Annotated in this window: 63 protein-coding genes; 37 read left to right on the top strand and 26 right to left on the bottom strand. The window is 69.0% G+C overall.

Translation table 11 applies throughout. The features are described from left to right. Positions 1-94: 94 nt before the first annotated feature. Together ABZX37_RS35130 and ABZX37_RS35125 are read right to left on the bottom strand one after the other, a co-directional pair. Entirely contained in the window at positions 95-478 is a 384-nt protein-coding gene (locus ABZX37_RS35130; RefSeq protein WP_354746994.1) for a hypothetical protein, read from the bottom strand. Then, the gene (locus tag ABZX37_RS35125; protein ID WP_354746992.1) at positions 475-672 is read right to left on the bottom strand and encodes a hypothetical protein; all 198 of its coding nucleotides are present in this window, start codon (positions 670-672) and stop codon (positions 475-477) included. The genes ABZX37_RS35130 and ABZX37_RS35125 overlap by 4 nt, the downstream gene beginning before the upstream one ends. A 672-nt stretch (positions 673-1344) precedes the next feature. Here ABZX37_RS35125 and ABZX37_RS35120 point away from each other — a divergent pair. The 8 genes from ABZX37_RS35120 to ABZX37_RS35085 all read left to right on the top strand — a co-directional run bounded on the left by ABZX37_RS35120 (position 1345) and on the right by ABZX37_RS35085 (position 7422). After that, entirely contained in the window at positions 1345-1983 is a 639-nt protein-coding gene (locus ABZX37_RS35120; protein ID WP_354746990.1) for a hypothetical protein, read from the top strand. Continuing rightward, a complete protein-coding gene (locus ABZX37_RS35115; RefSeq protein WP_354746988.1) occupies positions 1980-2768 on the top strand; it encodes a hypothetical protein in 789 nt (262 codons plus the stop codon). Before ABZX37_RS35120 ends, ABZX37_RS35115 begins: the two co-directional genes overlap by 4 nt. Positions 2769-3051: 283 nt before the next feature. After that, a complete protein-coding gene (locus tag ABZX37_RS35110) occupies positions 3052-3567 on the top strand; it encodes a hypothetical protein (RefSeq protein WP_354746986.1) in 516 nt (171 codons plus the stop codon). Between the two features lie 462 nt (positions 3568-4029). Further along, a complete protein-coding gene (locus ABZX37_RS35105) occupies positions 4030-4482 on the top strand; it encodes a hypothetical protein (protein WP_354746984.1) in 453 nt (150 codons plus the stop codon). A gap of 473 nt (positions 4483-4955) precedes the next feature. Continuing rightward, the gene (locus ABZX37_RS35100) at positions 4956-5189 is read left to right on the top strand and encodes a hypothetical protein (RefSeq protein ID WP_354746982.1); all 234 of its coding nucleotides are present in this window, start codon (positions 4956-4958) and stop codon (positions 5187-5189) included. A gap of 579 nt (positions 5190-5768) precedes the next feature. Then, positions 5769-6080, top strand: coding sequence for a hypothetical protein (locus tag ABZX37_RS35095; RefSeq protein ID WP_354746980.1), 312 nt, complete (start codon positions 5769-5771; stop codon positions 6078-6080). Continuing rightward, complete coding sequence (locus tag ABZX37_RS35090; protein WP_354746978.1) at positions 6077-6709, top strand: hypothetical protein; 633 nt, start codon at positions 6077-6079, stop codon at positions 6707-6709. The genes ABZX37_RS35095 and ABZX37_RS35090 overlap by 4 nt, the downstream gene beginning before the upstream one ends. Positions 6710-6753: 44 nt before the next feature. Continuing rightward, positions 6754-7422, top strand: a complete 669-nt coding sequence (locus tag ABZX37_RS35085) for a DUF6247 family protein (protein WP_354746976.1) — start codon at positions 6754-6756, stop codon at positions 7420-7422. Between the two features lie 16 nt (positions 7423-7438). On the opposite strand, the gene ABZX37_RS35080 is transcribed toward ABZX37_RS35085, so the two are convergent. Further along, on the bottom strand, positions 7439-8320 hold the full coding sequence (locus tag ABZX37_RS35080) for a hypothetical protein (RefSeq protein WP_354746974.1): 882 nt from the start codon (positions 8318-8320) through the stop codon (positions 7439-7441). Between the two features lie 191 nt (positions 8321-8511). Between ABZX37_RS35080 and ABZX37_RS35075 the strand changes: the two genes are divergently transcribed. Then, positions 8512-8682, top strand: coding sequence for a hypothetical protein (locus ABZX37_RS35075; protein WP_354746972.1), 171 nt, complete (start codon positions 8512-8514; stop codon positions 8680-8682). A gap of 387 nt (positions 8683-9069) precedes the next feature. Here the strand turns inward: ABZX37_RS35075 and ABZX37_RS35070 are convergent, their stop codons facing one another. Together ABZX37_RS35070 and ABZX37_RS35065 are read right to left on the bottom strand one after the other, a co-directional pair. Continuing rightward, a complete protein-coding gene (locus ABZX37_RS35070) occupies positions 9070-9528 on the bottom strand; it encodes a hypothetical protein (RefSeq protein ID WP_354746970.1) in 459 nt (152 codons plus the stop codon). A 22-nt stretch (positions 9529-9550) separates the two neighbouring features. Further along, on the bottom strand, positions 9551-9844 hold the full coding sequence (locus ABZX37_RS35065) for a hypothetical protein (RefSeq protein WP_354746968.1): 294 nt from the start codon (positions 9842-9844) through the stop codon (positions 9551-9553). A 171-nt stretch (positions 9845-10015) separates the two neighbouring features. Between ABZX37_RS35065 and ABZX37_RS35060 the strand changes: the two genes are divergently transcribed. From ABZX37_RS35060 to ABZX37_RS35015, 10 genes are all read left to right on the top strand, one after another. Continuing rightward, positions 10016-10345 carry a hypothetical protein gene (locus ABZX37_RS35060; RefSeq protein WP_354746966.1) on the top strand — a complete coding sequence of 110 codons (330 nt, stop codon included), beginning with the start codon at positions 10016-10018 and terminating at the stop codon, positions 10343-10345. Then, the gene (locus ABZX37_RS35055) at positions 10342-10554 is read left to right on the top strand and encodes a hypothetical protein (protein WP_354746964.1); all 213 of its coding nucleotides are present in this window, start codon (positions 10342-10344) and stop codon (positions 10552-10554) included. The genes ABZX37_RS35060 and ABZX37_RS35055 overlap by 4 nt, the downstream gene beginning before the upstream one ends. Before the next feature lie 230 nt (positions 10555-10784). Then, complete coding sequence (locus ABZX37_RS35050; RefSeq protein WP_354746962.1) at positions 10785-11966, top strand: hypothetical protein; 1182 nt, start codon at positions 10785-10787, stop codon at positions 11964-11966. Between the two features lie 131 nt (positions 11967-12097). Next, positions 12098-12229 (top strand): hypothetical protein, encoded by a 132-nt coding sequence (locus ABZX37_RS35045; RefSeq protein WP_354746960.1) that lies wholly within the window; start codon positions 12098-12100, stop codon positions 12227-12229. 143 nt (positions 12230-12372) lie between these two features. Beyond that, a complete protein-coding gene (locus ABZX37_RS35040) occupies positions 12373-12918 on the top strand; it encodes an SLOG family protein (RefSeq protein WP_354746958.1) in 546 nt (181 codons plus the stop codon). Positions 12919-13875: 957 nt separating this feature from the next. Further along, positions 13876-14475, top strand: a complete 600-nt coding sequence (locus ABZX37_RS35035) for a hypothetical protein (RefSeq protein WP_354746956.1) — start codon at positions 13876-13878, stop codon at positions 14473-14475. A 160-nt stretch (positions 14476-14635) separates the two neighbouring features. Next, complete coding sequence (locus ABZX37_RS35030; protein WP_354746954.1) at positions 14636-14866, top strand: hypothetical protein; 231 nt, start codon at positions 14636-14638, stop codon at positions 14864-14866. A gap of 31 nt (positions 14867-14897) precedes the next feature. Then, a complete protein-coding gene (locus tag ABZX37_RS35025; RefSeq protein WP_354746952.1) occupies positions 14898-15089 on the top strand; it encodes a hypothetical protein in 192 nt (63 codons plus the stop codon). Positions 15090-15604: 515 nt separating this feature from the next. Then, positions 15605-15895, top strand: coding sequence for a hypothetical protein (locus ABZX37_RS35020; protein ID WP_354746950.1), 291 nt, complete (start codon positions 15605-15607; stop codon positions 15893-15895). Continuing rightward, on the top strand, positions 15892-16281 hold the full coding sequence (locus ABZX37_RS35015) for a hypothetical protein (RefSeq protein ID WP_354746948.1): 390 nt from the start codon (positions 15892-15894) through the stop codon (positions 16279-16281). The genes ABZX37_RS35020 and ABZX37_RS35015 overlap by 4 nt, the downstream gene beginning before the upstream one ends. 256 nt (positions 16282-16537) lie before the next feature. On the opposite strand, the gene ABZX37_RS35010 is transcribed toward ABZX37_RS35015, so the two are convergent. Then, a complete protein-coding gene (locus ABZX37_RS35010; RefSeq protein WP_354746947.1) occupies positions 16538-17173 on the bottom strand; it encodes a hypothetical protein in 636 nt (211 codons plus the stop codon). A gap of 879 nt (positions 17174-18052) precedes the next feature. On the opposite strand from ABZX37_RS35010, the gene ABZX37_RS35005 reads away from it, so the two are divergent. Continuing rightward, positions 18053-18484 carry a hypothetical protein gene (locus ABZX37_RS35005; RefSeq protein ID WP_354746945.1) on the top strand — a complete coding sequence of 144 codons (432 nt, stop codon included), beginning with the start codon at positions 18053-18055 and terminating at the stop codon, positions 18482-18484. A 281-nt stretch (positions 18485-18765) separates the two neighbouring features. Here ABZX37_RS35005 and ABZX37_RS35000 read toward each other — a convergent pair whose 3' ends face one another. After that, entirely contained in the window at positions 18766-19728 is a 963-nt protein-coding gene (locus tag ABZX37_RS35000) for a helix-turn-helix transcriptional regulator (RefSeq protein WP_354746943.1), read from the bottom strand. A 393-nt stretch (positions 19729-20121) separates the two neighbouring features. On the opposite strand from ABZX37_RS35000, the gene ABZX37_RS34995 reads away from it, so the two are divergent. The 7 genes from ABZX37_RS34995 (at position 20122) to ABZX37_RS34965 (ending at position 27540) form a co-directional block, all read left to right on the top strand. After that, a complete protein-coding gene (locus ABZX37_RS34995) occupies positions 20122-20268 on the top strand; it encodes a DddA-like double-stranded DNA deaminase toxin (RefSeq protein ID WP_354746941.1) in 147 nt (48 codons plus the stop codon). A gap of 5 nt (positions 20269-20273) precedes the next feature. Beyond that, positions 20274-20738: a hypothetical protein gene (locus tag ABZX37_RS34990; protein ID WP_354746939.1), complete on the top strand. Its 465-nt coding sequence runs from the start codon at positions 20274-20276 to the stop codon at positions 20736-20738. Positions 20739-20910: 172 nt separating this feature from the next. Continuing rightward, positions 20911-21786: a pentapeptide repeat-containing protein gene (locus ABZX37_RS34985; protein WP_354746937.1), complete on the top strand. Its 876-nt coding sequence runs from the start codon at positions 20911-20913 to the stop codon at positions 21784-21786. Between the two features lie 533 nt (positions 21787-22319). After that, positions 22320-23465 carry a hypothetical protein gene (locus ABZX37_RS34980; protein WP_354746935.1) on the top strand — a complete coding sequence of 382 codons (1146 nt, stop codon included), beginning with the start codon at positions 22320-22322 and terminating at the stop codon, positions 23463-23465. A 941-nt stretch (positions 23466-24406) separates the two neighbouring features. Further along, on the top strand, positions 24407-24862 hold the full coding sequence (locus ABZX37_RS34975) for a hypothetical protein (RefSeq protein WP_354746933.1): 456 nt from the start codon (positions 24407-24409) through the stop codon (positions 24860-24862). 303 nt (positions 24863-25165) lie between these two features. Next, a complete protein-coding gene (locus ABZX37_RS34970) occupies positions 25166-26599 on the top strand; it encodes a hypothetical protein (protein ID WP_354746931.1) in 1434 nt (477 codons plus the stop codon). 236 nt (positions 26600-26835) lie between these two features. After that, complete coding sequence (locus ABZX37_RS34965) at positions 26836-27540, top strand: hypothetical protein (RefSeq protein WP_354746929.1); 705 nt, start codon at positions 26836-26838, stop codon at positions 27538-27540. A gap of 541 nt (positions 27541-28081) precedes the next feature. Here ABZX37_RS34965 and ABZX37_RS34960 read toward each other — a convergent pair. The 3 genes from ABZX37_RS34960 to ABZX37_RS34950 all read right to left on the bottom strand — a co-directional run bounded on the left by ABZX37_RS34960 (position 28082) and on the right by ABZX37_RS34950 (position 29623). Continuing rightward, the gene (locus ABZX37_RS34960) at positions 28082-28489 is read right to left on the bottom strand and encodes a hypothetical protein (RefSeq protein WP_354746927.1); all 408 of its coding nucleotides are present in this window, start codon (positions 28487-28489) and stop codon (positions 28082-28084) included. Positions 28490-28523: 34 nt separating this feature from the next. Continuing rightward, a complete protein-coding gene (locus tag ABZX37_RS34955; protein WP_354746925.1) occupies positions 28524-28925 on the bottom strand; it encodes a hypothetical protein in 402 nt (133 codons plus the stop codon). 176 nt (positions 28926-29101) lie between these two features. Next, positions 29102-29623 (bottom strand): hypothetical protein, encoded by a 522-nt coding sequence (locus ABZX37_RS34950; RefSeq protein ID WP_354746923.1) that lies wholly within the window; start codon positions 29621-29623, stop codon positions 29102-29104. Positions 29624-29879: 256 nt separating this feature from the next. On the opposite strand from ABZX37_RS34950, the gene ABZX37_RS34945 reads away from it, so the two are divergent. The 5 genes from ABZX37_RS34945 (at position 29880) to ABZX37_RS34925 (ending at position 33899) form a co-directional block, all read left to right on the top strand. Further along, the gene (locus ABZX37_RS34945) at positions 29880-30272 is read left to right on the top strand and encodes a hypothetical protein (RefSeq protein WP_354746921.1); all 393 of its coding nucleotides are present in this window, start codon (positions 29880-29882) and stop codon (positions 30270-30272) included. Positions 30273-30398: 126 nt separating this feature from the next. After that, positions 30399-30740 carry a hypothetical protein gene (locus ABZX37_RS34940; protein WP_354746919.1) on the top strand — a complete coding sequence of 114 codons (342 nt, stop codon included), beginning with the start codon at positions 30399-30401 and terminating at the stop codon, positions 30738-30740. Positions 30741-30842: 102 nt separating this feature from the next. After that, positions 30843-31508 carry a hypothetical protein gene (locus ABZX37_RS34935; protein WP_354746917.1) on the top strand — a complete coding sequence of 222 codons (666 nt, stop codon included), beginning with the start codon at positions 30843-30845 and terminating at the stop codon, positions 31506-31508. Positions 31509-32797: 1289 nt separating this feature from the next. Beyond that, positions 32798-33451: a hypothetical protein gene (locus ABZX37_RS34930; protein ID WP_354746915.1), complete on the top strand. Its 654-nt coding sequence runs from the start codon at positions 32798-32800 to the stop codon at positions 33449-33451. A 70-nt stretch (positions 33452-33521) separates the two neighbouring features. Then, complete coding sequence (locus ABZX37_RS34925) at positions 33522-33899, top strand: hypothetical protein (RefSeq protein WP_354746913.1); 378 nt, start codon at positions 33522-33524, stop codon at positions 33897-33899. 286 nt (positions 33900-34185) lie between these two features. On the opposite strand, the gene ABZX37_RS34920 is transcribed toward ABZX37_RS34925, so the two are convergent. The 3 genes from ABZX37_RS34920 to ABZX37_RS34910 form a co-directional block, all read right to left on the bottom strand. After that, on the bottom strand, positions 34186-34575 hold the full coding sequence (locus ABZX37_RS34920) for a hypothetical protein (RefSeq protein ID WP_354746911.1): 390 nt from the start codon (positions 34573-34575) through the stop codon (positions 34186-34188). Positions 34576-34882: 307 nt separating this feature from the next. After that, positions 34883-36103, bottom strand: a complete 1221-nt coding sequence (locus ABZX37_RS34915) for a helix-turn-helix domain-containing protein (RefSeq protein ID WP_354746909.1) — start codon at positions 36101-36103, stop codon at positions 34883-34885. A 40-nt stretch (positions 36104-36143) separates the two neighbouring features. Continuing rightward, on the bottom strand, positions 36144-36563 hold the full coding sequence (locus ABZX37_RS34910) for an NUDIX hydrolase (protein ID WP_354746907.1): 420 nt from the start codon (positions 36561-36563) through the stop codon (positions 36144-36146). A 177-nt stretch (positions 36564-36740) separates the two neighbouring features. On the opposite strand from ABZX37_RS34910, the gene ABZX37_RS34905 reads away from it, so the two are divergent. The 3 genes from ABZX37_RS34905 to ABZX37_RS34895 all read left to right on the top strand — a co-directional run bounded on the left by ABZX37_RS34905 (position 36741) and on the right by ABZX37_RS34895 (position 38663). Then, positions 36741-37508: a TauD/TfdA family dioxygenase gene (locus ABZX37_RS34905; protein WP_354746905.1), complete on the top strand. Its 768-nt coding sequence runs from the start codon at positions 36741-36743 to the stop codon at positions 37506-37508. 617 nt (positions 37509-38125) lie between these two features. After that, positions 38126-38305, top strand: coding sequence for a hypothetical protein (locus tag ABZX37_RS34900; protein ID WP_354746903.1), 180 nt, complete (start codon positions 38126-38128; stop codon positions 38303-38305). Next, complete coding sequence (locus ABZX37_RS34895; protein ID WP_354746901.1) at positions 38292-38663, top strand: hypothetical protein; 372 nt, start codon at positions 38292-38294, stop codon at positions 38661-38663. Before ABZX37_RS34900 ends, ABZX37_RS34895 begins: the two co-directional genes overlap by 14 nt. Before the next feature lie 370 nt (positions 38664-39033). Here ABZX37_RS34895 and ABZX37_RS34890 read toward each other — a convergent pair whose 3' ends face one another. The 6 genes from ABZX37_RS34890 to ABZX37_RS34865 all read right to left on the bottom strand — a co-directional run bounded on the left by ABZX37_RS34890 (position 39034) and on the right by ABZX37_RS34865 (position 44233). After that, positions 39034-39504 carry a hypothetical protein gene (locus ABZX37_RS34890; RefSeq protein WP_354746899.1) on the bottom strand — a complete coding sequence of 157 codons (471 nt, stop codon included), beginning with the start codon at positions 39502-39504 and terminating at the stop codon, positions 39034-39036. A 345-nt stretch (positions 39505-39849) separates the two neighbouring features. Further along, entirely contained in the window at positions 39850-40641 is a 792-nt protein-coding gene (locus tag ABZX37_RS34885) for a hypothetical protein (protein WP_354746897.1), read from the bottom strand. Between the two features lie 106 nt (positions 40642-40747). Beyond that, a complete protein-coding gene (gene istB / locus ABZX37_RS34880; RefSeq protein ID WP_037347384.1) occupies positions 40748-41536 on the bottom strand; it encodes an IS21-like element helper ATPase IstB in 789 nt (262 codons plus the stop codon). After that, on the bottom strand, positions 41533-43068 hold the full coding sequence (istA, locus tag ABZX37_RS34875; protein WP_354746895.1) for an IS21 family transposase: 1536 nt from the start codon (positions 43066-43068) through the stop codon (positions 41533-41535). The genes istB and istA overlap by 4 nt, the downstream gene beginning before the upstream one ends. Before the next feature lie 35 nt (positions 43069-43103). Next, complete coding sequence (locus ABZX37_RS34870; protein ID WP_354746894.1) at positions 43104-43481, bottom strand: hypothetical protein; 378 nt, start codon at positions 43479-43481, stop codon at positions 43104-43106. Between the two features lie 590 nt (positions 43482-44071). Beyond that, positions 44072-44233: a hypothetical protein gene (locus ABZX37_RS34865; protein ID WP_354746893.1), complete on the bottom strand. Its 162-nt coding sequence runs from the start codon at positions 44231-44233 to the stop codon at positions 44072-44074. Between the two features lie 905 nt (positions 44234-45138). On the opposite strand from ABZX37_RS34865, the gene ABZX37_RS34860 reads away from it, so the two are divergent. Then, on the top strand, positions 45139-46455 hold the full coding sequence (locus tag ABZX37_RS34860) for a site-specific DNA-methyltransferase (protein WP_354746891.1): 1317 nt from the start codon (positions 45139-45141) through the stop codon (positions 46453-46455). Between the two features lie 467 nt (positions 46456-46922). Beyond that, complete coding sequence (locus ABZX37_RS34855; protein WP_354746889.1) at positions 46923-47258, top strand: hypothetical protein; 336 nt, start codon at positions 46923-46925, stop codon at positions 47256-47258. Between the two features lie 442 nt (positions 47259-47700). On the opposite strand, the gene ABZX37_RS34850 is transcribed toward ABZX37_RS34855, so the two are convergent. The 7 genes from ABZX37_RS34850 to ABZX37_RS34820 all read right to left on the bottom strand — a co-directional run bounded on the left by ABZX37_RS34850 (position 47701) and on the right by ABZX37_RS34820 (position 54209). Then, positions 47701-48087, bottom strand: a complete 387-nt coding sequence (locus ABZX37_RS34850; protein ID WP_354746887.1) for a hypothetical protein — start codon at positions 48085-48087, stop codon at positions 47701-47703. A 241-nt stretch (positions 48088-48328) separates the two neighbouring features. After that, positions 48329-48475 (bottom strand): hypothetical protein, encoded by a 147-nt coding sequence (locus ABZX37_RS34845; RefSeq protein WP_354746885.1) that lies wholly within the window; start codon positions 48473-48475, stop codon positions 48329-48331. 43 nt (positions 48476-48518) lie between these two features. Continuing rightward, the gene (locus ABZX37_RS34840) at positions 48519-50516 is read right to left on the bottom strand and encodes a hypothetical protein (protein ID WP_354746883.1); all 1998 of its coding nucleotides are present in this window, start codon (positions 50514-50516) and stop codon (positions 48519-48521) included. 112 nt (positions 50517-50628) lie between these two features. Then, entirely contained in the window at positions 50629-51471 is an 843-nt protein-coding gene (locus ABZX37_RS34835) for a hypothetical protein (RefSeq protein ID WP_354746881.1), read from the bottom strand. A gap of 229 nt (positions 51472-51700) precedes the next feature. Then, positions 51701-52180, bottom strand: a complete 480-nt coding sequence (locus ABZX37_RS34830; RefSeq protein ID WP_354746879.1) for a hypothetical protein — start codon at positions 52178-52180, stop codon at positions 51701-51703. After that, the gene (locus ABZX37_RS34825; RefSeq protein WP_354746877.1) at positions 52177-53829 is read right to left on the bottom strand and encodes a hypothetical protein; all 1653 of its coding nucleotides are present in this window, start codon (positions 53827-53829) and stop codon (positions 52177-52179) included. The genes ABZX37_RS34830 and ABZX37_RS34825 overlap by 4 nt, the downstream gene beginning before the upstream one ends. Beyond that, positions 53826-54209, bottom strand: coding sequence for a hypothetical protein (locus ABZX37_RS34820; RefSeq protein ID WP_354746875.1), 384 nt, complete (start codon positions 54207-54209; stop codon positions 53826-53828). Before ABZX37_RS34820 ends, ABZX37_RS34825 begins: the two co-directional genes overlap by 4 nt. Positions 54210-55241: the final 1032 nt, after the last annotated feature.

Here is a 55241-nt window from a genome sequence, read left to right as displayed (position 1 = left end):
ATAGGCGATGACGAGGTTGCGGTGGCCGACGCGACGACGCCGATGTCCGGCTAGCCGCTCGGCCGGGACGCGGATCCCCGTCGCCGCTGTGGTCTCACGGGCCGGCCTCCGGGGAGGCCGCAGTGGCGAGGGGCTCGTCGGCGTCGAACGGCGGGAGCCCGAGATACAGGGTGTAGTACGCGTCGCGGACCGCCCGCAGCTTGGCCTTCCCGATGCCGAATCCGCGGGCGATCGCGATGCCGGTCGGCGCGCCTGCCCACAGGCCAGCCGGGTGGGTCCTCAGCCGTCCCGCCCGATGCTCGCTGTCGATGCGGGCCAGGAGCACGTCGAGTTCGTCGTCGGACACCCGGCCCGGACGGCCGACGAGGGCAGTGATCTCGGCCAGCGCAGCCGATAGCGGCAACCCGCGGTAGGCGAATCGGACCAGCACGTCCGCGAGCTGCGCCTCGCGCAGCGCCGAGAATCCGGCCCGGCTCATCGGGCCAGTTCCTGCCCGGCGCCGTGCCGCTGGGCCGCACGCCTGACCTGAGCTTGTGCGAAGCGCCGATGAAACAGATCGGTGCCCTCGGTTCCTTCCACGCGGATCCGGTCGAAGAGCTTCACCCGCGGTGCGTTGCGGCCGCCGGGGTTGCACTCGGTCGTGTCGGGCGGACCGAGCAGTTCGGCGATCATCGCGCGGCTCCACCCGCGCTCCCGCAACTCGGCGATACCCGCATAAGGGCCGCATCCGTGCGTTCCGATCGCACTCCACCGCGCATTCATCCGCTGTCCGTCCATTTCCTCGGTCCGGGGTTCGACGAACCAAGACCCAATCGCAAACGTCGGTGAGCCGTCGACCCGGGAAGCTCATGCACGGCTTGACCCTCGATTCACCCGATGCGGGCACGCGGCGGTGGGCCGCCGCCGTGCGTAGGCACGCCGCTGCGACAGCGCGGCGACGGCGGCGACCCTCGGATGTCCACACCCAAGGCCGGTCTCCAGCCGTAATCGGCAGCGGTCCCGAGGGACCCGCTTGCCACTGTTGTTGCGCCGTGATCGGAAACACCCGCGGAGGGACTGGAAACAGCAGCCCCTTTGATGGCCCGGTTCGCGTGGGAGACAGTCGATCCTGCTCCGGCTGCTGTGCATGCCGCGGAGGAAGCCGCCCTCCAGTCGACGGACATCGAAATGCTGTTCGGCCGATGCCGGACCGATCGAGAAGAAGGGCCGACGGAGCGGGCTTCCGGCCGACCTCCTGTTTCAACGCGGTCAGCGTCGAAATTGTGAGGCGACGCGGGCCCGCCGGCGCGCCGGAGAGCTTCTCATGCACCGTTTCTCACGGTCACGGAGCCGGAAGGCTGGTCAATGACACGCTCCTATCTGGACATCACCATCGCCATCGGTCGCCAGACCGATGCGCGGGCGCTCCTGCGCGAGTGCCGAAGGCTGCTCGGCACTCCGGACGAGGCGCCGCCGATCGAGTCCAGAGCGGAAAACCCGCTTCTCCTTCACAGGCGCGGTCGCCTGGCGAACCCGCTGTACTGGGACTTCCCGGCGACCTTGTCGATCGGGTACGGCATCGACGGCCCGATGACCGAGATCGCGCCCGAGGGCGCCAGCGCGCAGCACCGGCGGAGTCTGGCCGCGGACCCGGTGAGCAACGGCTGGGCGTGGGCCGAGGTGCTGTTCCAGCCGTTCGTCGGCTGGCCCGAGATCTCGCCCGGCGCGCCCGGCGACGACCTGGGCGCGTGGCTGGTCCGGGAACTGGGCCGGTGGCTGGACGGCAAAGGGCTGCCGTGGCAGTGGGAGGCCCGCGGCGCCAGTGTCTACCTCCCCTACAGCCGCGACACCGCGAACCTGGCGGCGCTGGGCAACGCCGACGCCGACGCGGTCACCCCGGAGACCGTCCGGCTGGTCAACGAACGCTATCTGCCCGGGTGGCTGCGCGGCTGGGACGGTCCGACGCAGCTGGAAGGGACGCTGCTGAAGGGGTGGCAGGCGTGACGCGGCGTACGGGCGCGATGCCGCCCTTCGCGTGTGCCGAGGCGCTGGTGCGGCATCCGGATCTGCCGGCCGGGGCCGACTCGATACCCGCCGTGCTGCACGCGGGGCCGCTGCGTCAAGAATGGATATTCCGCCCGTCGGTGCTGGCAGCCCTGTTCGACATCCTGCCCGGATCGGGCGGGAGTGCCCGTCGCACCGGGTACCGCCTCGACCCTGTTGCCGGGACCGCACTGCTGTTCCCGCCGGACAGCTTCCCTGTAGCTGCGAGGTTCGTGAGCGACGACCTGCCGTTCTGCCCGCCGCCGCCGAAAATCAATCGCGCCCTGGATCCCGAAGGCTGGACCCTGGCCGATCGCCAGCCGCCGGTCGCGGACTGGACTGCGGACGCCTGCCTCGCGGTGCTGGCGGCACCGGACCGGAACACCGTCGAGGAGGCCTACGTCCGTGCCGATCCGGGCGTCGAACGACTCCCCGCCGCGGCGCTGACCCGCGTCGCCGCGTTGTGGACGGTGCCCGCGCGCGACGCGGAGTTGATTGTTCCCGCCGGGCTGGTCGCCCTGTACGACCCGGAGACCCGCGCGCAGTCGGCGGCGCCCGACGACGACCAGGACTGGCTCCCAGATTGCCCGCGCTGCGGCGAGCCGCTGATCGACAGCGGTTCCGTCCCCGGCATGTACTACCCGTGGCCGGATCTCGGCCCGGCAGACTCGCCGTGGTGCCCGAAACACCCGCTCACCGACCGGCCGCGCCCGCACGCCGCGCACTGGCGACCTGTTCGGTCGTGAACTTGTCGCCTGACGGTTGCTGAAGCGCCCGCGGAGTCGCTCTCGCGACGACGATCGGTGGTGCCGACGAGGGAATTCGGCGGACTGCCCGACCGCAATCTGCCATGCGGTCGGGTTTCGGAGGAGGCCGTTCGACTGTTGCGTCGCCGCCCGACGAGCAGAGAACTGACAGCGGCGGGGCCTGGCCAGAGGCTGCTCGCCTGTCCGGCGGTCCAGGAGGGTGATATTGGCGACCGGCGAGCAGATCTCCAAGACATCAACGCGACAAGAGAAAGCGAAAGCCATGGGCCACAGTCGTTTCCTCGTGTACCAGCCTCGCGCCGACGACCCGGAAACAGCGTTCCGCACGGTCGTCGCGAACACGCTGGTGGAAGCCGCGCCGGGCTATATGCGCACGATCGCCGCGAAGGTCGTCGACGGATTCGTGATCGTCGCAGCCGAGCCGGTCGACCAAGCGAAGGCGGAGAAGCTGGCCGGCGCCATCATCTGCGGAGACGACGAACAGTGGGCGAGGATTCGCGACAAGAGCGGCCCGACTGGCTTGATCGCGGTCAAAGGCGGGTGGCGGGAGCATCACGGGAAGATCCCGGCCGTGCCCGGCGGGCACGCGGACCTGGACGCCGCCGCGGCCGCCACGGTGGCTGGGAAGCTCGTCGCGGGCGAGCACGTCGTCCCCGGAGCGTCCGGCGGCTCGTTCAGCAGGCAGGGCGTCCGGGTGCTGAACGGGAAACTGACGGTGCGCACCGTGGGAGCGCAGGTGCACACCGGCTGGCTGGTATTCGGCACCGTCGCGTTGTGACAGGGCACGCGGACGAGATGCGCGAAGCAGCAGGGCGGCCATGCGGAGCGTCGCCTCCTCCGGGACCGGGAGATCGGCGCCGGCGGCGTTCGTCGCCAGAGTGCAGGCGGTGGTCCGCGAGGATCAATACGTTCGACAAGTTCCGGCACATGTCCGCGGACCTTCAAGACGTCGAATTCGCGCTGCAGGCTGCTTTTTCAGGTGTAGCCGCAGGACCCCCGTCCCGTCAAAGACCGGGCCAGCTCGTCTGCGCAGCCTCGGCCAGCACAAACTGCGCGCTGGAAACGGCGGACCTGCATGCCGGGGGAGATCGTGTTCCGCTGCCGCGAGAAGAGGGCGGCGGAGCGACCTCGGGAACAGGCCCAGGTGCCAACAGCTCGCTACTCGCCCGGTGCGGGGTCTGAGGGCGCGTTCGACGACCGGCGTGTGCCGGTCGTCCTCTGAGGATCGGAGGAAGCCGTGTTGCTGTTGGATCCTGATGACATCATCGCCGCGGCCCGTGAGCTCGTCGCGTCCAGCCGTCCGCCAGGACATCGCGACGGCCCTCCGATTCGAGATCCCCGCCACGTGTTCTACCGCCCGGTGTTCGCGAGCCCGCGCGACTTCGCCGCGGGCCGTCCGCCGGATTCCTACGAGGTGTTCCTAGGCCGGCATCTTCTGGGCACGGTCGTGCAATTCGCAGCGGGGGACTGGGGCTGCTGGCCCGCAGCCGACGGCACAGGCCTGCCCGTCCGGAAGTCCCGCGCAGAGGCCGCGCGCCAGCTGCTGCAGCTGGCCCGCAGCACCGAGCACCGGTGTGACCGGATCGACGACGCGAGCCGCTGCACTGCGGCTGATGACGGAGTCCACCGCTGCTACATCGCCCCGCTCGGACGCCCGCACGATTGCCTGTGCGTGTGCGGCATCCATTGGTGACGCTGTTCGAGCCGGCGACCGCGCCAACGCGACGGCCGTCCCCGCCCGACCTCTCGCGAGCATGTCGCTCGCGGCAATCACCGAAAGTGCGCGCACAACCGTGCTTCCTGTGCGAGGGGGCGACAGGTTCGCTGCCGCGCTCAGGAAACACCAGGGGCCGGTCGGAAACAACGTCGGCGCATATGCCGGTTCCCTCGCCCGGAACATCAGTGAGGTGTGCAGGACAAGAGGCGACGAGGCGCGGTGACGGTCGCGAGGACGGATTCGTCTGGTCCAAGTGACCCGATTGACGCACGTCGTGTGCCTTGTGCCCCGGTTGCGGTTTCGCTCGCGGAAGCGAGGGATCGGAAGGCCCGCGACGTCGATGAGCATGCGCTGTGTTGCACCGCCACCGGCCGAATGACCTCCGGGAGAAGGAGGTCTTTCCGGTTCGGTTGTCGTTCGCTGGGATTTCGACAGGAAAGGGTATTCCGATGTCCCACCCGATCCCGGATATCCGCGACCCGCACGAGGTCGTCCTTGAGTTTCTCGACGGCGGGCCCGACGACTTCGGCCGCCGCCGTTTCTTCGCGTTCTGGCTTGACGACAACGTCGGCCCCAGCTGTGATCAGGTTGGCGTTCGCGGGCAGATCTTCTTTACGGATCCAGATCGGTTCGCTGACGACCGACGGCGCAGCGGCTGGATTGTCCGATGTCTCGACGCTTGACCGGTGCGATCAAATCCTGTCAGCGGACGTCCGAGGGGCACGTAGGTCGTTTCGGTCGCATTGGTCTCCAGCCTCGCGACAGAATGCGACGAACGGCGCGGAATATCCCAGCCCTGGTTGACGGACTAGCGGTCGCCGCGTGTGCGTGGTCGCAGCCCGACGCATCGGGGCGACCCGTGGCGAAAGCCGCGACAGCGGCAGTGGGGGATGGAAGGACGTGATCGTCGAAGGAGGATCCAGGTGCAGGAATGGTACGAATGTCGGGAGAAGGCGGACGTGGCATTCTTGGCAGCGGAGAAGGCAACACCATAATGCGATGAAGCAGAAGGAGGAGGATCCGCAGCTGATCCTCGCGATGTCGATGGCAGCGCTCGCGTTGGCACTGTACGACACCGCTGCGGTCCGTGTCCGGGACTGATGGTAGGTGGTCAGGCTCCGGTCGCGTGCGCGGCGAACTCGGCGCGTGCTGGGGCGACGATCTTGGGGTGCAGAGCCTGTCTCTTCTCGTGCCCGGCCGGCGCGTTTTAGATGCCAGCAACGACTGTTCCCGTTCCCGTGCTAGCGAGAGGACTCCCGGCCATGGGCAAGAAGAACCGCAATACGGGCGGTTGCGCGGACAAACTGCGCTGGCGGGCGGCCCGCGCCGCCAATCAGAACATCCGCTGTGCGCACGGATCCGCCACTGGTTGCCGCGGCCTGGTGCTCTTGGGGCCGGACCTCGACCGCGCGAGGGCGGTTCCCGCCGGCCCGGATACGGCTCTGCTCGACACAGGCTGTGCGGCTCTCTGCCGCGCCTGCGACGACGGCACCTTGTTCCTGCGCCTGTTCGGCTTCGCCGGGATCGAGGCGGCCTTTGCCCGCCGCTCCGGGCACGCGGCGGTCGCGCCGTGATCGCCGATGACCGTGTCGCGCTGCTGGACTTGGAGAACCTTGGCATGGTCAAGCTCCGTCCCCGGACGCTGCGCACACGGCTTGAATCGCTGCTGGCCGCCTGCGGCGACATCGACCACGCGGTCGCCTCTTACGCCGTCGCTGCGGGCGAGGCTCACGACCCGGCCGCCTCGGTGCTGGCCGAACTGCGCATCGCGCCGCTGCGAGTGCCGCCCGGCCCGGACGCCGCCGAACTCGCGCTGCTCGCCCACGCCCGCCACGTTCACGCCGAAGGCGGCCGGATCTTCGTCGTCGCCAGCGCCGACGGCCGCTTCGCCGAACTTGCCGCCCTCGGGCGTGTCGAACTGCTGGTCTGGGAGGGGCAACCCGTCGCGACGAAACTCGCCGGCGTCGCTCATTCCATCCGACGGCTGCGCCGACCCACCGGCGCTCCGCTCGCCGATCCCGCCGAGCTCGTGCGATCCGGGCCCGAACCGGAGCCACCTGAGCCAGCCTGGCCGCGTCCTCAGAGCGACCGGCCCGGGCTCGCCCGGCATCTGCTGGTCGCGGTCGCTACAGGCGCGGGAATCGCCCTGGGCAATCGGATCGCCGAGACGCTGCTGCCCGGCCGGACGCACCGACCACGCTGACAGGTCCTTACTCCACGTCGAGGGGTGCGGCACAATCGGAAACCATGACCGCCGCCCGCGACATCCCCGGTCTGGTGGTCGACGACTCTCCCGACCGGCCCCCGTATCGGCCCCGGGTCACGTTCGAGCGGTCCGTCGTGTCGGTCCGCGCGGCGCTGAGGGCCACCAACGCCGACGACCTCGCCGAGTTCGAGCGGGAGTTCATCAAGGAGATGGTCGAGGCCGAGGACAGTGACGACGTGACGCCCGTGCACGGGATCGTCAACCACTGGTACGGCCGGGGCGCTGGGGCACCTCAACCCGGAGATCCGCGAGTACACCGACGGCGTGATCGAGCGCCTGGCCGCCGGCGACGAATCGGATCTCGTGGCGGAACGCCGGTGAGCTGCGAGGTTCGCTGCACGACCCGCGCCGCCCGAGCAGAAGGAAACCCCGCCCCGGAAGGTCAGCAGGCGCTGACAGGGTTGGAAAAGAAACTCGGCAAGGACCCGTGGAGCGCCGGACGGGAGGGCAAGCCCACCGGTTCGTGGCGGGCGAGCCTCGGACGCTACGGCGATGCCCAGTACGTCATCGGCCCCTCGTGGCGGTGTCCAGGACGTGCGAGGTCTTGTCTTTGGCCAGCGCGTCGGCGATTGGGCACGTCTCGTTCTTCGCCTGCCGTCTTCTCCGTGTTCGCCACAAGGCAGGTTCACGGCTCATGCGGTCCGGCGTAGGTCGAACCCGGCGGGTTCATGTGGTCCGTTCCCGTTCGTGACTGCTGAATACTTCGCCGAGCCTGGTGCCGAGAGACAGAGCGAGGTTCCAGGTGAGCTGCCGGACGTCGTCAGGGCCGCCGGTGAGTGTCCGGATCGTCGCCAGAGCGCTCGCGAGGTCGCCTGCGGCGGCCGCGGCGATCACGGCGTTGATGCGTTGCACGTCGGGGTCGGAGGGATCGGCGACGGCGTGCGGGGTTCCGTCCGGGTCGAGGACGAGCGCCGTGGTCCTGCCGCGAAGCAGGCCGGGGACGAGCGCGAGCAGGACCGAGAGCGTGCTGCGGAGATCGGACAGGGCCAGGTATCGCGCCGCGGCGTCCTGTGCTCCGGCGGCGACGGCGGCCAGCGCCGCCGCGACCGCGCCGGCGTCGCAGAACGCGGCGTCGGCGTGCCGGTTGCGGGCGGCGGTCTGGACCACGTCCAGTGCCGCGGCGTAGCGGTCCAGCCCGCCGAGGGGGCGCAGGACCGGAGCCGTCGCTGCAGCCGTGGTCCAGCTCAGCCAGGTCAGGGCGTGATCGTCGAGACGGTCCATGATGGCGAGCCAGCACTGAGCCAGCTCGATGTCGTCGGCCACTCGCGCGGTGTTGACCAGAAGCCGTCCGTTCCGGCGGACCAGGTCGCGGGCCTCGTGGTCGAGGTGTCCTTCCAGGCGCTGCAGCGGCTGCTGCAGCGGGTTCTCGGTGCGTGCGTGGGTCACGGCCAGGACCCGTGCCCAGGCCATGAGCAGCTGGCCGCCGCACGCGGTGTCGAACGTCTCGGCCGCCGCCGCGGCGTAGACCGCGTCGTCGTACTCGCCGTCGGGGCCGAACGCCGCCAGCATGGCGTCGCTGAGCCGCGTCAGTTGGTCTGCATCTGTCACTCGCCCAGCCTTGCATTGTCGCGGGCGGGGCAGGGCGTCTTGAGCGGATCCTTTCTGCGCTTCTGGCGCCGTCGGCCGGCCCGGTTCGGCAGTGCGGCCCCTCGGTGCACGGCACGGTGCGCCCGCGCTGGTCCGAGCGCGTGGACATCCGCGCGGGACAGGCTGGAATATTCCTGACATAGAGTCGGGGCATGGACGTGCAGGAACAGGCGAATTCCGCGGCCGACGACGATGTGCAGCGCTGGCGGGAGACCGGCCGCGCCTTCCTCGCCGGCTACTGGGACGACCACGAGATCGTCCGGCGCAGCGACGACGAGATCCGCCGCGGCGAGGCACCGGCCTACGTCCGGCGCAGGCAGTAGCAGTAGCCCGGGCGTGGCAGGCAAGACCGCGATCGCCGCACGGTCGACCGGGCCGGGGCACTCGGCTCGGTGGCTGACTTGCACCGTTGTTGCGCGCGGCCTGGATGAATCCTGGGCCGCCTGCCTGCTTTCGCCGGAGAAATTCGCCGCAGCCGCGAAGCAACGCTCCGCCTGTGCTCAAGCCGACTACGATACGGCTCAGGCGGAGTTCGCCCAGCTGGGCGATTCGACGGACCCGACCGACGTCGACTGGCTCGACAGCCGGTGCCCCTGCCGCGGCCGAGTTCCGCAACCGTCGGGCCAGGATCGATTCCCTCGCAACAGAAACCGTCGCGACGGCGAGACGCCGCACCGGAACGCAGTTGCGCGCGGAACAGACTCGCGCGGCTACGACGGGCGGCGTCCGGCCGACCGGCCGAGGTGGAATCCGGTGCGCCGCTGTTGCATGGCTCGCGCCAATGCGCGGCGGTCGGTCTCCTCCGGAATCGCCTCGACGTCGGCAACGGCCTGTTCGAGTTGTCCGGTGCACTCGGCCGGTTTGCCGGTGGCGGCCTTGAATTCGTCGAGCAGTTCGTCGACCAGCGCTGCCAGTCGGGTGATCCGCGCGTCGCGGCGTGGTTCTCGGCTGATCGGTGTGTATGTCGCCTCGAACTCGTGCCGGGGAATCACCCGGTTCTCGCGGGCAGGATCAGCGTTCCACCGTCTCGTGCCGGGGTCTTGCACTACTGCCGCGAGCTCCGTGGGCGACCAGCCAACATGCCCGCTGTTGTAGATCTGCCAGGTGCTGCCGTCCAGTGCTCGTACCGCGGCGGCGGAGTCGAGTTCGGCATGCTCGGTCGTCGGCATCCTGTCATCGTTCCTGATCTCGTCAGCGAATACCATCTCGGCGATCCGCGCACGTGAGTCGATGGCGGTCTTCGATGCGGTAGCCGAGGAGCATCCCGCCCAGGCTCGCGACCAGGCCGACCACGCTTCCTGCGACGATTGCCACGCCGAGACCCGTCCCGGTCTCCAGCGCGCCCGGCCAGAACAGGATGACCAGCAGGAGGCCGAGGGTGAACAGTGCGAGGCCGGTCAGGCCGAACACCCCGGTCCAAGTCAGCTCGCGCTGGTAGGGCCGCAGCCCGTTCCACCATCGCCGCAGCACGGTCTGCTCCTGCATCGCGATGATCCCTCCCGGTTTCTTGAAAGCCCGTCTGTGTCGGCGAACTCTTCGAACATGATGTCGAGAAAGCGGCTCGGCTGACGCGACCGGCGATCCCGGCGAGAAACCAGCGAGTTTTGTGCACAGCTGTGAACAGACTCCCGGTGCCAGCGGTGATCCACTGAGCCGATGGAGATCGGCGCGAGCGTGCACACCCTCGCCAGTCATCGCGGCCCCTGGATCGTATGCGCGCTCGTGAGCCCCGGCAGTTGCGGCGACGGCGTGAACCTCGTCCGGCAGCCAGCCTGGAAGCGGTTCCCCGAGCAGGACCTGATGGACCTGGCGGACCTCGCGGAGCGGCAGTTGGGCCCGCGGTCGGCGCCGTTCGAGGCGGGGCAGGTCACCGAGATCAGGGGCGAGACCGTCCGATTCGTTGCGCTGACCTGGTGGTGGCGGCTCAAGACACGCTGCTGTCTCTTCATCCGGCCGGAGCGGATGCTGCGCGTGGTGCCGGTGTGATCCTCCTGGTGCTGCTCATCGCGGCTGGCGGGCTGGCTCTCGCGATCGCAGCGGTGCTGGCGGTGCATGTCGCTCGGTCCGAGCGACAGAGCCGCCGGGTGTTCCGGCCGCTGCACCGGCCTTTGCCGCCCGGACCGGTCCCCATGCTGGACACCAACCCGGACGGGCCTCGCTCCGACCCGTCACGGCTGCCCTTCCTCGATCTCTGACAACCGCGGCGGCCGAGGTTCGCCGCGCCTTCGCGCCCGTACGCTCCGCCCGCGACAAGACGGCCGGAGAAGCACGGGCTCCTCGAGATCCGGCCGGGGGCGCTTCGACAGCGCCCGGCCCCGGACATGAGCCGGTGCGATGCTGTAGACCGTGTACAGCATGTTTAAATATTGTCGCTACAGCGTTAATTGATTTTCAGTACAGCGACTGGCGAAGGACGGTCTTCGGAGTGACGCAAGATGAGCAGCCGGTCGGCAACGGGCTCCGGACCGACCACCCGGTCCCGAACCTGCCGTTCGTCGACGACGACCACCTCCCGGTCGACGACCCGGAAGCAATCGAGGCGATCGGCCGGTGCGACGGCGCGCCCGGAGCATGGGGCCGGTGGGACGGCGAGCTCGACGCAGAGTGGAGCGCGTACACCACCGACCCGAAGAACCCGGCGTTCAGCTGGGTGGTGCGCTTCCACCCCGACCACGGCCGCAGCGTCACGCTCTACCGCAACCGCGGCGGCGGCGCTGTCCACGACCGCTGGTTCGACGAACGCGCGCTGCTGGTCCGCCTGGGCGGCTACTGGTGGGACGGGCAGACCTGGTACCGCCCGGGACAGGTCTTCAGCTGGGCCAGCGAAGCCTGCATGCGCCGCCCGGTCCGGCTCGCCACCACGATCACGGCCGAGGACCTGCTCGACCGCAGTTGCCGGGCCGCGCTCGGGCGCGTCGTCAAGGTCGCCCGGCTGGACCCGGCCGCGCTCCCCTCCGTCGACAGCGGGCAGTGGGGCCACGACCTGGCTCTGTGGAACCGGCACCGGCGTTCCCGGCCCGGCGCCCTGCCGACCGCTCGGTGCGTCGTCACGCTCAGCGCTCCGGAGCTGGCGGACAGCGAGATGCTCGGGGTCGAGGAATTCGCCCGCGAAGCCGGGATCGCGGTCTCGACCCTGCGCGCGTACATCGCCCGCGGCGAGGCCGGCATCCCGACGCCCCAGACGCGCAACGGCAACCGCAGGCGGTGGTCCCGGCCGGTGGTGGCAGACTGGGCCGAGCAGCGTCGTCGCGATCCGCGCACGGTCGTGGCGAATCCGGACCCGACGGTGCCGTTCGAATCGCTCTCGACCATTCTCGAAGGCGCGGTGCTGTACGAACTCGGTCGCCACCGCGAGGATGCGCGGACCCTGCCGTTCGTCGGACTGTCTCGGGACATCGGCATAACGCTGGCGTGGTACATGCGCAATGAGCTGCCGCGGACACAGCGGATGTTCGGCACCATCGCACGGCAGGCCCAGCGCGACCTCGACCTCCCACGCTCGGTGGCCAGGAAGTCGCTGCGCCGCGCGCTCCTCATCGACGGCAAGTTCGACAGCGACGAACACCTCGACCGGCTCTTCGACGTGGCATGGCCTCCCGAAAACTGACTCGCGGCGCAGGAGACTCCGAGGCTGGCGACTCGGGCGTTGCCGGAAGTCGCCACGTATCCCGCTTGGCACAGAAGAAAAATCGGCATGCAAGAGCGGCGATCGCCGCGACACAGGAAGGAACGGGGCGAATGGACGAGACCGAGGCACGGGCTCTTCTTGGCGCTCGGCTCGGCAAGATGGCGGGCACCGCCACGCAAAGCCAAAATCTCGTTGTCGAACTCCTGGCCGCCGCAGCCGTCCGCCTCGCACAGCGGGCCTGAGTGAAGGGCCCGCGAGGCGGGCTCGGGCCAGCGGTGTTTACGGGCTTCGGCGTGGCGTCGATGCGTTTGCAGACTGCGACTGCAAGCCGGGGACGGGCGTGCCGACCAGTGTTGTCGGCGGGAACCAGGTTGGAGGCAGGGAAGTGGTTTTCGAACTCGTCCAGCCGCGGGTGTTGCTGTGCGGGAGTCGGCGCTGGCCGTGGCCGGAGACTGTGGATGCGGTGCTGGACAGGCTCGAGGCTCGGTGCGGTGAACGGCTGGTCGTGATCGAAGGCGCGGCGTCCGGGGCGGATCGGGCGGTGCACTCGTGGTGCGAGCGTCGCGGCCTGCCGGATGATCGTCACCGATGTCATCCGGTCGATTGGCGTGCGGAGCGGGAGGCTCGCCCGCAGCAGTGGCGGATGGCCGGCCCGGAGCGCAACACGCGCATGCTGCTGCAGGAGAGGCCGCGCCTGATCCTCGCGTTCCACGACCACTTCAATCCCGCTTCGGGCGGGACCTCGGATATGGCGTTGCGCGGCCTGGTCCGCGACGTCCCGGTGTGGTTACTGCCAGGCGAAGGTCCCGACGTCGGCCGGTGGCTGTCGCTGCCGCTGTTCCCGCACGGGCGTGCCGATCGGGTCCGCAGAGAGCTCGACGGGGCTGATTCCCTGTTCGCGCAAGGACTTTTCGCTGACGGTGCTGGCTGATCCTGCGGTTGACGCCGTGGCCTCGGAAAGCTCCCGCATCCCCAGGCCACAGTTCGGACGGCAGCGGCTGGGCCGTGGCGGCGGCCGCTGACAAGGGCGAGGGCCAGCGCTCGACGATTCTTTCGGCCCCGCGACGACCTCGCGGTTCTGATCGAAGAGCGAAAATGCTGCGTCAATACGATGATCGGCTGGACCTTTGACCTCTATGGGAAACGCCGGCAGCGTGATCGGAAACGGGCACAGCTTCACTTGCCGAGCGGGCTGGTCGATAGTCGAGATCGCGGTGATACATCGTGGCGGGCCCGTATCGACAGGTGTCGGGACAACCGGCGCGCCGAGCCGTCGCAACGGGTGTTGCCTGCGACCACACCGCGTCTGTCGGTCCCCGCTTCCGTGCTGAAGGTGCGCAGATGGCCGGTGCGCTGACCGGACACGCGTTGTCGTCCGATCCGCTGGCTGACGTTGCGGTGCCGACACGGAGCGCAGCAGGGAGAGAGTCGGATGTCCGGTCGGACGGGAAGCGTGGGGGAGTTCGGCGAGGTCAATCGTGACCAGTGGCCGAAAGCGTGGCAGGAGATGTTCGATCTCCTGTCGTCCGTTCCGTGCGAGAGGCACGGGGCACGCGTAGGCGAGAGGTGTTTCTCGCGTACGGTTTCGTCGCTTACCGCCTTCGGCTGGCCGAAGTGGTTCTGCCACGAGCGAAGCGAGACGGCCCGGGCAGGCAACGCCGGCGAAACATCGGACCAAGGCTGACCAGCAGACGGCTCGCCCGCCGCTCCGACCGCCATGTCCCCATCGGGCACATCGATGCCAGACGGATCTGCGAGCGGATGCGGACGAGGTGAGCGGGGCGGTTGCTGCGGCCGGCGGTCTCGTTCTCGCGACCGCGGTAGCGCCGGATCCGCTGGCCTCTCCGGCAGCGGTGCACAGCACGCCACACGGAAGAAAGCGAAAGCTATGGGCGCCAGCGAGTTTCTGACCTATCAAGCCGGAATCGACGCAGAACAGGCCTTCCGCACGGCCGTCGCGGATGCTCAGCTGTGGCACGGCGCGCGCGGCTATACGGGCACGATCGCCGAGAAGGCAGTCGAAGGGTTCGTTGTCGTTTCGGCCGAGCCGTGCAGCTTGGACCAGGCTGAGACGATGGCCGCCGGCATTCTCGCCGGCGATGACGAAGACTGGGCGGAGATCCGTGACAAGCGCGGTCGTGCCGGCGCGATCGCGGTCTTGGGAGAACGGCGCGACCACCATGCCAAGATCCCAGTCGTCCCCGGCGGCCATGCGGACCTGGACGCGGCCGTGGCCGCAGCTACGGTCGGGAGACTCGTCGCGGGCGAGCAGGTTGTCCTCGACGAGGTGTCCGGCTCGTACAGGAGGGACGGCGTCCGAGTGCAACGGGACGTTGATCGTGCCCATGGTAGGCGCCCGAGTGCAGACCGGCTGGCTGTTCTTCGGCGAATCGCCGCGCTGACGAGGAAAGCGAATGAGGCACTCCAGATCCCCCGGATCCGTCGAGGGCGGACGATCGGTGGCCGCGCCCGCGCGGCGGGCACCTGAGCGTCACCGAACTGGTGCGCGAAGCTGTCTTCGCCGTCCGCGTTGAGTCGCTGCACCGCTCGCACATGAGCCTGTCCACCCGGGAACACCTGATCCACCAGCACGTCCGCGAGCAGCACGACCCGGACGCGGTCGAGCAGATCCGGAGTTATCCGACGCTGTGTCGGGCTGGCACGAATGGTTCGGCCCCGGCGGCGCTACGCCCGTTCGGCGGCGAAACCGACCAGCGGACAGCACGGGCGAGGAACTCGACTGGCCTTATCCCGGTCTGCCGGCGAACGTGGTGGCCGAGTACGCCGGACACAAGGTGGCCGGGCTGCAGTACTTGGCCCCGGAGACGATCCGTCACAGCCGAGATTACGGCTTCATCGCGAAACCGACCGCACTGTAGCGAACAGGCGTTCGATGACGACGCATTCGTCGTGACCGTTCTCGACGATTTCGCAGGCCTCGACGCCCGGGTGCGCGGGCTCCTGGAGGCCTGGCGTGGCGACGTCGAGGGCGAACCGCTCGCCCCATGCCTGGACTCGCGGGCCATGTGCCGCAGCTGGCTGTCCCGTCGCGGCAAGGACCGCCCGCGAGCGCGCGCCGAACCGGGGCGCCTCAGCGCCTGATCCTGCGTCTCGCGGATCCGGGCGGGACTGCATCAAGGAAGCTGGCGACTGTTCGGGACGAACTTCGAAACTTGCCAGCGCCCTGCCCCGCCTCCGCCCGCCCCGGCCGGGCAGCGGCGTCCGCGAGGTGCGGGCCAGTTCGTTCTTCGCCGTCTCGACGCGGTCGTTGGCGGTTTTGCGTTCGGCCTCGAGCAAGCGACCAGGCTCGACGAGCCCCGTACGGGAAGCGCCCTCTCTGCCCCTGCAGAAACGGAGTGCGTCCCCGAATCAGCCCGCGCCGGCCACCGCAGTGGGCGGGCCTGGGGGCAAACCAGGTCAAAGGCTGGTCGTTCCAGGAGCTCTGCGGCGGGTTGCGCAGAACAAGGACGGCGACGGTCCGCTGGTGCCGGACACGACGGGACTGGGCAGACTCGGCCGGATCGCGATCGGAGGGCGTAAGGGCGTTCGCCGGAGCGTGCCGGGAACGGGTGGTGTGTCTGTCGCCGCCGACACGAGGTTGGGTATACCGTAGGTGGATGACTTCGGATACCTCGGTGACCACCGTGAAGGTCACGGTTGGTGCCCGGGACCGGCTCGCGGTCCTGGCGGCGGAGAAGGGCACGTCGATCGGCGGCTTTATTGCGGGGGTGGCCGAGCGGATCCCCACGTCGGCGGAGCTGGACGCCCGCGACGAGCGCACCCGTCAGACATTTGCCGGGCTGGGGATCGATCTCACTCCCGCTGACCGAGCCGCCGGCGAGGCGATGTGGGCGGCGCTGGACGCCGGTGACGATGCCGCGCTGGTCCGGGCGGCCGCCGGATCGTGAGGACGTTCGTTCTGGACGCCGGTGCGTTGGACGCGCTCGGAGCGGGCAACTCCGTGCTGGCCAGGTTGTTGTTCGGCACGCCGCGCGACGTGGACGATGTGGTGCTCGCGATGTACCAGGGGCCGCGGCTGCTGGCACCGGCGCTGTCGCTGCTGCAGGCCGGACGTCGGCGTTCCGGGCTGGCTGAGCACATCGCCGAACTGGAGACCCTCCGCATCGTCGGACTCGACACCGCCGCGGTCGTCGCGCTGTGCGGCCCCTTGGCTGATCTGGACGCACACACCGGGCACGCCATCCACACCGCCGCCCGCCACGACGCCTCGGTCATCACACCGACCCCCGAGCGGTATCCGGAATCAGTGCGCACCGTCCAACTCCCCACCTGACCGTCCACCACGAGGTGCGAGCTGCGGATCCGACGGCGATCCGTACCCGGTGTCTCTGGAACTGCATCCGTGCGGGCTATCTCGCCGGAGGCGTCGACGACGAATCCGACACGACGCCGGACGGCACAGGGCAGGGATCGGCGGCGAACGGAAGGTGGCGGTCCGCAGACGCTCAGACCAAATCGCTGCCCGGGGCGCACGCAGTGGTACCGCTAGTCCAGTTCGCTGTCGCGCGAGGGCCGGGGCCCGGCTGTGCTCACCGGCTGGCCCAGAACTCCTCGTCGAGCACGACGGGGCCGTCGGGGTTCCCGGCTTGGAAACAGGTCCAGCACACGCGGAGGCGACCGATGCCGGTGTCGCTGTAGCCGACCGGCGGGCGGGCATGCAGTTTTGCCAGGGCCGCCTCCGCAGCAGCTTGGGCCCGCCAGACAGGGAACGGCAGACCGGCATCGGGCCACGGGGTCAAGCCAGGCGGAAGTTGACTGGTCAGCAGCACGCACGGCGGGCCGCCGGGCCGATCGAAACCCCACCCGCCCGTCAACGTCCCAATCGGCTCGGCGAGCAGCTGCGCGCGACCGAGCACCGCAGCGTCGAGGTCGAAGCCGAACGACTCCAGCAGACGCCGCCGAGGCCCCGATACCTGATCCCGCGCGGAGGCGACCAGCCGTTTCCAGACGCGCAGCCGGTGCAGCTCCTCGGCCAGCACCTCCGGCCGCTGAGGTCGAAAACGATGCTCCTGGCTGGCAACCAAGGCCGCCGCAGCTTGCGGATCGAATTCTCCGCCGGCGTGCGCGGCGATCTCCTCGGCCACCAGCCCGGCCACGGTCTGCACCGTGATCGGATCGGACGCCGTCGGCGCGGCCGCCAGGGCGAGCAGCTCGTCGTCGTCCACGAGTACGAGTATGCCCCAGACCGGATCATGCGATCCTGGCGAACCGCGGACCGCCGGGCGACCCGAACGGGTGGTCACGACACAATCGGGAGCGCGACCATCCGGGCGGCGACCCGGGCGCGTTCGACCGCGGACGGCAAGGTCGAGCCGATCAGAAGGTCGGTTTCGTCGAGCAGGTCCGAGGGCACCACACCGATTTCGCCATCGGCCAGTAGATGCTGGCCGCCGCTTTGGCCTGGACGTTCGTTGCGCGCGGGCTACCGGCGGCGTGCAGACGCTGTCCGAGGCGCGGCCTGCCGAGGACCGGGCATCCTTGTGCGGTCCGTGACTGTGCGGACGACTGGCCCGGTTCGGACGTCGTGCAGACCACAGCAGCACCGGCGCGCCGCGGAAGCGTCTGCGGCGGCTGCCGTCGCGAAGGCCCGCGGAAGTTCTGGATCCGGGCGACGAAGCACTCGCTCGCGGCTCGCTGAGGGGCCGGGCTGCCCCGCCGCTCGTCGCTGCGGCCTGGTGCTCAAGCCTGCGTTCCAGGCCTGTGCCGCGCACAGGAAACACTGGCGCAGCAAACGGAAATAGCGCGTATGTTGCGGAGACGTTATCAGCGGATAGAAGTCGGTGCTGGGTTGGCGTGACTCCGGAAGTCGGCAGTTGGCGGTGCTCGCAGACCAGGGAAATCGGTACGTCGGCCCCGTTGGCGCAACTGCGGCCGAAGCGTCGGCGCTAGCCGGCATTGCCGCAGACGAGCGTGCCGATGCCGTCCGGCTGGCGGGGCCCTCCGGACACCACAGGCCGGGGTATAACTATCGGTCCGTGCCCGTGAGACCTGCTACGGCCTTTGTGCCGCGCCATGCGAACGCGAACCGCCCGAGAGGATGAGACATGACAGAAACAGGCGCAGCGGAACAGGCGGACGGGCTGGTCGAGTACGGGACCTTCCGCGATTTCTCCACGGAAGGATGGGCTTGCCCCGAGGAGATGGCGGAGGCGCACATCACGGCGGCTGCGAAATACGAGCCGGAGCTCGTCGCTGTGGTGCGCGATGATGCGGAACGCCGCGCCGAGTTTGCTGACCTGCTGGCAGAAGACATCATGCGGAGCGTCGACTCGTGCTACGCCAGCAGGGCTTCCGGGCCTGCGTCGTCGGAAAAAGTCGTGTTGCGGCGTGAAGACAACATGTTCGTCGGGCTGGGTCCTGTTCCCGAGAATGTGCGAGAAGTGGTCGGCGAGGCGATCGAGATGGCCTGGTGGGCAGCGCCGAAACTCTTCGGTCATGTCCTGGTCGGCGTCCGGCCCACCTGGCCGCTCTTCTAGATCCTTTCGACAGCTTCGACATTGGGCAGAACATTTGCCTCTCGAGGGAGGCTCGAAGCCGGGACGCGGATCGCTTGCCAGCAGACACGACCCGGTTCCTCTGCCCAGTTCTCGACTGCCTTCTCGTTGTCGAGCGGTGACGCGAGACACGACGCCGGACGGGATCGAGGAACGGCTGCGAGTAAGCGGCCAGGAGCGTTGAAGGGATTGCTCAGGCGGCGGTGTTCTCGCCGCCGGTGAATTGCTGTTGATGGCAGCCGTGAGCACGGACGGATTGCTGGTCATTGAACGGGTTGGAGATGGGTTGTCGCGATCGCTTCGCAGCGGAATCCGTGCTTCTCACCGAGATTGACCGTGTATTCCGTCGGCGGTCCGGGCACGATCGATGTTCCTGCCGGAGTGCGTTGCCACACCGGGTGTTCGAGACACAGGACTTCGCCGCCGAAGCGGCCGCCGGTGACCCGTACGCGTGTCCGGGAGGCCCACGCGCCGCGCTCGGCGGCGAGCGCGGCGCTCACTGCGGCGGCAGCCCACCCCAGGCACACCTCGATCGCCGGGCGGCGCGTGCCCCGGGCGATGCCGCGGGACAGACCGTCCCAGCGATACCCGGCGGGGGCGTGCGGGTCCCATTCTTTGACGAGCCAGTCCCATTGCGCGGCCACCGGGTCGCGTCGGGCGTCCTCGACGAGTTCGTGGCCGCACGCAGTCAGCGTGGTCGCAGTGTGCACGGCGAAGACCTCCGGCGTGGTCATCAACGGCGGCAAGAGGTCGCCCAGCGGGACCTGCGCGGGCGCGACCTGGCTGGCCCTCGCCGCGATGTAAAGGTCGATGGCGATGATTCCGCGGGTGGCCTTGAGGTCCCAGGTTTCCGCACCCGACGGCCCGCCGAGTGACAATGGCGCCAGTTCGCCGGCGCGGGCGAGGACGCTGTCCCAGGATGGCTCCTCGGCGACGGTTCGCCCGGAGGACGCCGCGGCCTCGTTCACCGCGGCGTCGCGTCGTGCCGCCCATTCCGCTTCGTCGCCGCCCCACGCGCGGACCAGTGCTCGCAGCGTGGCCACGGAGGGGATGCGGGTTCCGTTGAGCGCTGTGTGCAAGGTGGAACGACTCACGCCCGACTGTGCGGCGATCTGGTCGATAGTCGGCGCGCCGAGACCGGCGTCGGCGCGCAACGCGCGCAGCTGCCCGGCCAGTCGAGCCGCAGGACTCGCCGCCTTGTGCACCGTGCGGCGGTAGCGCCCCATCGACATCCCTTTCGTGTTCGTGCAGTGCTGTTCCTCTCGGACGGTGAGTGTATGGCGAGGTCGCAAGGTCCTGCCGGAACCCCGTTTCGACAGCGACGAGGACCCTCCGAAAACTGATTCGCGGTGCGCCAGCTTCTGAAAGCACCGGCGTGCGGGCGTCGGCCGTGGAACCGATCTCCGGCGCAGCCCGCCTGCCGAGGTTCCAGAGCGTCGCTGTCCTCGACGATCCAGGCGCTCAGCAACGGATACGATCACTTGTCGGATCTCGCGGGCGGATACCTTCGCGGTTCCCCGATTTCGACTATCCGGGCCAGGGCAAGCCGACTGTGATCGCCGACGTGGAGACGAAGGTGGCTGCGTCGATGCGCAGCACCGGCGTCATCGTGGCGAGTGGTGGCGATCAACAACCCGCAGGTGTGCACCGAACTGCTGAGTTGCAAGCAGGCTGTTCCGGCGATCCTGCCGAAAGGCTCGATACTCTACGTGCGGGATCTTGACGCCGGCGCACCCGTGGAGCTGGCTGGGAAGGCATCACTATGACGACCGTGGCGACACCGGCCATCTCGATGCGGCTGGACGAACGCCCCTCGGAGCGGCGCACCTTCGTCCGCCTGCACGGCGTCGACGAACTGGTCGACCTTATTCTGTCCCCGCCGCCGCACGACGCTCCTGCCTGCGTGCGAGGGCATCGTGAAATCCACCTCGGCGACCGCCCGTTCGATCCGCTGCATCCGGAAATGGCACCGATGATGCTGGTCGCTATCGGCGGCCCAGGCGGAGCGGTGTACTTCCGCGACCTCGACGGCGACGGTCGCGCGGTCGGATTCGTCGCGCACGGCGACGGCCGCGCCGTTGCTCCGCGACTTCCGTTCGGTGCCCAGGGCGGCATCGAATTCGAGCCGCAGGACGTGATGAGCCGGGGCCGTCTCGAACGCGTCGTCCGTGCTTGCCTCCTCTGCGGGAAACGCTCCGAGGTCGTCGCCTGGCGCGATTCCGCATGGGTTCAGTGACTGCGGATGCGCCGTGGCCCGAGCGTATCCAGCTCGGGCACTTCCAAGATAAGACGGAAATACGCCACGCGGGGTAACGCCGACTGCGACCATCGTGTGGAATGGCAGCATGCGTCGACTGACTTGGACCGGGCTGGGAGCTGCGGCAAGCGCGCTCGCGGTCGTGTTGTGGGTGCTCGTTCTGGTCGCGCAGCCACCCGGGCAGGCGCTCGTCGGGGCAGGAATCATCGTGCTGCTCGTCATCGCTCTGGCGATCAGGATCGCCACCACCGACGACGAGCAGGCCCGCGCCGACGCGCGGCTTCACGCGTCCCAGTACTTCCAAGGAGCATGCAAGAACGTCGGCAACGACGACAACGAAGTCGTGCGTGCCGGCGGTTTCTACGCCCTCGGGATGATCTGGCGCGACTGGCCAGACGAGCACCAGCGCGTCCTGGACTATGTCCAGGCATGGCTCCAGAAGCACGCCGTCGGCGACGATTCCGATTCCTCCGGTCGGGGAAATGCGGGACGGCCGGACATGGATGTCGCCGCAGCGCTTGGGGAACTGCTGAACCGGCCGACGCGCCCGGAGCGCCGTCCGATCGACCTGGCCAGGTGCTCCTTTGTCGGCTTCGACCTGCGTGCGGCGAACCTGCCGGGAGCGGTCCTGACCAAGATCGATCTGACTCGCGCGCGACTTGCCGATGCAGTTCTCAACGGCGTCGACCTCGACGATGCCGCATTGGTCGAAGCCGATCTGAGCCGCGCGAACCTCGCGGGAGCGATGCTCCGGAACGCCCGGCTGGAACGCGCAAACCTGACCGGCGCCGACCTGTCCGGAGCCAACCTGCAACGCGCCGGGCTGGTCGCCGCGAAGCTAGCCGGCGTGAACTTTGCCGGTGCCAACCTGTTGGGCGCACGGCTGGAACACGCGGATCTCCGCGAGACAACCGGACTCACCGCAGCCCAGCTCAAAACCGCGGAGCTAGACCCAAACACGCGTCTTCCCGCCGACATCGACAGGGACGAGGTTACCGGCCCCCGGGTACGACGCCAGTCGTTCTAAACACCCGAGGCTTCGACGGGTCTTGCCAACTGTTCGTCGTCGACCAGGCCGACGAGGAGATCGGCAAGCCGCGCGGCGCGCGGGAAGGCTGTCGCGGTGCATCCGTGATGTCGGCGACGGACTCGGCACTGCAGCGAATCACAGTGCGGGAAACAGATGGCGCTCGGAGCCGCCGGGGTGTTCGTCGGGGATGCCGGGACGATGCTCGGACCGGGAGCCAGCGGAGTCGAGTGCATTTGCCGCCAGCACGTCGGCCCCGGGCCGATCGAGGACCTGTCGCTTCGCGAGTGCGGAAAGTTCATCCCGGCGGCAGTCGCGGTAGACCTCGATCGTCGCGAGCAGGGCGGGCGCCCCCGCAACCGGGCAAGGTCCTCCAACCGGCCTTGCTGCTCCAGCGAGGCTTGGCCGCTGCATCAGCTTGGTGATGAGCAGCGTGGGATGTCGCTCGACGGCGCTCGCCGTTCGGCGGCGGGAGACGTCTACGCCTGTCGCCCGGTCGGACGGGGTCGGCAGGGTGCGGGCATGATGACCCGGTGATCGACGGATTCAGCCAAGACAGCCTCGCACCGTTCGCACTCGTCGAGCACTTGGTCTCAGCCGCGGCGCGGGAACAGGATCCCCGCGAAGCGCTGACGAAGCTGTTGCAGGACGAGATGCCGGAATCGCAGTGGGACACCGTGTGGCCGGCGTGGGCGACGACCATCGCCGTCCTGCATCCGGAGTCCGGCGACATGCTGAGCAAGATGCCGGGCGCTGAACTGATTGGGCCGACATCGTCGGCGCGCCGGATCGTGTGCCCGGGCAACGACGCGCCCCCGAGCCGGTTCGAGACTGTGGCGATCGAGATGATCGACGCTGCAGCTCACGGCACCTCGCAGGCGCAGGAAGTGCTGGACGCGGCTCGCAGGAACGCGGGCCCGGGGCTGGAGGCCGTGTCCGCGGTCCTGGGGATGGCGATGCTCGGCGTGGTCGGCTGGGGACTGCCCCAGTGCAGTGCTGTGGCTGCCGCGGCAGGACTGCGCGACATCGAGGAGCTCGACGCTGCCGTCGGTGCTTCGCTCGGCTGGCTCGGCGGCGGCGCCCTTCCGATGATCCGGTCGTGGGCACCGATGGTCGCGGCGACCTGCGCGAGCGCCGAGGACATCGCAACCGGTGCGCAGGACATCGGCCTCCACGTGACGGCGTGGATCATCGAGGACCCCTGGGTACAGGTGACGAGCCTGGTGCCTCTTGCCGAGGCGCTGTCCGCGGGCGGGGACGGACGTGAATCCGTGCGCGCCCAGTTCTATCCACTGGCCAGGGCGATGCACGCGTTGAATGTTGCCGCCGGCGGCGAATCCAGATTGCGGCTGTCGCTTCAACTGCACGCGACGGCGAGCCCTCCCGGGCAAGGCATGCTTTGCCGGAGGGCCTCGGCGATCATCGCGGCGACCGCGACCGGCAACCATGATGACGCCGAGCGCTATCTGCGTGCAGCCCTGGCCCGCCACGACCGCTCCGAACTGGCAAGCCTCTGGCGGCGAATTCTGACGCCCCAGGACGAGGGCGCGCGGCAACGCGTGTCACTGCCCGACGCTGACGTCTCCGACGGCGACCTCACGGAACTCCGCCACGACGTCGCCCGGCACCTGGTTCGCCTCGACGCGACGCTGGCGCTGCGGTCCAGCCTCGAAAGCTGAATTTTTCGAGCCGAAGCGTCGCCGCGTCCCAAATGGTTCCGGAAAGCGACGGGTAGCCCGCGAAAGAAGAAGCAGCCAGGCAGGCAGCGACATGCCCGGGGGCCGGCAATACAGACGCGTGCAGCCGATTCCGGCAGAGTCGGCAACTGAAGACCTGGGGCTGTGCCCGCTGACTAAAGGCCAGCCGATCGGAGCAGTTCCACGACGGGCACGTCCAGCGCCCCGGCCAACGCTGCCAACGTGGCCATGGTCGGGTTCGGAATCCGAGGCGAATCGTCGTTTCCGGGACTCCAGCAGGCTTCGACCGACTGGACCGTGCTCAGGGAGATGGTGGCACGGAGCGCCAGCGTCTGCTGCGACAAACCGCGTTCCGTGCGCAAACACCACAGCTCAGCACCCAGCCTGGCTGCGCTGTCCCGGTCCCATCCCATCCGCCTCACACTTCGCCTAAACCCAGGCACGCAACACCCTATAAAGAAGACCTCACCGACAAGACCTGGCAAAGGAGAAGCGACAGCGGACGGCCTGCGCGCTTTTGCCCCCGGCGCGATTCGGGGAAAACCCGACGTGAGGTGACAGCGCGACTACAGCCCAGAATCGGAAAGCGCTGAAGCAGATCTGATCGTTGCTGGGCGTCGCGGAAGCGGTACTCATACCAGACCGCCGCGGCGAGCACGGCGTTGACCACGTCCGGACCGGCCGCAGCGACCAGCCTAACGACATCCAGGCGGCACTGGTGGTCACGTAGAACCCGTGCAGTAATGCTGGTAGCCAGGCCCGTTCCGCGTGACCGCCGTTGCCAACCGGCAGCTCCAGCCGCCTCCTAGCCGAACCGCGCCGTTGCTTTCCAGCGGACATCGATGGTCCTATCCGTTGGCGGATAGTGCGATCATGGGAGGAAGGGGCTGCCTCGAGGACGGGGATCGCGGATGGGCGATGCAATGGATGACATTCTCGAGTCGCTGCGGCGGTCGGATGAGTGGCTGCTGGATTGGGAAGCTGAGATCGAGGGCGTCGCCCGCTGCGTCGAGGCGCGTCGACATCCCGACGGCCCGGCCGCGACCGAATGCGCGCACGACGTGCCGCGGCTCGGGCCGGAGTTGACCGCGATGGCGGGGCGAGCCCGCGAACTGCAGCACTACTACGAGGAAAACCTGCGGATTTCAGGCCAGGACCACCCTGACACCGCCGCCCTGGGCAACCGGGCGTGGGGTGCCCGGGAAGTCCTGGCGCTGGGTCTGGGCGTGCGTTTCGGGCTCGGTGCCGCGGAGGCTCGCTGGCTTGCGGACGCCCTTGCCGGTTTCCGACTTGAGAACGAGTGGCCCGCGCTTGCGGCGCGCCGCGATCGGCGGCGGGTCGGCGAGGGCACCGCTCCGCCGCCCGATACCGCAGGATGACGGCCCGCCTCGTTCGTCCCCGGCGGATGGTGGGGCAGAGCAAGCCGTCGGTTCAGAACGGCAGGTTCTGGTGCTCGGTCGCTGCTACGAGTCGGTCCTGTGAATTCGGGCCGCCCACTCACGCCCAAACCGGCCCGCTCTCCGCCTGCGAAGCAGTCGACGCCGTGCCGCCTCTCGACTGAATGGAACCACTCGAACAGGAGAGGACGGACAGCCATTGCTGCACGCGGATATCGGGACGCTGAGCGACGTCTCTTGGGGTGACTGCCAGGCGCTGGCCGTCGACGGCAGCGCGGTGTCGCGGTGAACAAGAATCAACTGCTGTCCGTCGGCGAGTATCCGCTCGAGTGGCGGCTTGCCGACGGTTCGTCGGTGCCTGGCGTGCTGACTCTGGCGGGCGCGGAGACTGTGACCGGCACGGCTTACGGCCTGCCGGCCGAGCCGCCGTCGCACGAGGACGCCGCGAGGGCCCGTCCGTCGTGGACGGTCTGGGAACCCGGCGTCAAGCCGTACGGCGTGGTCCGCGGAGAGCTCCGCAACAACCTCGATATCGCGCTTCCCGATGCCTGTGTTTCCCATCAGCTGCCCGGACATTCGGTGCTGCTGGCCTCGCTCGCGATGATCGGACCAAAGCTGCGGGACAACCGGGATTTGGTCTTCGACGAGATCACCTTCCAGGTCGAGGGCCTCACCGAACTGTCCGGCGTGGCACCCCTCAAGGAGTACAAGATCCCGCAGCGACTCGCTGACGACGCCACCTACGGCGGAACCTGGAACGGCGAGTCGACCCAGGAGTGGACGAACCACGGCGGGGACCGTGTCCGGATGCACTACGTCGCCTCGTTCGCGGCCCCGCAAGGCTACAAACTGTCGTTCACCACGGCACCGGTCATCACAGTATCCGGGCGACCGCGACCTCTCGACGAATGGATGAACACTTACGTCCGCCCGTCTGCCGAGCTGGCAGGATTCGCTGTGAACAGGCCACAGGCGATCACGTTTGTCACCGTGGAACGCGAAGGCGTGGGCCACGCGTCAGTGTACGGCAGGGAACTGTCGCAGCAGCGATTCGACGCCGAACAGGCAGCACCAGGAGCGATGCCGGCCCTCGTGCGCTGCGGTCCCGGCCGCGCGTCGATGCCCGACCTGATCGGCAGATGGTCGGCTATGAAGCGGGACTATCCCGTTTTCGCCGACTATCTGACCTCCATTCCAGCCCCAGGCTTGCCCATCACCGCACGATTCACCGCTCTCATGGCCTCGCTGGAAAGCTTCCACACCATCAAGTACGGTGCCGGCCCTCTGGGCAAGAAAGAGTTCTCCCGGGAGAAGAACAACGTGATGAAGGAAATCCGGAACTCCCGCGACGTATCGGAGGTGAACTACGACTGGCTCCGACGGTGGGGCAACTTCTTCGGAACCTACGAACTGCGCGAACGCCTCAGAGCACTGCACGCGGGCCTGCCGCGCGCGCTGCAGGACCTCGTCAACGCCGCAGTCGAGCCCGTCCCGGATCTGCTGGCCGACGTGGTCGCGAACCCCGAGGACATCTGGCACATCGCAGGTAAGGCTCGCAACAACCTGGCCCACGGAAACACGCCCCAAACGAACGAACAACTGTCCTTGCTGACTCAGCTCGGGAACACCCTCGCGGTCGGACACGTGCTCAGCCTGCTCGGCGCTCCGGCAGATCCGTTCGCTGCAGCGATCACCCGAGGAGACTGGCGCCTGGAGTAACACCCGTCGGTGTGACCCGGAGCGTGGGGCGGCAGGTGGTGCGCAACGACCAGCGGGCGGCGCGCATCTCGGACGGCGAGGGCGACCGCCACGCCGCTGTCGGATGCGCCCGGGTCGAACGTCCGAGTCCGATGCGTTCCGCCCGGGCTCCGGACGACCTGGTTGGCGTAAGCCGGATGTGACACCGCTCTGATCAGGGCGATAGCCTCGGGGCCTCGCTACCGATGGAGGCCGCGATGCTCGACGACGACCTGTTCAAGGTGCCGACCGCGGAAGACCGCTATCCGCGTGAAGCGAAGCGCGCTGCCCTCACATACCTCCAGTCGCGGCGAAACATGGCGTGGCAACTGCTGGTTGCCGTTGCCCTGGTCGGCGTGTCGAGTGCCCTGCCCGCGGTTCCGGGCATGATCGCGTGGGGCCTGGGGGTTCTCGTACTCACCCAGTTCTGCGCCAGCGTCGGGAAGATGACCATCGCGAGGAGTTGGATGTCGTCACTGCGGCGTCTCGTGAACTACTCGCTGATCCCGAGCGGAGTGAGCACAGCCCAGTACGCGAAGTCGGTGCTGGCCGACACTCGTGCGGTCGGCAAGCTCGAAGCCGCCCTCACCACGATCTGGAGCGGCGAAGGCGACCTGGAGCTGGCACGACGGGTGCTGGCCCGCGGGGGTGTGCCGGACGTGTCCAACGGCGACTACGAGCGCGAGAAGGAATCGCCGTTCCCTGCATGGCAGCGGGGCGGCATTCCTTGGCAAGAGGCTCCGTTGCCGGACGTCGAGCACTCCTGCACCGGCTGGACAGTCGCGATACTCGACGCCGGTACGGAGAAGGCCGAGACCATGGTGTTCTGTGCCTGCGGCGGCGTCCGGTACCCGGAGGACGCCGTCGACGGCTCGTGGACGTCCCGGAACAAGCGTCGCCGCGAAGAATCCGTTCAGCGCTGACGTTCCGACCAGCCAGGCAGGCGCGGTTCGCACCCGCCGCGGTGACCGCAGCACTGCGCCGGGTGCTGTTGGGCGAAGAAGCTGCCCGTTCCGGTGTCGTATCCCCAGGTGCTCAGTTCGTCCCACTCGGGCAGGGCAGCGCCCACAGGCCGTCGACCAGGCCCTCTTCCACGGTGAATCCCCTCGTGCCGTGCCCGGCGCGTCCTCGCCGGGTTCCGGATTCCGATCGTGGCGCGACGAGGACGCGAGCGCGGCCGCGACACACCCGGCGTCCGAGTGTTCCGCCGAACCAGTGCCTCTGCTGCCCGGCTCGCGTCCGGGCAGCCGAGGCGGGTAACGGTCGGCGGGCGAACTTTTTGAAGTAGGCCGGTTCGTTGTCCGGGGCCACGGTCAGGCCGAACACGTAGAACACCGTGCTGCCCTGGGCGTCACGGTCGTCGGCCCAGCCGGGCCCCGGTGGACCAAGCGAGCGGGCCGGGGTCGTCAGAATGTCGGGCGCGGAACCCGCCGAGATCCGCGATCGCCTTCTCGACCGACTCGTCTAGCTAGTGCTTGGATCTGTCGCCACGAGATCGAGGAGGTTGCGGCGGATACGAGCGGCGGCCACATCACTGATCTGTGGGATCGGGCGTTGAAGCAGAGGAAGAAGTTGCCCGAGTTTGTACTCAATTTGCTTCTCGCGCGACCATGTTTTGATCGCCTGCATCGCCTCGGTCTGCACCTCCAGGTTGTAGATGGATATGGACGCGGCCTTGTTGACCGACATGTCGCCGGTGATCCATCGCGGTGGCTTGGGCAATGTCAGTTGGTCGGCGTGCATGCATGGGGTCACGCCTACGGCGAGCACTCGGTCAGCTAACGCGGTGCGGGCATGTTCGTCGTTTAGGTCGAGCGTGGCCAAGACCTTGGCAGCTTCGGCGGCGAACTCGGAAAGAGCGCCAGATGGCATTTACTTAGTCTCGCTTTCGATCATCATCGGTGGATCATAGAGAGGCGGGAGCAGGTCCGTCCGTCGTGGCCTGGCCCCTCTGGAGGAGAAGATCCCGGCAGGGGAGGCGCACGATCGAGCAGTCGCTGAGGCTCAGTTGCTGCTCGATGTGCTCCAGCAGCAGTTGAGCCTCGGCAGTTTTCTCCGCGAGCACTTCGGTTTCGACGAACCAGCCGATCCCGGCGACGTGGTCGATCACCACGGTGACCTCCGTCCGGTCGGGGTGGGCGAAAGGGGTGCGGGTCTTCTCGACCTGGCACAGCTTCACCATACGGCTGTAGTAGGTGTCGACCTCGGTGCTGGTGTCGCCCGGCCGCCAGTCGCGCGCCGCCAGCCGCGAGCGCAGCACGGCCGGGTCGTCCAGTTCGCGCTTGCGTTCTACTTCGATCCAGCTCATGGCGTCCCGTTGTCTTCTTTGTGGATCGCGGTGTAGAGGCGGGCCAGGCTGGACCGGCAATTCCGATCGCGGTGCGTGCCAGCGTCCTCGGGATTGCCCAGGCTGTGCCAGGCTCGGTCAGGGCGGCGGATACGGTCGGCGTCGTGGTCATGGCAGCGGCACGGTGACGGGCATCGTCAGTCTCTGACGGATTCCGTGGTGGGCGGTGTGGCTGTCCTGATGTAGCTGTATTCCTTGGGACGCCATTCGAGCAGTCCGTCGGTTTCCATCTCGAGCAGCGTGGCGATCGCGTGGTCCATGGTGCAGGAAGGGTTCGTGGCGTGCAGGCGGTGGTGGAGTTGGCGCAGGCAGGTCACCGCGGTGTTCGTTCGGTCGCGGCCCGGCTCCAGCATGTAGAAGGGCCAGCGTTCGAAGAATTCGCGGTCCTCGGGGGCCAATGCGGTGTCCTGCGCGAACCTCGCAGGCGAGGACAGCAGCACGATGGGCTCGCCGTCCTCGACGCACTCCGAGAAGAACCAGGGGACCAGGTGTTCCGCCTGGTCCAGAGTCTGGCCCTCGTCTAGCCCGAATCTCCAGTTCGAGTCCAGTTCCGACGCTGGCGTGGCCGTCCGCGGCGATACCGGAGCGGATGGCGTCGGCAGGCGGATCTCGCGTCGACGGCGGCCGTGGCGGCGTCGACGACCTCGTCTGCTGCCCATGCTCGGCTCCGGAGAGGCCGACGGCGTGCTCGCCGGTGGCTGCTGCCGAGCCGCACCTGTCGCGCTGTGCCATTCGGCCACGGTCCCGAACGGGCGACGACGCACCCGAACGGGCGACGACGAAGCCATCGATCCCCGGCAGAGTCCCGGTCGTCAGGCTTGTTCCGTTGTGCACCAAGACAATTCGTGCGTCCGACACGATCGGGGTGGGCGCGGCGGCCGTCGGAACAGGCGGGATCGGTGCGATGCTGGGGCCATGCTGGCTTCCTTCGACGTCCGCCGCACCTCTGGCGGGCTTCAGTTGACGATGATCGCGCCGGGCGCTTCGCAGCCGTGGGCGACGCGGTTGCGCTACGACCAGGCGCAGGAGCTGTCGGCCGGGTTGAGGACCGACGCTCCCGCGCTCGTCGGCGGAACCGCCGCGGCAGGGATCGCCTATTTTCCGGACTGCCCCGAGACCGGTGAGGGAACCCTCGCCCGCGTCGACGGGGAGACCGCCGACGTTCTGCGCGATTCCGCTTATCTGGTCCGCGCCGACCTGAAGACGATGCGCGGTCTCGGGGACACGCTGCGGGCGCACATGCCCGACCGTCTCGATCCGCTGCCCGCCGGCCCGCCCGCGCCGTGGTGGCCGTCCCCGCTAGCCTGACCAGGCGTCGGCAGGATCCGTCCGCGGCGGGTTCGTTTCCGGCCTTCGGTCTTCGCCGCGGCGGTTGTCCGCTCTGCACAGTGCAGCTGAGTACTCTGTTGGCCTGCACGGGAAAGGGAGCATTGCATGCATCAGCAAGGGTTCCGTCGCAATGACGGCGGGGGTTACGTTTCCCGCAACGACCCGATTGCCTGGGATCGCAGCAGCTTCTATGTTGTGGCGGCCGCTGCGCAGCGTCTGCTCGAGCAGGGCCGCGAACTCGCGTTGCCCGCCGGCTACGACGGCGAGGCCCTGGACCGGGTTGTGTTCGCGACCGGCTGGAACGATCGGGACGTTGTTGTGGACGAGCGGCAGGGCCGGGAGATGGCCGCCATCGCGAAGATGTTGATGGAGCGTCACGGCGACGTGCTCAGGCCGGAAGAGAAGCGCGCTGCGGAGGTCGTGCGCGAGGTCGTCAGGTTGTCGTGAGGGCCGCATGCCCAAGGATGAGGTTGAAGGTGCGCGCCAGGTCAGCGTGGCGACGACCCCGGCGGCGCCGGATCTGCCTGCCCCCGGTCTCGAGGAGGGCGCATGAGCCTGCCTGATCCGCTCGCGGCGCGTCCGCGTCACCGCGGTCTTCCGGTGCCGCACCTGGCTCCGTTCTTCGACGAGCACATGCACGGGGACGACCATCTCCGGTTCGCCGTAGGCTCGGACGGGGCGCTCGGAGGGATCAGGTACGTGGACGAGGTGCCTGACGATCGCGACGCCGAGGGGGTGTTGTGGATTCGGATGACCCCGCCGGGCCGCGCGACGGTGGCGGAAATGGGGAAAGTCCACCCGCATCGGCAACGTGAGTGCATGCTGGCCCCTGCGTGCCAGGTCTGCGCGACCCCCTTGCCGGCCGACGCGGTTCCGTGGGTCCTGCCCCTGTCCGAGGTCGCGGCCGTCCCTGCGGGGGCGACGGTGCGCACGGTGACGCCGCCGACATGCCTGGCGTGCGTCGCACCCTCGCGGCAGTTGTGCCCGCTGCTGCGCCGCGTCGGCTCCCGCCTTTGCATCGTGCGAAGTTTCCGCGTGTGGGGCGTGAGCGGTTGCGAACGCGGCGGTGCTGCGACCGTCGCAGCGCTCACCGGCACCGCCCGGACGCGATGGATTCCCTACACCGACACCGCCACGCTGGGTCGAGTGATCGCCGAGCAGCTCGTCGTCGAACTTGCAGACCTCGACCAGGTCGACGAGATTCCTCCGCGGTGAACCAGTCGGCGTCGTCCGCGGCCCGCGGGATCTCCGCCGACGGGACCACGGCAGGCGCGGAGGAAAAAGCCTTGACCGGGACGGAAACAGCAGACGCGCCCGTCGGATGCCGTCCGCACCAGAGCGCGGCGGCAACGCGAGCTAGCGGGTTCAGCGAAAAGAAGGACAGCAGTGGTGCGCGGGTGGTTCGGGACTGGTCTCGGTGTCGGGCGACAACGAACTTGTGTGTCCGCTCTCGAGGCGGCTCCCGACGGCAGTCGCCGGTGGAGGCGTGACGGAGCCTGGAAATGGCCGGCTGTCGCTGCCTTCGCTGCGAAGAGGCCGCTGGCGTGGCTCGACGACGAGCACGACGACCCGCAGTTCTCCCGAAAGACGGCCGGTGCCGGCGGTCGAGGGTCCCGTGGCCGTCGGTGATCACGACGTCGACATCGGCGGCGATGTGTTCCAAGCGGTCGGTGATCCTGCGGTCGTCCGGGCATGCGGTGAGCACGGCACGGAACCGGTGCGGATCGGGCAGTTGGCTCCGCGACAGGACAGAGTAGGAGCGGGGCGCGGCCTGTCCTGCGATCATTGACCGGTGGCCGAGTACTTCACCCTTGTGGCAAAGCCCAGCAGCGTTGATCCTGCCGTCGTGGATGCGGCGCTGCGGAGGGCGTGGAACGCGTGTGCCGGTATGGCCTGTCCGAGGTGCGGTGTCCAGGATTGGCAGTACTGCCGTGACAGGGTTGCGGGGACCTGGCGGGTGACCCGGTTTCACCGGCCGCGGCAGGATGCCGCGGGCGCATCGCGCATCCTCGAGCGGGTGCGAGTGCGCGGGCTCAGCTGGGCCAAGCGGACCGGCTCGTTCGTGTGGGACGATCGCCGAGTTCCTACGGTCTGAACACGGCATTCGCTCGGTCGGAGAAGTGTGGTGCCTTTCGCCGGGCGTCGACGCCGAGCTCGCCGCGGTCGCGACGTGTCGTGCCACCTCGAAGAGGACGTGTTTGCCCGAGCCGACGAAGCGCCTCAAGGACGACGACGTTCGACTTCGGCAGGGAGAACGCCTCTGCTCACGACCGTTGGGCCGCGACGCTGTCGGCATCCCGGACAGGAGACTGCGTGACCGAGGAAATGCCCTGGGACCGGCGGGAACGGAGCACGACGCAACGGTCAGGACGGGAACCGGGCCATGCGGCGGACCGGAGCCGGTCCAATTCTGGAATATCCGGCTCCGGTCCCCGGCAACTCGACTCGCACGCTCCGCACTCGCTAGGTTTCTGATCTCGGCTACCCATGCAGGAGGGGCACTGATGACACGGGACGACGAACACGGTCGGCACCAGCAGTACCGCGACGAGCGCGACCGGATCGTGGCGTTGTGGTCCAGGCACGTGGCCGGCCCCGCAGGGCCGCTCGAGGGCGCGATCCTGGATCCTGCTCCGTTGCCGAAAGGCTGGTGCGGGCAGGCGCAGTTGGTGCCGGGCGCACACTCGACTCGGGACGTGGAGGAAGCGGCTTCCTTCATCGAGGAGGTGTACGGGCTTCCCCGCAAGACGGTCGTGGTCGAGGACAGCCGGGCCGGCACCGCCGACACGGCGTTCGTCTGGGCCTTCCATACCGCCTCCGCCGCCGATCACCACCGCCACACGCCGATGAGCACGCTCGACGTCAACGCTCGCGGCGATCAGCCGGCGCCGCCGCGGGCGGAAGCCTGGGAATCCGGCCACCTCGCGGACTGGGCGGAGAAGTACTCGTTTTACTACACCCAGATGCGCGAACACGGCGGACGAATGGACGTCGCCCGGTTCGTCCGGCGTCTCCAGAGGCTTCGCGGCGGCATCCTCGATCTGCTGCACCGTACTGACCCCGGCCACGTTCAACGCATCCTCGCGAAGAACGGCGTCACGTCCGAGATGCTGCCCGACGACCTCGTCGGCCTGCTAGGGCTTCCCCGGCCCCGCTGACTCGACCTGCCGCAGAGGACTGCGATGACCACAGCAAGCAGCCTGGTCACGACTGAGGAGGAGGAATACGATGCCGGTACGGCAGCGGCCTATCGGAGCGCTGCTCGACGTGGTGTTCGTCAACGCTCGCATTCCCGGCGGCGGGCCGCGGTGGATCACACTCCCGCCGTGGCCCTGGTTCTGCCGCTACTGCGACACCGGCGGAGGCGGAGAATTCGCTGCGGCCAGGCTCGACCGCACCCGCCTCGGGCGATGCCGGATCATCTGCCAGCCCTACGAGTGGCGACACGATTTCGACGACGTGGAGTTGGGCCTGGACGAACAAGACCGGGTTCAAGCCGCCGTCCGTCAGCACGTCAACGGGCCCGGTGCTGCCGTGACTTGGGACAGCCAGCGGCAGAGACTCAAAATCGTGCGGGCGCCTCAGATCGACTGGAGAAAAGCCTGACAGCCGCCGAACTCGGCGCGGCCACCAGTTGGTGGTTGGTGAAACGCGCCAGGCGGAGAAGGCTCCTGTGCCGCGTGCTCCCAGCATGCGCGATCCGTTCTGCGGCCCCGGACTTCAAAAACAAAGGTCGTCTGTTCGGGCCCGCGCCGGTTATTGCTCGCGTATTTGGCCGAGTCTGGTCGAGGGAGCAGGCGGAGCGTTGGTCTTCCTGGCCGGCCGTCCTGCTGTCCACAATTACTCGCGGATGACCGGCGAGGAAAACGCAAACCTGGCTACATTCGAAGAATCATTCGAGTACGACGATCGCGATGCCGGGATCTGGGGAGCCGATCTCGCCGTCTTGCGTGTGCGCGCTGATGATTCGGGCTCTGGCCCAGCGGTTTGGCGACGCCGGCGGCATGCTCACCGCCGCCGAGACGTTCGGCTGACCCTGCGAGCTGGCGGGCGTTGCTTGCAAACAGAACAGCCGGGACGGGCAGCTGATGCGGCTGTTCTTCGCGGCGTCCGCCACCACGGCGGCCAGTGGTCGGGCGTCCCACGTCGAGAAGCCCCACGATCGGCGGAGTTCGGCTGCCTGCGCCTGCGCGAGGGCCGCGGCGAGCCGGTCGCGGTTCTCGGTCGGGTCTGTGCTGGTCAGGATGCGCTCCGGGTTGTGTAGGAACATCGTCTCCGGCATGACGCGTGGCGGCGGACTCCTCGAGGGCGTCCCGCAGCCGCACCGGGTCCAGGCCGTGCCCGACAGGAGCGGCCGCAGCGCGGGCAGCGCCTTCGTCGCGAACCGGATCCGCCGCCCGGTCGCCTCGAACTACCGCACGTCGTTTCGGTTTGCGGTAGTTCGGGTCGTAGAAGGACAACGTGGTCTCGGCGAGCACGCGCTGGGCCGCCCGTTGGTCCGGGACGCACTCGGGGACCTGGAACAAGCTGGTGGCAGGGTTCGGCGTCGGCGTCGGCGGTGGCACGGCTGCGGTCGACGGCGGGCTGGTTCAGGCGGAGGGAGCGAGAAGGCCGCGCAGCCGTCGCAGCGCGGCGAGGCCGGAATCGGCGACGGTCTCCAGCCCGCCTCGGCGGGCGGCGCGGATCGCTCGCTGCAACTGGTGGGGCAGTCGCCGCTGCTCGGCGGTGGCGATGGCCGTCTGAAGGGCTTCGGCGGAGCCGTCGCGCTCGCCTGCGGCGGCGAGGACCTCGCCGGTGGTGACGCTGGCGATGACCTGCCACTGCGGGGCGGCTGGCTCCCCTGCTTCGTTGGCGTGTAGGGCGCGGAGCGCGTCGTCGGGGCGGCCGAGGGCGAGCAGGCCGCGGGCATGGATCTCGCGCAGCGAGTACGGGTTGAGCAGCATCCCGTGCTCGGCGCCGGAATCGAGTGCTCGTCGGCAGCCGTCGACGGCGGTGTCGAACGTGTCGCTCTGACCGGCATCGCCGGAGGCGCGGGCCAGCAGGGCGAGTGCGGAGCCGTGCCCGGCCGGGTCGGAGGAGACGGCGGCGGCGTGCTCGAGGCGCGCCACGGCGGCGGGGAGCCGCCCGGCTTTGCGCAGCTCGTTTCCGTGCATCCGCAGCGTGTGTGCCAAAAGCGGCGTGTCGTCCAGGTGACGGGCGAGGAGGAGGGCCTTGCCGGTCCAGACAGCGGCACCGGTCAGCCGCTCTTCCGGCAGCACGGTGCCCAGAGACACTCCGAGGGCCAATCGCGCTGACGCGAGCAGCAGCAGGGTCTCGCGTTCGAGACGGCCCTCAGCGGCGCGGGCCTCCAGGCGAGCGGCGAGCGGCCAGAGCTCGTTGACCGCCTCCACGGCCCGGCCCGACTGTCGAGCGATCTCCGCCAGTCGCACCACAGCATCGCCGAAGTGGCAGAGCGCGGCGAAGTCCGCGTCATCGGGATCGCTGACGCCCAACAGATGGAAGGGAAGGCCGAGCGCGCGGGCGATGTGACGGCGGCCGGCGACGTCGCCGGGGGTGCGGCTGCCGGTTTCGATCTTCACCACGTAGGATTTGTCGAAGCCCAGCAGCGCGGCGAGCGCTGCTCGGGATAAGCCGTTCGCGGCGCGGTAGGCGCGCAGGATGACCGCGAGGTCCCGGCTCGACAAGGCCGCGGCCGCGGCCGGGTCGGACCACAGCCACACCGCGGGCGCCAGCCTCGGCCCGGGCGCGGTCAGCGCCGCGCCGCCGGCGCGGCAGGCAGGGCACGCCCCGGGCGCGGCGTAACGGCCCAAGGCGGTTCCGCAGCGTTCGCACCGCTCGGCCACCGGCGTGCTACCCGGTCGCCTGCAGTATGCGGAGGCGGTCGAACCACGCGGCGATCGAGCGTTTGTAGCCGTCGGGCATCGTCAGGGCGGACACGTCGTGCTCGCCGAACTCGTCGAGCCGTTTGTGCTCGTGGGAGGGAACCGGGGCCTGGGCCGAGTCGATGGTGGTGCAGCCGTAGGTCACGATGAACACGTCCTTGTCCGCGGACGTGATGTGGTAGATCCACGAGTCCAGGATCTCCGCGGCGGCGGCCCGCAGGCCGGTCTCCTCCTCGATCTCCCGGGCCACGCATTCCTCGGGGGTTTCTCCGGGTTCGATCCGGCCGCCGGGCAGCTCCCACTCGTCGCGGTCGTTGCGCGCCAGCAGCACCCGCCCGGACCTGATGAGCACGCCCTTGATCGACACCGGGTACGCAGGTTCGGCCATCGGACAGATCTCCCACCGTGAACGGGTACGAACGGGGTGTGGCTGCACCGTAGCAGCGCGCCACGATCCTGCCAGGCCAGCGGGGGGTGACAATCTGTCCCTGGACGAGGGCCCGTCGCGTCGGGTCTGCTGAGCGCACCGAATTCGCTCTCGCTGACGGCTCAGGAGGCTTCCGCGATGTTTGCCGCTTCCACGGACGACCCGCTGTCCGCGTGCCGCGTCGACGTCACCGCCGAGGGAGGCGTGGGCGAGCTGGCCGCGGTGCTGGCGTGCCGCGGGGTCGCCCTGTTCGACGGCGTGTGCGACCCCCGGGCGCTGCGGGCGCTCGCCGACCGGCTGGGCATCGTGAAGCCCCACCGCGACAGCGACCGGACCGGCCTCACCGTCCTCACCGACCGCCGGGAGAGCGGTGCGGGCCGAGCCGGGTTCACGAACCAGCCCCTGGCCCCGCACACCGACTGCTCCGACCAGTCTCGGCCGCCGCGCCTGGTGGTGATGGCCTGCGCCAGCCCCGCCCCGAGCGGCGGCGCCTCCGTCCTCGTCGACGGCCAGGCCGTGCACGCCGACCTCGCGGCCACCGCACCCGAGGCGCTGGCCGACCTGAGCGCACCGCGCGGCGCGTACTTCGGCGGCAGCGCCGGGTACGTCGGCAACGTCTTCGAGACCGGGTCCGACGGGACGCTCGGCCTGCGGCTGCGCTTGGACAAACTCGCCCGGTTCTCCCCGCAGACCCAGCGCTGGCTGCCGGACCTGCGCGCCGCCATCGACCGGCACACGATCACTCTCAATCTCGCGTCCGGGGCCGGGTACGCGGTGAACAACCGCTGGTGGCTGCACGGTCGCCACGGATTCACCGGGCAGCGTGTGATGTGCCGTGTGCTGGTCGATCCCCGCCCCGAGTGGCGCATTCCCGCCGGTTTCGATCCCGCCGGAGCGCTCCGGTGACCCGGTCGCCCGCGCACCTCCCTGCGAAGCAGGCATGGACGTCGTGCCTGCCAAATCGGATGCGCCAGTGCGGCTTTCCGAGAACGCTCTTCGACGGGTGCAACACTGCATCCACGAGGCAGCCCACGGCAACTGCGCGCCGTCGCGTCGGATGCCGGCCGACGTCGTCGGGGTCGGTTCATGAGCGCCGGCGAGGTCGCCGTGCTCGCGATGACCGGTGCTGCCGCCGGCGCCGCGGCGGTCGTGATCCTGGTTCGCTATGTGCGCCGCGCCCGTCGAGACAGTGCGCGCACTTCGCGGGCGCGCAGCAACCGGAAGCGCCGCGCAACGGACGGGAGCCGGGCCGAATCAACGGCAGCCCCCCCGAATTCGCGGCGGAGGCGGGGAGCGGGCCCTTCGGCCCTCGCCTCCGCCGCGTTCCAGCGCTGCGGCCGTTCGCCGAAAGACCGCCGCAACCGCCGAGATTTCGCTCGCACGGCGTCGTCGATTCCTGACCGCGACCGGGCGGCGGCCGTGTGCCGCGAACTCGCCGCGGAGAGCGAGCCGTTCCGGGTCGCCTACCGGTGGGCGACGCGCTCCGGAACGCTCGTCGTATTCGGCGTCCTGCTCTTAGTGGTTTGGTCGTCGCGTCGCTCGGCGACTATTCACGGATTTTATTGGCGGCAGCTCTGCTGTTCAGCGCGGTCCTCGTCGGGCTTCCGGCGCTGAAGCTGAACCGCATTGTCTGGCAGATGCTCAACCCGTCGGCCGGGGTTTACCTGGTCGGGCTCGAGGGAGAAGGTCATGTGGACGAGTGAGGACGCGCTCAAGGAACTGGTGAACCGCAGGTTCCGGGCTATTGCGGTCGGGAATTTGCCCGGGCAGCCCGAGATTATGCTGTTCACGCGACGGTGGGACGACGAGCCTTTCGTGGACGAGGTCATCATCAGGGGTGAGGACGACGCAACGGCGTGCAGGCATCTCCTCGCGGGCGACATCGACAGGTCTGAGCGCAAAGACTATGTCTGGTATTCGGACGGATCCGTCGTTGAGGTCGTCGACGAGATCATCTTCCATCTTCCGCACCCGGCACGCCCGGAAGCTCCCAAGCTGGTGATCCCCACGCCCGACTCGCTTCTGTTGCCGCCCGGTGTGCATCGCAAGGCGCGCGCGTAGCGCCACTGCGGCGCGGCACCGGGCGACCTCCGCCCACGTGCTCCGGTCGGCCGGCTCGGCGTGGTCGGTGCTCGGTCTGTCGGCGCCCGTAGGCGGGCACCTGGTCGACCGTTGTCCGGCTCGCCGGCGACACGGACGTCGCGCAGGCCGCAGCAGGAGCCAGCTCGCCGAAATCCGGCAGCAGCTGGCATTCGTAGTTCAGGATGTCGAAGGAGATGTGGGAGAGGACGGTTCTCTTGACGAGGGGCGACCATCTCGCGCATCCGGGTCTGTCGGTCCAGCCCAGCCGCCAGCCCCCGACCGGCGACGGGAGGACGATTGCCACGGTGCCGGACTGTTGCTCGGGTCGAACGGCAAGAACATCGCCTGCTTACGGCATGGCCCTGTCCCGCGAATGCGTCATGACGATCCTGGCGGTATCGCCTTCCCAGGAAGCGATGATTCGTTCCGGCGCGGGACCGTCTCCCGCAGCCGCGATGGCGTCGTGCATCTTCGCCACCACGGCTTGCATGTCCGGTTCGAAGTCCTGACGATGCGACACCACGAAAGCGGCGCCCTGCGGCATCGGCAGCGTGCGGTGAACGAGGTCGTGGGTGACGGTCCACTCCTGCAGCACCGTCATCCACGACTGCGGGGTGATGATGGGCGAGATGTATCGGACGTGCACGAATTCGCGTTCCGTGGCGAACAGCTCGGCGGCACTGGTGGCCTGGTTGAGGATCTTCATCGCCGGCTCGCACCGGTGGCTGCCTTTGGCCAGCACCGTGTTCTTGAAAACCGGGTCGTTCTTGCGCCGCAACGTCAAGTTGCAGCGCGTGCACTGGGGCAACTGGGAGGCCATCGCAGGCTCCTTCGGCGGCGGGAAGCACCGACCATAGCGCCTTTCCTTCTCTCGGTCGGACAGCGTCGGGCGCAGAATGCGTTGTCGTGGGCGGCAAGGCAGAGAGCATTGCCTTTGTGCGAGTCGGGTCGTCCGGGCCGCGTATTGCCGTCCGGCATGCGCTGCCCGGCCCAGCCCCGATCCCGCTGCCTGATCACCGGCGTTCACCCTGCCCTTGCTGTCATCGGCGGGGAGGCAGTGGAAGCCCCGGCCACGGGCGGGTGCTGCGGGTCGAGGCCGACGTCGGAGAACGGTCCCGTGGGGGACCCGGCCAGCGCGAATCCTAATCGAGCGGGGATTTCCCGGTCACCCTGTCGTGCGGTTGGCCTGTCCTGACGGCGAGGTCGGCCTCAGCGCCGCCTGCTCCGATGCGGTACGGGGCTGAATTTGGAAGCGCGCAAGGCCGTTGAGTATGTCGGCCGGAGCCATCAGCAGGGACGGGTATTCCTTGAGCACGCGGATTTCGTCCTCGGTGAGGACTTTCACCACAACCCGGCCTCGCGTCCTGACGAACAGAACCGAGCTGAGGCAGATGACGACTTCCTCGTCTGCTCCTGTTTGCTGCAGGAGTTGCGCGACCGCGTTCGCTTCCCGTACGTCGCTCTCGGAGCGCGGCGTGTCGATGTACTTGAGCTCGGCGGCGCGTTCCAGCTTGCTGGCCAGGTCGGTGAGTTTGTCCGCTACCGCGCGGTCCTGGGCCCGCGTGCGGAATCGCCGAAACCACGAGCCGCGGTGCACCCTGTCCCACAGTTCCGCCTCGAGGCCGATTGCCTCCAGCAGTTCCACCACGGCCTCTTGCAAAGGTGTTCCGTCGTTCGCTGTGGTGTACATCGAGATGATGTGCTCGCCCGGCTGCACAGGCAAACTCTCGTCAATGGCTCGGACGTCCCTCGGGAGCAGCCAGGTGCCGCTGTTCAGCAGCGTCGCCGGGTCTGTCTGAAATACTTTCGCGAACGCGACGGCTTGGGTCGATGTGATGTAGCGCCATCCCTCGTCGTCCAGGGTTTCCAGTTCGGCGATGAGCTCAGCAGTCATGGGCCTGGGCCCGAGGGCAGTTACCGTTTCGTTGAGCTGGCGGTTGCGCACCACCTCTGTCAACGGTCAGTTTGTTTTCCCCGTAGGCGGCCAGATGTTGTCCCCGCTGGCGGCCAGCTGGATCTCCCCAACGGCGGCCAGATAATTCCCCGCCTGGTGGAGCTGGTGGTCAGTGCAGTGGTCTCACCCCCTGGCCGGAGGTGGCTTGGGCGAGCCTGAAGCTGTCACCTTGGGTGACGACGACGTGGGCGTGGTGCAGCAGCCGGTCGACCGTGGCGGTGGCCAAGGTTTTCGGCATGATCTCGTCGAAACCCGAGGGGTGCAGGTTCGAACTGACCGCCAACGCGCGGCGTTCGTAGGCGGCGTCAACGAGGCGGTAGAACCCTTCGGCGGCGTCGGGGCTGACCGGAAGCAGGCCGATGTCGTCGATGATGATCAGGTCGGTGCGGATCAGCCGGGCCAGGGCCCGGGTGATGGAGTCGTCGACACGGTGCCGGCGCACGAGTGCGCCGAGGTCCTCGATGGTGAACCAGGCGACGGTCAGCCCCGCCTCGATCGCGGCCTGCCCGAGCGCTTCGCAGAAGTGCGACTTCCCGGTCCCGGACGGGCCGCAGATGCACAGGTTTTCCTTGTTCCGCACCCATTCCAGCGTCTTCAGGGAGTCCTGTGTCGGCCGCGCGATGGAGGAGGCTTGCTCGTCCCAGTCGCCGAAGGTCTTGCCCGCGGGGAACGCGGCCCGTTTGCGGCGGGTGCGCAGGTTCGCCGCGTCCCGCCCGGCTGCTTCCTCGGCCAGCAGCACCCGCACGACCTCGGCCGGGTCCCAGCGTTGCGCCTTCGCGGTCGGGATCAGGTCGGTCAACGCGCGGCGCAGGTGCGGCAGCTTCAGCCGTTTCGTCAAGGCGACGGCTTCGGCGAGAGGGTCGCCGGCGGAGCCGGCGATGCGCAGTCCAGAGGTCATCGGTGGTCGCTTTCAGGGTCGTTGTCGCTGGTGGCGAGGTCGTTGGCGGGGAGCCCGAAGTGGGACCAGGCCGAGGTGCCTGGCTGCAGGCTGTGGTCCTCGCTGGCCCGCGAGGGTTCGGTGGTGTCTCTGCCGGTGTGGTGGGTGAGGATGCGGAGCAGGTCGTTCTCGGCGAACCGGCCGGCGATCGCGGCGATCCCGAGCGCCTGGTCGACTTCGGCGGCCGGGTGGAGCTTGGCGAGGGTGACCGCTTCGGCCATCTTCGGGCGGATCCGGCGGGCGCCGCTGGCCGCTGCCTCGGTCAGCCAGGCAGCCGCTCCGCTGCCCAAGGCCAGGAACGCCGCTTCCTCGGGCGAGGTCGCTCGAGGAGCGCGGTCGCCGTGGTGATCAGCGCGGGCCGGGTAGTGCTCGTCCTGGATCGAGGGGTTCCCCGGTGTCGAGCGGGCATGCCGGGCGACCTCGGCCGGGCCGTTCTCGTCGATCGCGGTGACGATCAGGTCGTCGCCGTGTAACCGGACCCAGACCCGGGTGTCGACCAGCGGGTGCGGAACCGAATACCGCACTCCCTCAACGGAGACGGTGCCGTCCCAGTTCACTCGCCGGGTGGTGCCGAACGCGACGGTGAAAGCTTTGCTGGGCAACGGATGCAGCCGTGTTCGTTCCTCCGCGAGCGCTTCGGCGGGGCGGCGGCGAGTCTCACGGTGAGGGCGGTCGTTGACCTGCTCGCAGAACTCGCGGCAGGCGGTCTCCAACTCGCCGAAGGTGCGGTACTGGTCGAGCAGGTTGGTGTCGGTGGGGACCAGGTCCGCCTTCGCGATCCGCACCGTTGCCTCAGACCCGCCCTTGGACTGCGGGTCCGCCGGGACGCAGGTGCGGATCGTCATCCCGTAGTGCCGGCCCACTTCGACGATGTCGGGGTTGCGGACCGCGATCGCCGCGACGTGGTCCACCGACACGGTTTTCTCGTTGTCGGTCAACGCATACGTCGGAACACCGCCGATCCGTCGCAACGTGGTGTCCAGGCAGGCCACGATCGTCGGCAGGGTCTTGTCCATCACCGGGATCACCACCCGGAACCGCGACCAGGCCAGCCACGCGCACCACAGCTGCGTCGGCCGTCCGCCGATTTTCGGGCCGTGGCCCCAATCCCACTGCAACCACAGGCCAGGTTCCACGATCCACGGGCGGAACACCCGCCGCTGCCCGGCCCGCAGGCGCTGCTTCACTTCCGCGACCACCCGGCGGGTGGTGCGCTCACCGCCGGTGAAACCCATCGCGGTGATCCGCCGATGGACCACATCCGCGCGGACCTTGCCGTTGGAGCGCACCACCAGCTCCTCGATCTTCGGCAAGTACTCGTCGACCGGGCGAACCCGGTGCTCCCGTGCGACCGGCGCTTCGCCGGCCTCTCGCAGGGCCACATACCGCGCGACCGTGTGGTGGTCACACCCGGCCAGTTCTGCCGCGGCACGGTAACTCCCCGTGAGGTCATACGCCTCGAGGATCTCCATGATCTCCCTGCTGCTCTTCACGCCGCGCAGCCTTGCCGCACGACAACCCGGATGATCTACCGGGGAGATATCTGGCCGTCCACGGGGAACCCGGTGGCCATCAGCGGGGCCTTATCTGGCCGCCTATGGGGAGTATTCACTGGCCACGGACACACCTCGGCGTTGTAGCGTGTGGCGACCTCGTCCCGGGTCAAGCCGAGGGCGTGTCGCCAAGCCGAAAGAAGCCCGAGGCCCCGACGCCTGCCGAGGGTCTCGGCGATCTCCTGCGTGGATGCTCCGTTGTCGAGCATGGCTCGGCGTAGGTTTTCGAGGTCCTGTCCGCCGGCCGTGCCCCGTGGCTGACCCACTCGCGGGGAGCCCGCCGCCTGGCCGTTGACGATGTCGTGGCGGATGTTGTCGGCCGTGTTCTGGCCGCCGTCTGCGGGCGTGGTCATGCGGGACCTCCTCGGGTTGGTCGACCACATCCGCGGAAGTGGTCCACACACTCACCCACTGTGGCGTAATGGGATGGAGCTGTCAGCTGTTTTGCGGCCGGGCGTACCTGCCTGGAGTGCCGCGCTCCGCGCGTCGCGGGATGCCGTTTCTCGCGGGCGTCGAACACAGCCGGCGTTGCGGTCACGGCAGCCCGGAACAGCAGGCCGCAGCCTGGTTCTGGTCTTGGGGTTGGCGCTAGGGGGTGTCATTGGTTGTCGAGGGCGGTGGGGCGTGCGGCATTCGTAGCTGCCGAGGTCCCCGTCGAACGGATCCATCCGACGGACCCGCGCGACCGCGAGCCTGCTTGGCTGGCGGAGTTGACGGATCACTGCCGCCAGGCGACGGTCCGGTTCGTGGTGGAGACCGGGCGGCGGCCGGCTACCCGGCTTCACCAGGTCTGCGGAGCGCTGGAATGGATCGACGGTACGTCAGAGTCCATCGCGATTGCCTCGACCGGAGTCCGCGATCGACACGTACGCGGGGCGGGAGGGCGCGTTGACCGAGCCGCCCCGGCGGATCTCTGCGGCGGTCGGTATCGAGCCGCCGGGGGCTATCGCTTGCCTTCGGGATTGTTGCCGTCCTGTTCCTTGCCGGCGTCGTCACCGGGTATCTCGCTATTGCGGTCGGGGTCGGTGCGGTAACTGTCTCCGGGGATGCGTTCCCGGGCCAGGTATCCGCCTGTGCTGGTTTCGTTGACGTGCGGTTCGGTCATGCCGTCCGTTCCGGTGTTTGCGTTGTCATGGTCGGTATCGGCTGGAGTGCGTGATCCGCGCTTCGCGGGATGTTCCTCAGCTTCTCCCGGACCGCGAGACGTGACCACAAATGGCGGCTCGCGACCCCTCGGGAACGGGGACTTCGGCAGGCGGATTCTACCGTTCTGTTGAACCAATATCGAAGTGATGCTGCGGGTTGTCGGCTCAACGCGTAGTCAGTCCGCGGCGCTTCGCTGCGGCGGGCTCGCTGTGGCGAAAGACAGCCTCGGGAGGGTCGAACCGGGCCCCGTGCGTGACGTTGCGCGAATGCGTCCCCCATCGGATGCGTCTGTTGCGAGATTACTGGCGAGTTGTTCGTACCTAATTGGCGGTATCAGCGGTGGTGGGGTAGTGGTGTCTCGCTGGTCTGGGTGTGTCTGGTTGACGGGGTCGGCGTGGGTGGCGTTCTGGGGTCGGAGGGGTTGCCAACCGTCACCGGGTTCGGGGGCCGCGACGATGTGTCTGCCGTCGGGCAGCGTCCATGCTGTGAACTTCACTTGTTGAGGCAGCGGGTGGTCGTCCAGGGCCTTTTCAAGCTGCCGCTTGAACTCGGCGTGGCCGGGGTTGGTCCGTGGTTGGAGACACCCTCCGACGACGTCGGAAACAGCAAGGCCTTACCCATCCACTCCCGTAGCGGGACCCTCGAGGGAGGAGAAACGCGGACGGAGCGGGCTCAACGTTCCCGTGCGCGATCGCCGCACCAGGCACCCCCGCCTCGCTGTCGATATGGGCTGCGGAGCGTGTGGAGTGCCGTCCGCCAAGGACGGCGTATCTCCCGCCTTGTCGCCTTCCTTCCGGAGACCACGTGAACCGTCGGAACATTGTTGCCGCCGCGGCCGCGTCCAGCAGGGGGTCGTCGGGTCCGATGCCCACAATCCTGCGGGCGGACGCGCGGTCGCTGCCGCTCGCCGACGACAGCGTCGACCTTGTCGTGACGAGCCCGCCGTATTTCCGGCAGCGTTCTTACCAGGACGGCGGCCGGCACTACGACAGACAACTCGGTGCCGAAAGCACAGTCGCGGAGTATCTCGACGCCCTTCTCGAAGCCACTCGCGAGTGCCTGCGCGTGCTCAAGCCGAGCGGGTCGATCTGGGTCAATCTCGGGGACAAATACGCCGCGCGCTGTTCCTCCCGGCAAGCATCCGGCCGCGCAGTGCCCGACGGCGACGACGGCATCCGGTGCCGGTCGGTACCGAACCGCGTCGGCATCCGGGAGAAGTCGCTGCTGGGGCTTCCCTGGCGCTACGCGCTGAGGTGCATTGACGAGCTGGGCCTGATCCTGCGTGCGGAGGTCGTCTGGTTCAAACCCAACGGGCTGCCGGAGTCGGTGCGGGACCGGGTCCGGCGATCGCACGAGACCTGGTTCCAATTCACGGCCCGGCCCCGCTATTACTCGGCGGTGGACGAGATCCGGGAACCGGCGAAAGCCGATCTTCTTGTTCGTCCCCAGAGTCGGCGTGCGTTGGAGACGTTCTACGCGGCCGGATTCGGCGAGGCGCACCTTGCGGCCGTGCGCGCGGTGGCCGGGCTCGACGGCAAGACGAGCACTGCCCGGCGCGGCGGTGCCCGCGATCACGAGGCGGTAGCCATGGCTTCCGAGGTGCGCGCCGCGCTGGGGTCCCTCTACCCGGACCTCTGCGCGTCGCTGGGCAAACTGCCTGGCTCGGTGTGGGAGGTGGCCACGCAGCCGCTGAAGGTCCCGGAGGAACTCGGGGTCGATCATTTCGCGGCCTTTCCGATGGAATTGCCCCGCCGGATGATCCTCGGCTGGTCGCCGCGCGAGATCTGCACCGCCTGCGGCGAAGGACGACGGCCAGCGGTCGCCGCGCAGCGGACTCTCGACGGCCGTCCAGTCGCGATCGGCGGATGGAAGCGCGGCGGGAGTCAGCAGGTCACCGCTGGCATCGGGAACTGGCGCTTCGCCACGTCCCGGCATGTCGTCGGCTACCGCTGCGCCTGTTCCGGCGGCTCGGCGGCCGCGGTGCCAGGTGTCGTACTCGATCCGTTTGGGGGCACCGGAACGACCGCGCTGGTCGCGGTCATGCTCGGCCGCCACGGGATTTCGGTGGACGCGTCGGCCGACTACTGCCGGTTGGCGGAATGGCGCGCTAGCGATCCCTTGCAACGAGCCAAGGCCGCGCGGCCGGTGAATGTCCGGCACTCCCGTCGAGCGGAGGGATGACAGGCTCGCGGCGACGAACTTTAGGCCCGGCACGTTCTCCGAGATCGGCGACGAGCCGTCTGTCCGGCCCGGGTGATGGGGCCTGACAAACCTTCGGCCAGGCACGCGGACGGCCGGATGCGGCGATGCCGGTCCCCAGCATTGACTGCGAGCGTGGACGGGCTCCAACGTCAACCGCCGGTGCGGCCGGTCGGATGCCGCGCCGGATCGCCCCGAACTACCGAACGTCGTTCGGCTTGCGGTAGTTCGGGTCGCAGAAGGGAAAAGGGAAAGGACACCGTGAGCGATCTCGGTTCTTGGCTGTGGTAGCACGTCCACAATGCTCGCCGCGGCAGTTCGGGTGAACATCTGAATCCGAATCCCCAAAAGCGGAAAGACACAATGTCGAACGGGAGAACCTGAACATGTCCGCAAGCGAAGTCGCCGCGCAGAGTCCGGTTATTGCTCCGGCTGACCTTCGCGGGTGCATGGACGACGGCTACACGCCGGAGAACGTCAACTCGGTTCTCGGGCAGCTCAGCGACCTTCTTCCTGGCTTCTCGATCGTTTGTGTCTGGGAGTACATCGACGCCTACGGGTACGGTGGCAACTCCGACTTCTACGTCGAGTCCGAAAGCGGTGAGGCGCTGTTCTGCATCGCTGGGGACCTGTGGAAATGGCTCAACATGCGCCCTGATGACCCGGGATCCCCGGAAGCGCCTGGTGATCCCGCTAGCTGGGTGGGAGGGGCGTGCGCCGAGTTCACAACTGCGGACCTGGTCGGCGACGGCTTCCACAACTATGCGATTCAAGACCGGCACTAGCACGCCACATTATTCGGGTCGTCATGGCGGGCGGGCCCGACTGCTTTGCCAGGGGTCGGGCCGTTCGCTCGCGCTGGGGTCTGGAACCGGGCGCGAAGAACCGACCTGGTGCGTTTCGGGCCGGACCTCGACGAGGCGGCATTCACCTCCTGCCCGGATTTGGCTCTGTTCAATGTCGGCTGTGGGCGACCCTCTGCCTCGCCCACAGCGAGGACCACGATTCCGCATGGCCCCGCACGGCGCTCGAGGAACCCGGCGGCTCGCGGAGTTCGCCGCGGTGGAACCCGGCCGAACTCCGCTGCGCGACCTCCCGGCCGACCCGCGCGAGGACGACGAAGACTGAGCCGCCCATGGACACGACTGAATCAGGCCAGCGTGAGGTCGGAGTCCAACGGCGGACGACGTCAAGATCGGACGCCCGTTCCTCGCAGACTGATATGGCTTATGTGACGACTTCTGGGTTCGGGTCTTGATCTCCGTCGTCGCGAGGTTGATCGGGGTTGAAGGGCGGAAGCCTCAGGTAGAGGGTGTAGTAGGCGTCTCGGACATAGCTCAGGCGACCGCGGGATTTGCCGATGCCGAGCAGGTCGCCGATAACCTTCTGCGTGGGTGCTCCGTCCCAGGTGCTGCCGGAGTGCGTGCGTAAGGTCCCTGCTTCGTGAGCTTCCGCGATCTTGGTGAGGGCGGCGTGCAGGTCGGCGTCGCTGATGGCGTCGGGGCGTTGCTGCAGTGCCACGAGTTCTTTGATGGCCTGGTCGATGGGCAGACGTCCGCTGCGGAACCGCAGCAGCAGGTCCGCGTACTGCTCTCGGAGCAGGTTGTCCGACACGGTGCCTCCTGTTAGCTGGTGGTTGTGGCGTCGCGGTGTACGAGGGCGGGCCATGAAGCCAGTCATCAGCGGTGCGCGATCTTCGCGGTGATGAAACGGGCACCGCCGCCAAGCTGCGTCAGGGTAGGCCGCTCACGGCGAAGGCCGGGATCCGGATCGAAGTGATGTTGCGGGTTGTCGGGTCAACGACTGGCAAGCCATGCGTACTTTGCTGCGGCGGGCTCGCCGTGGCGAATTTTGCTCAGGCGCGTAAGTCGGCCAGCAGTTCCTCGGCCGCCGTCGTCGCGAGAACGGACAAGGTCGTCGGTGTGGCGGTCCTGATGTAGCTGTATTCCTTGGAATGCCATTCGAGCAGTCCGTCGGTTTCCATCTCGAGCAGACGGTGCACGTGTCTCTTCAACGATTCTTGTTCGGAGTGACCGGTGTTGGGTTCAGATGGGGGACAGTCCGGCGGTTTGTGCGGGCTGGGTCAGCGTGTCGATCGTGGCCGCCGACAGGCGATCGGCGTGGAGCGTGACCGTGGCGGCGCCCCAGAGCGCGTTGGCCAGTAGCGGGTCGGTGGGGCGCTGCCATGCGGCGAGTTCAGCGACGGTTACCGTGTCCCAGAACAGGTGATGGGCGGCGTACAGGTGTCCCTCGGGGCCGGCGGACGCATCTACCGCTTCCCGGCGTGCGGACTTCCACTGCTGATCGTCAATGCCGATTCGGGTCGTCAGCAACGCGTCTACCTGGGAGCGGGGCAATCGGGCGGCTGCGGTAAGCAGGTCACGCGCGCGGGGTGTATTCGAGCCGTAGACGGTGTCGGCGTTGATCACCGTGGGAAGCAGGACTTGGTCCCACGGTTGGCGTAGCAGCGCCAGGTCGGCCGGGTCCGGTTGCTCACCGCGCAGGTTGAGCATGTCCGTGCCGGGGTCGTGAGCCTCGGACGCGACGCTCGGTTCGGCGGCCAGGCTCAGCACGGCGTCGAACAGCGCGAGCGCTCCGGTGACGCGGTCATCGGCGTCGGAGATGCCGACGAACGGGGCGGCCAGCTGCTTTTCCCAGTGGATTGGGGCGGGCGCAGGAGCTGGAGCGGGGACCGAGTACACGTCGCACCAGCGTTGCCAGCGGTCGAGCACCCAGCGAGCGGTTCGGGAGTTGCCCAGGCGGGTGATCACGCGGTCGCGGGCGGCGGTCCGCTCCACTGTGTGGGCGCGTGCTGCGGCGGCGAGGTCGTTCTGCTGGTCGAGGGTGAGGGCGACGGCGGTGCAGTCGAGCAGCCGAATCTGCTGGTTGTGGCTGAAGCTGACCGGCAGCATGATCGAGCCGTCCTCGGGCAGCGATGGGCGAACCCGTACCGGCCGCGACAGCGGGTCGGCGGCGGTAGCCGCCGAGGCAACCTTCGGGCTGGCGTCGGAGAGCAGTCGGCGTTGGAGTTCCGTCGGTGCCCACCGGGAACTGGCGACCGCTTTGCGCACGCTGGGGTCGGTGTCGTGGGCCAGGGCGGTCCAGACGAAGGAGGGGGTGAAGTATCCGTGGGTGGCGGCCGCCTTGCGCACCTGCGGGCTGGGATCGGCCAGCACCCGCGCCCACCGGGTGCCGTCCTGTTGGTGGATGCCGCCCACGATCGCGGTCACGCGTACGCTCGGTGCCGGGTCATCGAGCGGGTCTGAGACACCTGCCTCGGCGGCCTTGGCTGCCGCCGAGGCGGGAACGGGGCGTCCGTCGGCAGCCGACAGTGCGGCCAGGACGACGCTGTCGAATACGTGCACTCCAGCACGGCGGGCCGCGGTGCGGACCCGCGCTGTCGGATTGTCGAGCAGGGAGCGACGTACGGCCAGACCCTCGTCGTTCTCCGGCAGGCTGCGCATGTGGTAGTTGCGGGCCAGCGCGACCAGTACCGCGACCTCGGAATCGGCGGCCAGCTTGGTCGCGGACACCTCGCCGTCGACGTAGCGGTGCCGCGGCCCCAGCGTCAGCGGGAACGCCTCTGCGGCCAGTGCCCGGCACCGGGTGTTCGACGAAGTGACGAATGCCCGCAGGAGCGTGGCCAACGTTGTCCGTGCCGAGTCGGGGTTGCGTTCATGTTCCCATCCGAACAGCAGCCCGTTGACGAGCTTGGAGAGCCGGGCAGGGGTGAGCACCGGTGCTGCGGCGAGCAGCAACGGCACGTCGGTGTAGTCGTCCAGCACATGCCGAGAGATCATCGCGCGGGCCTCGCCCTTCGCGCGGGTCGCCAGACCGGCGACCACCGTGGTGGGGAGGGCTGGGTTGCGCAGCACCGCCGCCAGCGTTCCCTGCCAGTACCCGTCGCCGAGCAGATGCTCCAGCACCGCCGTCGGCGGGCGGCGCAGTACGGACGCCGGCGTCGCAGGATCGGTCCACACTTCGACCGCGACGGCCGGATCGGGGTCGGCGGCACGCGCCGCCCACGTCTCCAGCTCAGACACGGTGCGTATCGTCCCAGCCCCGGCGCGTGCCTCGCCCGTTGGGGCTGCTGGTGGTGATCGGTGTACGCCGTGACCGACGCGTTCGCAGCCGTGTCCTGACGGGGTCGGGTGATCAGACTGTCGCGGCGATCTCGTCGAGGTAGGCACCCTCGGGGCGGCCGGGGATGAGGAAGCGGTGGTCGCGACCGGGGTCGTTGATCAGTTCGGCGTCGCCGACCGCGTCCAGCAGCCGGTGCAGCCGTGGATACGGGCCGTCCAGGGCACGTTCCCGGAAGCCGGGCAGCCGCAGCGCGGCCAGCAGGTTGGAGGCGACGTTCACCCCGCCTCGGTGCATATCGTCCATGTGCTCGGCGAACGCCGAGCCGTCCAGGATCGCAGGGAGGATCGTGTCGTCGACCGGGGTGTACTCGAGCATCAGGTTTTCGCGGGGCACCCCGAACCGCTGCGCGCCCCAGGTGGTGACGCCCAGGCCGGCGGTGTGCAGGCTGACCGGCATCCAGGACACCGCCCGCACCGGCGGGAACTGCTGGACGCTGTGATCGATGAACCGTTTCGACTCCGGCAGCCACAGGCCCGCGTGTCCCTGGAACTGGTCCCCGGTGAAGTGCGGGTCCGGGCGACCGTACTGGGTGGCCCGCCCGGTGCGGTTGTCGCGCACGATCAGCTCGACCAGCTTTACGTCGGCTTCGATGCCGAACAGTGCGAACGCCTCGCGCAGCACGAACGCGCCTTGAAGGCAGATGTTCGCGGGTTTGCCCGGCAGCAACAGCAGCCACCACACCGGAAGCGCGACGGTGAGCAGCTGCTCGGGTTCCAGCCGCTCCAGCAGCGTGAACGCCTGGACCTCGTTGACGTGGACCGCACCGGGCCGGTAACGCCCGTTGCCCGTTTGCGGTGGTGTCCGGGCGCGGGACTGCTTGCCGGGCTTGGGTTTGCGACCTTTCGACTTCGGCACGACCTCCATGCTGAGCGCCCACCGTCGACAGCGCCGTCAGCAACACCCGGCCCGGCGCGAAGTTCGCCCGAGCAGCTCAACGGAAACGCTGCCCCTGCAGCGTCGCCAGCGGTGCCCGCTGCTCGCCGCCGACGTCCCGCCGCGCACTTCTCGTTCGTAGTCTGGAGAAGTGCGGTGGAGACGGGCTTCTGCAGCGGCCGCCGCGAAGGCTGACCTCAGCCCGCCGCGGTTACGGAACTGGAGTCCGGAGCCTCCGTACCTTGGCCCCGCCCGCGCGAACGAGGAACTCCTGTTCGTCGCGGACCCGGGCCAGCAGCAGCGACGGGGCGAAGACTCCGGTCCAGACGTGGCCGGTTTCCCCGTCGGGCTGGCGGTGGCGTGCGAAGTGCTCGGCGATGCGCGGGTTTTTCGTCCAGGACAGCCCGAGCCGCCGGTCTTCCGTGGCACCGCGGTACAGCAGCTGCCGCCGCCACGGCCGACGGGCGCGGCGGCCCCGGGACTCCCCGGACTTCCACTCGAAGTAGCCGGCGTGCTCGAACATCCTCCGCCACGCCTCCGGATTGCCGAGCGGGTCGCGGCGCGGCCGGCACCGCCAGATCTGCGGCAGTTCGGCCAGCAGGTCGTCGGGGGACAGCTCTCCGGCCCGAAAGCGGGCGTAGAGCGCGATCGCGTCGTCGGCCCAGGGGTCGGAAGCCGCCGACGCAGTCATGAACTGTCCGACCGTGCGGCGTCGCGGTCGCGCAGGACGTAGACCTGGCCGCCGCCGTCGAGGCCGCCGTGCACGGCGGCGGAGCGGACCCAGGTCCAGCGGCGCGCGCGGCGGCCGGGACCGACGTGCTGGTCGCGCCAGTGGCCGCGGCGCAGGTGCGCCCGGACGCCCGGGCCGTCGCCGGGGTCGTCCGGGCCGGGGTGCGCGCGCCGCGGCGAGGTGGCGTCGATGTCGAGGACGTGCAGGTCGCCGGGGTCTGCGATGGCGGACGGGCCGATGCCGGCGGCGCGGTCGGACAGCCGCGGGGGCAGGGCCCGGGCTTCGTGCCAGCAGCTCAGGGCGATGCCGGCGACGAGGTTGTCCAGCTGCCGCCGCCACCGGGAGCGGGCGCGGGAGGCGGGGATCGCGATCCGGGCGAGCGGCATGCCCATCGGGTGGTGGATCGACATGCACCAGGCGATGTCGTCGCCGGGGACGCCGCGGTCGTCGGCGGTGAGCAGGACTCCTTCGACCGCGCCACCGTAGCCGTCGAGGAATTCCAGCGGCGAGGGGAGTTCGCTGCGGTCGTCCAGGCCGGTGGCCTGCAGCCGGGACAAGACGGTCGCCAGCGTCGGAGGGTCGAGGTCCGTGCCGAGTTTGCCGCGGGCGTAGGCGAACAGCGGGTGCGCGTTCAGCAGCGGGTGCGCGGCCTCGGGGTTCGGCTCGAGGGTCCAGGGCGTGGACAGCGCGGCGTACACGGTCGGGAACGGCAGCCGGACGTCGACGCCCTCGGGTAGCGGGCGGGCGGCGGGGAAGCCGCTGCAGTGTTCGGTCGGCAGCCACATCGGGACCGGTTCGCGGCCGGGCTGCCAGTCTTGCGCCCAGGCGCTGCGCCGATACCAGTGCAGCTGGTCGAGGGCGTCGGCCGGGTGCCCGATCAGCGGCGGGAGCCGCCAGGGGGCGTGGAACACCGCGTCGGGGCGCAGGCCGGGACCGGGGTAGGCGGTGTCGGGCAGGCGCGGCGCGCCGGTGGTGACGGCGCCCAGCCGGGCGCGGAGGGCGGGGGCGTCGCCGGTGCCGTCGGGGATCCGCATCCAGGGCGGGACCGCCCAGGTCCAGCAGGCTTCCGGATGCGTGTCGCCCGGCCGGGACAGGGCGTAGCGGCCGTGGGAGGCGACAGTGTCTTCCGTGCCCTCGGGGACCCATCCCTCCAGCGAAACCTGCCGGGTCAGGTCGAGGTCGGCACCGGATTTCTTGCGGTACCACAGCTTCTTGTAGTCGTTGCCGGCCGAGCGGTGCACCGCCGGGATAGTCATGGGCAGGCCCGCCTGGCGCGCCTGGTCGAAGCTGTCCGGGGTGGCGACGGCGCCCGTGAGGTTGTCGTCGGCCGCGCGAACCTTGCGCAGCGCCCTTGCCAGCTGGTCGCGGGTGCGGACCGCGCCGTCGGCACGACGGGCCGCTTCGGCGACGTAGCGGGCCAAGCGGGCATCGGTGGCACGCCGTTCCTCGGCCAGCAGCCGGCGGGCCCGCGCGGCGCGCTCGGCACCGGCCCGGGCTTCGGCCGCGCGGGCGGTCTCCAGTTCGATCTCCGTCCGCAGCTGCCGGATCTCCTCCTGCAGCCGCCGCTGGTCCTGCGCGGTGCGTGCCCGTGCCCGTTTGCCGCGCGTCACGGCGCGCCGCCCCCCGGCTCCTCGCTGTTCACCGCGGCGGCGAAGGCCTTGATGGCCGCGCGGAAGTCGTCCTCGACCGCGCGGCTCGCGGCGCGCAGCCGGGGATCGCTCTCGTCGAGCTCGGCGATCTGGACGCGTGTCCACAGCCGGGATACCGCGAACACGAGTTCCTCGGCGTCCACGCACGCCCGGTCGACTTCGCGCCGTGCCCGGTCCATCTCCGGCGACATCTCCGCGTCCCGGTCGCGCCGGGTCGCGGCGATCTCCGCCTCCAGCCGCGGCAGCTGCCCGGCCTCGCGCTCGTCGGCTTCCCGCCGCTCGCGCAGCTCCTGCAGCGCGCGCCGCAGCTCGTCCCGCTCGGCGATCTCCCCTGCGTCCACCCGACCACCGTGCCAGAGCCGCACGGTCTGAAACCGTCCACCGCGCCGATGCCTGCGGCAGCTTCATTCAATCAGTCCACCCCTCCGGTCATGTGAACCGGAATCAGCACCCGAAAGGATCGGAATCAGCGTCCAGGGCCACGGGCTGCCGTTGAGAGCGATGGTCGGCGCAAGACCAGACCGAGTTCGGTGCTCACGACCGGGCGGGGCGATCCCCGCTTGGGCCTCGACGTTGCTCTTCGAGGCCGTCGGCGCGCGCGAAGACAAGGAGCCACAACCGTGGACGACTCCGTGGACGACACTGTCTCCGAATCCGGCGACGCTGCACAGAGCCGCGGTGCTCCAGGCCCCCGAGGACATGGCAAACAAAGCGATGGCCGAGCTGCGGGACCACGACATCTACAACGAATAGCCACGTGTGAGAACAGGCCCAGCCGCGCGCCGGGAGGAAGCTGATTTGCCGATCGACCCGGTTGGCCTCATTGCCGTGGCGCGTGAGCTGGTCGCGCGTCCAACCGCCCACCGGACTGCTGCGAGGTGTTCCCGGGCCGCGCTGCACCGCCGGCGGATGACGCGGAGACCACAGGTGCAACGCCGCACCCCTCGCCCCGGACTACGTCGCCAGCAGGGATGCACCGCTATCGGCGCACCGACGACCTCCATGGCATGCACGGCCTGGCACGCACCCTGGCCGCGCGGGCGCGCTCTACTTTCGCCGCCAAGTCGGGCCGTGGGCGCCGTGACTCGGCTCTCTTTGCGGTGATCCCGAGTCCTGCTGCCTGGTGGCCGACGATCCTCGATTCCTGCAGATCAGCCAGAGACCCCGCGCACCGCAAGATCGGGCGGGTCGCGGACACGACCGAATCAGGCCGACGTGAGGTCGGAGTCGAACCCAACCGGCTCCCGCGCGCCCCCGCGCGCCTCGCAGCGACCTCGCCCTGTGTCATGGGTTGTGGGTGCCGGGTGGTGGTCCGGTGGTGGGTGTGGGTTGGTGGTGGGGTTTGGCGGTTGTGAGGAGTTGGGTGAGCCATG

This window comes from Amycolatopsis sp. NPDC004079, from assembly GCF_040610415.1.
GTDB lineage: Bacteria > Actinomycetota > Actinomycetes > Mycobacteriales > Pseudonocardiaceae > Amycolatopsis > Amycolatopsis halotolerans.
This window is presented reverse-complemented; position numbering and strand designations above follow the sequence as displayed.

What these genes read in the sequence shown, in the direction of transcription:
- ABZX37_RS35130 (WP_354746994.1), bottom strand. Translation starts at nt 478, where the DNA reads ATGAGCCGGGCCGGATTCTCGGCGCTGCGCGAGGCGCAGCTCGCGGAC.
- ABZX37_RS35125 (WP_354746992.1), bottom strand. Translation starts at nt 672, where the DNA reads ATGATCGCCGAACTGCTCGGTCCGCCCGACACGACCGAGTGCAACCCC.
- ABZX37_RS35120 (WP_354746990.1), top strand. Translation starts at nt 1,345, where the DNA reads ATGACACGCTCCTATCTGGACATCACCATCGCCATCGGTCGCCAGACC.
- ABZX37_RS35110 (WP_354746986.1), top strand. Translation starts at nt 3,052, where the DNA reads ATGGGCCACAGTCGTTTCCTCGTGTACCAGCCTCGCGCCGACGACCCG.
- ABZX37_RS35100 (WP_354746982.1), top strand. Translation starts at nt 4,956, where the DNA reads ATGTCCCACCCGATCCCGGATATCCGCGACCCGCACGAGGTCGTCCTT.
- ABZX37_RS35095 (WP_354746980.1), top strand. Translation starts at nt 5,769, where the DNA reads ATGGGCAAGAAGAACCGCAATACGGGCGGTTGCGCGGACAAACTGCGC.
- ABZX37_RS35085 (WP_354746976.1), top strand. Translation starts at nt 6,754, where the DNA reads ATGACCGCCGCCCGCGACATCCCCGGTCTGGTGGTCGACGACTCTCCC.
- ABZX37_RS35075 (WP_354746972.1), top strand. Translation starts at nt 8,512, where the DNA reads ATGGACGTGCAGGAACAGGCGAATTCCGCGGCCGACGACGATGTGCAG.
- ABZX37_RS35070 (WP_354746970.1), bottom strand. Translation starts at nt 9,528, where the DNA reads ATGCCGACGACCGAGCATGCCGAACTCGACTCCGCCGCCGCGGTACGA.
- ABZX37_RS35065 (WP_354746968.1), bottom strand. Translation starts at nt 9,844, where the DNA reads ATGCAGGAGCAGACCGTGCTGCGGCGATGGTGGAACGGGCTGCGGCCC.
- ABZX37_RS35060 (WP_354746966.1), top strand. Translation starts at nt 10,016, where the DNA reads ATGGAGATCGGCGCGAGCGTGCACACCCTCGCCAGTCATCGCGGCCCC.
- ABZX37_RS35045 (WP_354746960.1), top strand. Translation starts at nt 12,098, where the DNA reads ATGGACGAGACCGAGGCACGGGCTCTTCTTGGCGCTCGGCTCGGCAAG.
- ABZX37_RS35035 (WP_354746956.1), top strand. Translation starts at nt 13,876, where the DNA reads ATGGGCGCCAGCGAGTTTCTGACCTATCAAGCCGGAATCGACGCAGAA.
- ABZX37_RS35020 (WP_354746950.1), top strand. Translation starts at nt 15,605, where the DNA reads ATGACTTCGGATACCTCGGTGACCACCGTGAAGGTCACGGTTGGTGCC.
- ABZX37_RS35005 (WP_354746945.1), top strand. Translation starts at nt 18,053, where the DNA reads ATGACAGAAACAGGCGCAGCGGAACAGGCGGACGGGCTGGTCGAGTAC.
- ABZX37_RS35000 (WP_354746943.1), bottom strand. Translation starts at nt 19,728, where the DNA reads ATGGGGCGCTACCGCCGCACGGTGCACAAGGCGGCGAGTCCTGCGGCT.
- ABZX37_RS34975 (WP_354746933.1), top strand. Translation starts at nt 24,407, where the DNA reads ATGGATGACATTCTCGAGTCGCTGCGGCGGTCGGATGAGTGGCTGCTG.
- ABZX37_RS34965 (WP_354746929.1), top strand. Translation starts at nt 26,836, where the DNA reads ATGCTCGACGACGACCTGTTCAAGGTGCCGACCGCGGAAGACCGCTAT.
- ABZX37_RS34960 (WP_354746927.1), bottom strand. Translation starts at nt 28,489, where the DNA reads ATGCCATCTGGCGCTCTTTCCGAGTTCGCCGCCGAAGCTGCCAAGGTC.
- ABZX37_RS34955 (WP_354746925.1), bottom strand. Translation starts at nt 28,925, where the DNA reads ATGAGCTGGATCGAAGTAGAACGCAAGCGCGAACTGGACGACCCGGCC.
- ABZX37_RS34950 (WP_354746923.1), bottom strand. Translation starts at nt 29,623, where the DNA reads ATGGGCAGCAGACGAGGTCGTCGACGCCGCCACGGCCGCCGTCGACGC.
- ABZX37_RS34945 (WP_354746921.1), top strand. Translation starts at nt 29,880, where the DNA reads ATGCTGGCTTCCTTCGACGTCCGCCGCACCTCTGGCGGGCTTCAGTTG.
- ABZX37_RS34940 (WP_354746919.1), top strand. Translation starts at nt 30,399, where the DNA reads ATGCATCAGCAAGGGTTCCGTCGCAATGACGGCGGGGGTTACGTTTCC.
- ABZX37_RS34935 (WP_354746917.1), top strand. Translation starts at nt 30,843, where the DNA reads ATGAGCCTGCCTGATCCGCTCGCGGCGCGTCCGCGTCACCGCGGTCTT.
- ABZX37_RS34930 (WP_354746915.1), top strand. Translation starts at nt 32,798, where the DNA reads ATGACACGGGACGACGAACACGGTCGGCACCAGCAGTACCGCGACGAG.
- ABZX37_RS34925 (WP_354746913.1), top strand. Translation starts at nt 33,522, where the DNA reads ATGCCGGTACGGCAGCGGCCTATCGGAGCGCTGCTCGACGTGGTGTTC.
- ABZX37_RS34920 (WP_354746911.1), bottom strand. Translation starts at nt 34,575, where the DNA reads ATGCCGGAGACGATGTTCCTACACAACCCGGAGCGCATCCTGACCAGC.
- ABZX37_RS34910 (WP_354746907.1), bottom strand. Translation starts at nt 36,563, where the DNA reads ATGGCCGAACCTGCGTACCCGGTGTCGATCAAGGGCGTGCTCATCAGG.
- ABZX37_RS34905 (WP_354746905.1), top strand. Translation starts at nt 36,741, where the DNA reads ATGTTTGCCGCTTCCACGGACGACCCGCTGTCCGCGTGCCGCGTCGAC.
- ABZX37_RS34895 (WP_354746901.1), top strand. Translation starts at nt 38,292, where the DNA reads ATGTGGACGAGTGAGGACGCGCTCAAGGAACTGGTGAACCGCAGGTTC.
- ABZX37_RS34890 (WP_354746899.1), bottom strand. Translation starts at nt 39,504, where the DNA reads ATGGCCTCCCAGTTGCCCCAGTGCACGCGCTGCAACTTGACGTTGCGG.
- istB (WP_037347384.1), bottom strand. Translation starts at nt 41,536, where the DNA reads ATGACCTCTGGACTGCGCATCGCCGGCTCCGCCGGCGACCCTCTCGCC.
- ABZX37_RS34870 (WP_354746894.1), bottom strand. Translation starts at nt 43,481, where the DNA reads ATGACCACGCCCGCAGACGGCGGCCAGAACACGGCCGACAACATCCGC.
- ABZX37_RS34865 (WP_354746893.1), bottom strand. Translation starts at nt 44,233, where the DNA reads ATGACCGAACCGCACGTCAACGAAACCAGCACAGGCGGATACCTGGCC.
- ABZX37_RS34860 (WP_354746891.1), top strand. Translation starts at nt 45,139, where the DNA reads ATGCCCACAATCCTGCGGGCGGACGCGCGGTCGCTGCCGCTCGCCGAC.
- ABZX37_RS34855 (WP_354746889.1), top strand. Translation starts at nt 46,923, where the DNA reads ATGGACGACGGCTACACGCCGGAGAACGTCAACTCGGTTCTCGGGCAG.
- ABZX37_RS34830 (WP_354746879.1), bottom strand. Translation starts at nt 52,180, where the DNA reads ATGACTGCGTCGGCGGCTTCCGACCCCTGGGCCGACGACGCGATCGCG.